Annotated in this window: 58 protein-coding genes, 3 tRNA genes and 1 pseudogene (1 of these 62 only partly in view); 27 read left to right on the plus strand and 35 right to left on the minus strand. The window is 46.4% G+C overall.

Annotation, left to right across the window (positions count from 1 at the left end):
- Positions 1–37: 37 nt before the first annotated feature.
- The 3 genes from KIH41_RS15835 to KIH41_RS15845 all read right to left on the minus strand — a co-directional run bounded on the left by KIH41_RS15835 (position 38) and on the right by KIH41_RS15845 (position 398).
- Positions 38–111: transfer RNA gene (locus tag KIH41_RS15835), tRNA-Arg, on the minus strand.
- A gap of 90 nt (positions 112–201) precedes the next feature.
- A tRNA-Pro gene (locus KIH41_RS15840) sits at positions 202–275 on the minus strand.
- Positions 276–325: 50 nt separating this feature from the next.
- Positions 326–398 (minus strand) — tRNA-Lys (locus KIH41_RS15845).
- A 222-nt stretch (positions 399–620) separates the two neighbouring features.
- Between KIH41_RS15845 and KIH41_RS15850 the strand changes: the two genes are divergently transcribed.
- Positions 621–1,238: a hypothetical protein gene (locus KIH41_RS15850; protein WP_246539183.1), complete on the plus strand. Its 618-nt coding sequence runs from the start codon at positions 621–623 to the stop codon at positions 1,236–1,238.
- Here the strand turns inward: KIH41_RS15850 and KIH41_RS15855 are convergent.
- A complete protein-coding gene (locus KIH41_RS15855; RefSeq protein WP_214162998.1) occupies positions 1,235–1,861 on the minus strand; it encodes an LON peptidase substrate-binding domain-containing protein in 627 nt (208 codons plus the stop codon). The two genes, KIH41_RS15850 and KIH41_RS15855, sit on opposite strands and share 4 nt — an antisense overlap.
- 73 nt (positions 1,862–1,934) lie before the next feature.
- On the opposite strand from KIH41_RS15855, the gene KIH41_RS15860 reads away from it, so the two are divergent.
- Complete coding sequence (locus KIH41_RS15860; RefSeq protein ID WP_214162999.1) at positions 1,935–2,726, plus strand: dienelactone hydrolase family protein; 792 nt, start codon at positions 1,935–1,937, stop codon at positions 2,724–2,726.
- A 66-nt stretch (positions 2,727–2,792) separates the two neighbouring features.
- Here the strand turns inward: KIH41_RS15860 and KIH41_RS15865 are convergent, their stop codons facing one another.
- The 6 genes from KIH41_RS15865 to KIH41_RS15890 form a co-directional block, all read right to left on the minus strand.
- Complete coding sequence (locus KIH41_RS15865) at positions 2,793–3,476, minus strand: hypothetical protein (RefSeq protein WP_246539185.1); 684 nt, start codon at positions 3,474–3,476, stop codon at positions 2,793–2,795.
- Positions 3,477–3,613: 137 nt separating this feature from the next.
- A complete protein-coding gene (locus KIH41_RS15870) occupies positions 3,614–4,501 on the minus strand; it encodes a sugar phosphate isomerase/epimerase family protein (RefSeq protein WP_213944668.1) in 888 nt (295 codons plus the stop codon).
- Positions 4,502–4,512: 11 nt separating this feature from the next.
- A complete protein-coding gene (locus tag KIH41_RS15875) occupies positions 4,513–5,073 on the minus strand; it encodes a gluconate 2-dehydrogenase subunit 3 family protein (RefSeq protein ID WP_214163000.1) in 561 nt (186 codons plus the stop codon).
- A 12-nt stretch (positions 5,074–5,085) separates the two neighbouring features.
- Entirely contained in the window at positions 5,086–6,765 is a 1,680-nt protein-coding gene (locus KIH41_RS15880) for a GMC oxidoreductase (protein WP_214163001.1), read from the minus strand.
- A 246-nt stretch (positions 6,766–7,011) separates the two neighbouring features.
- On the minus strand, positions 7,012–7,878 hold the full coding sequence (locus tag KIH41_RS15885; protein ID WP_214163002.1) for a hydroxypyruvate isomerase family protein: 867 nt from the start codon (positions 7,876–7,878) through the stop codon (positions 7,012–7,014).
- Positions 7,878–9,122: a nucleoside permease gene (locus tag KIH41_RS15890; RefSeq protein WP_213944664.1), complete on the minus strand. Its 1,245-nt coding sequence runs from the start codon at positions 9,120–9,122 to the stop codon at positions 7,878–7,880. The genes KIH41_RS15885 and KIH41_RS15890 overlap by 1 nt, the downstream gene beginning before the upstream one ends.
- Before the next feature lie 350 nt (positions 9,123–9,472).
- Between KIH41_RS15890 and KIH41_RS15895 the strand changes: the two genes are divergently transcribed.
- The 3 genes from KIH41_RS15895 (at position 9,473) to KIH41_RS15905 (ending at position 11,940) form a co-directional block, all read left to right on the plus strand.
- Positions 9,473–10,633, plus strand: a complete 1,161-nt coding sequence (locus tag KIH41_RS15895; protein WP_214163003.1) for a Gfo/Idh/MocA family protein — start codon at positions 9,473–9,475, stop codon at positions 10,631–10,633.
- A gap of 148 nt (positions 10,634–10,781) precedes the next feature.
- Positions 10,782–11,210 (plus strand): c-type cytochrome, encoded by a 429-nt coding sequence (locus tag KIH41_RS15900; protein ID WP_214163004.1) that lies wholly within the window; start codon positions 10,782–10,784, stop codon positions 11,208–11,210.
- Between the two features lies 1 nt (position 11,211).
- Positions 11,212–11,940 carry a 3-keto-disaccharide hydrolase gene (locus KIH41_RS15905; protein WP_214163005.1) on the plus strand — a complete coding sequence of 243 codons (729 nt, stop codon included), beginning with the start codon at positions 11,212–11,214 and terminating at the stop codon, positions 11,938–11,940.
- 135 nt (positions 11,941–12,075) lie between these two features.
- Here the strand turns inward: KIH41_RS15905 and KIH41_RS15910 are convergent, their stop codons facing one another.
- The 3 genes and pseudogenes from KIH41_RS15910 to KIH41_RS15920 form a co-directional block, all read right to left on the minus strand.
- On the minus strand, positions 12,076–14,301 hold the full coding sequence (locus tag KIH41_RS15910) for an NADP-dependent isocitrate dehydrogenase (protein WP_214163006.1): 2,226 nt from the start codon (positions 14,299–14,301) through the stop codon (positions 12,076–12,078).
- Between the two features lie 1,431 nt (positions 14,302–15,732).
- A pseudogene (locus KIH41_RS15915) lies at positions 15,733–15,939 on the minus strand (PIN domain-containing protein); the annotation flags it as partial.
- A 152-nt stretch (positions 15,940–16,091) separates the two neighbouring features.
- On the minus strand, positions 16,092–16,331 hold the full coding sequence (locus KIH41_RS15920; protein WP_213946378.1) for a hypothetical protein: 240 nt from the start codon (positions 16,329–16,331) through the stop codon (positions 16,092–16,094).
- 703 nt (positions 16,332–17,034) lie between these two features.
- Between KIH41_RS15920 and KIH41_RS15925 the strand changes: the two genes are divergently transcribed.
- Positions 17,035–17,562, plus strand: a complete 528-nt coding sequence (locus KIH41_RS15925; protein ID WP_214163008.1) for a CAP domain-containing protein — start codon at positions 17,035–17,037, stop codon at positions 17,560–17,562.
- Between the two features lie 73 nt (positions 17,563–17,635).
- Here KIH41_RS15925 and KIH41_RS15930 read toward each other — a convergent pair whose 3' ends face one another.
- The 3 genes from KIH41_RS15930 to KIH41_RS15940 form a co-directional block, all read right to left on the minus strand.
- Positions 17,636–18,781: an AAA family ATPase gene (locus tag KIH41_RS15930; protein WP_214163009.1), complete on the minus strand. Its 1,146-nt coding sequence runs from the start codon at positions 18,779–18,781 to the stop codon at positions 17,636–17,638.
- Positions 18,782–19,124: 343 nt separating this feature from the next.
- Positions 19,125–19,733, minus strand: a complete 609-nt coding sequence (locus tag KIH41_RS15935; protein ID WP_214163010.1) for a Uma2 family endonuclease — start codon at positions 19,731–19,733, stop codon at positions 19,125–19,127.
- Between the two features lie 523 nt (positions 19,734–20,256).
- The gene (locus tag KIH41_RS15940; protein ID WP_214163011.1) at positions 20,257–20,430 is read right to left on the minus strand and encodes a hypothetical protein; all 174 of its coding nucleotides are present in this window, start codon (positions 20,428–20,430) and stop codon (positions 20,257–20,259) included.
- Positions 20,431–20,832: 402 nt separating this feature from the next.
- On the opposite strand from KIH41_RS15940, the gene KIH41_RS15945 reads away from it, so the two are divergent.
- The 8 genes from KIH41_RS15945 to KIH41_RS18325 all read left to right on the plus strand — a co-directional run bounded on the left by KIH41_RS15945 (position 20,833) and on the right by KIH41_RS18325 (position 27,606).
- A complete protein-coding gene (locus tag KIH41_RS15945; protein WP_213946390.1) occupies positions 20,833–21,405 on the plus strand; it encodes a hypothetical protein in 573 nt (190 codons plus the stop codon).
- Positions 21,406–22,308: 903 nt separating this feature from the next.
- Positions 22,309–22,950, plus strand: a complete 642-nt coding sequence (locus tag KIH41_RS15950; protein WP_214163012.1) for a DUF6266 family protein — start codon at positions 22,309–22,311, stop codon at positions 22,948–22,950.
- Between the two features lie 120 nt (positions 22,951–23,070).
- Positions 23,071–23,799 carry a hypothetical protein gene (locus KIH41_RS15955; RefSeq protein ID WP_213946392.1) on the plus strand — a complete coding sequence of 243 codons (729 nt, stop codon included), beginning with the start codon at positions 23,071–23,073 and terminating at the stop codon, positions 23,797–23,799.
- 240 nt (positions 23,800–24,039) lie between these two features.
- Positions 24,040–25,296: a serine hydrolase domain-containing protein gene (locus tag KIH41_RS15960; RefSeq protein ID WP_246539187.1), complete on the plus strand. Its 1,257-nt coding sequence runs from the start codon at positions 24,040–24,042 to the stop codon at positions 25,294–25,296.
- 315 nt (positions 25,297–25,611) lie between these two features.
- Positions 25,612–25,833, plus strand: a complete 222-nt coding sequence (locus KIH41_RS15965; RefSeq protein WP_213946394.1) for a DUF433 domain-containing protein — start codon at positions 25,612–25,614, stop codon at positions 25,831–25,833.
- Positions 25,834–25,839: 6 nt separating this feature from the next.
- The gene (locus KIH41_RS15970; protein ID WP_214163014.1) at positions 25,840–26,169 is read left to right on the plus strand and encodes a DUF5615 family PIN-like protein; all 330 of its coding nucleotides are present in this window, start codon (positions 25,840–25,842) and stop codon (positions 26,167–26,169) included.
- Positions 26,170–26,679: 510 nt separating this feature from the next.
- Entirely contained in the window at positions 26,680–27,147 is a 468-nt protein-coding gene (gene parS, locus KIH41_RS15975; protein ID WP_213946396.1) for a type II RES/Xre toxin-antitoxin system antitoxin, read from the plus strand.
- 3 nt (positions 27,148–27,150) lie between these two features.
- Positions 27,151–27,606, plus strand: coding sequence for an RES family NAD+ phosphorylase (locus tag KIH41_RS18325; RefSeq protein ID WP_213946397.1), 456 nt, complete (start codon positions 27,151–27,153; stop codon positions 27,604–27,606).
- A gap of 240 nt (positions 27,607–27,846) precedes the next feature.
- Here the strand turns inward: KIH41_RS18325 and panB are convergent, their stop codons facing one another.
- The 8 genes from panB to KIH41_RS16020 form a co-directional block, all read right to left on the minus strand.
- On the minus strand, positions 27,847–28,668 hold the full coding sequence (gene panB, locus KIH41_RS15985) for a 3-methyl-2-oxobutanoate hydroxymethyltransferase (RefSeq protein WP_213946398.1): 822 nt from the start codon (positions 28,666–28,668) through the stop codon (positions 27,847–27,849).
- Position 28,669: 1 nt separating this feature from the next.
- Entirely contained in the window at positions 28,670–29,173 is a 504-nt protein-coding gene (locus tag KIH41_RS15990; protein ID WP_214163015.1) for a phosphoribosyltransferase family protein, read from the minus strand.
- Positions 29,174–29,241: 68 nt separating this feature from the next.
- Complete coding sequence (gene rsgA, locus KIH41_RS15995; protein ID WP_213946400.1) at positions 29,242–30,165, minus strand: ribosome small subunit-dependent GTPase A; 924 nt, start codon at positions 30,163–30,165, stop codon at positions 29,242–29,244.
- Complete coding sequence (locus KIH41_RS16000) at positions 30,162–31,397, minus strand: 3-deoxy-D-manno-octulosonic acid transferase (protein ID WP_246539189.1); 1,236 nt, start codon at positions 31,395–31,397, stop codon at positions 30,162–30,164. The genes rsgA and KIH41_RS16000 overlap by 4 nt, the downstream gene beginning before the upstream one ends.
- A gap of 1,156 nt (positions 31,398–32,553) precedes the next feature.
- Positions 32,554–32,889, minus strand: coding sequence for a helix-turn-helix domain-containing protein (locus KIH41_RS16005; RefSeq protein WP_213946401.1), 336 nt, complete (start codon positions 32,887–32,889; stop codon positions 32,554–32,556).
- A complete protein-coding gene (locus KIH41_RS16010) occupies positions 32,882–33,433 on the minus strand; it encodes a hypothetical protein (RefSeq protein ID WP_214163016.1) in 552 nt (183 codons plus the stop codon). Before KIH41_RS16010 ends, KIH41_RS16005 begins: the two co-directional genes overlap by 8 nt.
- A gap of 634 nt (positions 33,434–34,067) precedes the next feature.
- On the minus strand, positions 34,068–34,697 hold the full coding sequence (locus KIH41_RS16015) for a peroxiredoxin (RefSeq protein WP_143959714.1): 630 nt from the start codon (positions 34,695–34,697) through the stop codon (positions 34,068–34,070).
- Between the two features lie 47 nt (positions 34,698–34,744).
- The gene (locus tag KIH41_RS16020) at positions 34,745–35,158 is read right to left on the minus strand and encodes a Fur family transcriptional regulator (RefSeq protein ID WP_213946404.1); all 414 of its coding nucleotides are present in this window, start codon (positions 35,156–35,158) and stop codon (positions 34,745–34,747) included.
- A gap of 147 nt (positions 35,159–35,305) precedes the next feature.
- Here KIH41_RS16020 and KIH41_RS16025 point away from each other — a divergent pair, with 147 nt between their 5' ends.
- Genes KIH41_RS16025 through KIH41_RS16035 form a run of 3 tightly spaced genes read left to right on the plus strand, consistent with a single transcriptional unit; the run spans position 35,306 to position 37,657 of the window.
- Entirely contained in the window at positions 35,306–36,295 is a 990-nt protein-coding gene (locus KIH41_RS16025; protein ID WP_213946405.1) for a DUF6588 family protein, read from the plus strand.
- A gap of 2 nt (positions 36,296–36,297) precedes the next feature.
- Positions 36,298–36,780, plus strand: coding sequence for a low molecular weight protein-tyrosine-phosphatase (locus tag KIH41_RS16030; RefSeq protein WP_213946406.1), 483 nt, complete (start codon positions 36,298–36,300; stop codon positions 36,778–36,780).
- On the plus strand, positions 36,773–37,657 hold the full coding sequence (locus KIH41_RS16035; protein WP_214163017.1) for a fructosamine kinase family protein: 885 nt from the start codon (positions 36,773–36,775) through the stop codon (positions 37,655–37,657). Before KIH41_RS16030 ends, KIH41_RS16035 begins: the two co-directional genes overlap by 8 nt.
- Here the strand turns inward: KIH41_RS16035 and KIH41_RS16040 are convergent.
- Positions 37,629–38,912: an aspartate kinase gene (locus KIH41_RS16040; RefSeq protein ID WP_214163018.1), complete on the minus strand. Its 1,284-nt coding sequence runs from the start codon at positions 38,910–38,912 to the stop codon at positions 37,629–37,631. The genes KIH41_RS16035 and KIH41_RS16040 overlap by 29 nt on opposite strands.
- Positions 38,913–38,970: 58 nt before the next feature.
- Here KIH41_RS16040 and fbp point away from each other — a divergent pair, with 58 nt between their 5' ends.
- Positions 38,971–40,029, plus strand: coding sequence for a class 1 fructose-bisphosphatase (gene fbp / locus KIH41_RS16045; RefSeq protein ID WP_214163019.1), 1,059 nt, complete (start codon positions 38,971–38,973; stop codon positions 40,027–40,029).
- Between the two features lie 188 nt (positions 40,030–40,217).
- Here the strand turns inward: fbp and KIH41_RS16050 are convergent, their stop codons facing one another.
- The 3 genes from KIH41_RS16050 to yihA all read right to left on the minus strand — a co-directional run bounded on the left by KIH41_RS16050 (position 40,218) and on the right by yihA (position 41,664).
- A complete protein-coding gene (locus tag KIH41_RS16050) occupies positions 40,218–40,517 on the minus strand; it encodes a hypothetical protein (protein WP_214163020.1) in 300 nt (99 codons plus the stop codon).
- Positions 40,518–40,554: 37 nt separating this feature from the next.
- Positions 40,555–40,995, minus strand: coding sequence for a DUF5606 family protein (locus KIH41_RS16055; protein ID WP_213946411.1), 441 nt, complete (start codon positions 40,993–40,995; stop codon positions 40,555–40,557).
- Between the two features lie 63 nt (positions 40,996–41,058).
- Positions 41,059–41,664 (minus strand): ribosome biogenesis GTP-binding protein YihA/YsxC, encoded by a 606-nt coding sequence (gene yihA, locus KIH41_RS16060; RefSeq protein WP_213946412.1) that lies wholly within the window; start codon positions 41,662–41,664, stop codon positions 41,059–41,061.
- Between the two features lie 126 nt (positions 41,665–41,790).
- Between yihA and ubiE the strand changes: the two genes are divergently transcribed.
- From ubiE to KIH41_RS16085, 5 genes are all read left to right on the plus strand, one after another.
- Positions 41,791–42,513, plus strand: a complete 723-nt coding sequence (ubiE, locus tag KIH41_RS16065) for a bifunctional demethylmenaquinone methyltransferase/2-methoxy-6-polyprenyl-1,4-benzoquinol methylase UbiE (protein WP_213946413.1) — start codon at positions 41,791–41,793, stop codon at positions 42,511–42,513.
- Positions 42,462–43,238 carry a type IX secretion/gliding motility protein PorT/SprT gene (porT, locus tag KIH41_RS16070; protein ID WP_213946414.1) on the plus strand — a complete coding sequence of 259 codons (777 nt, stop codon included), beginning with the start codon at positions 42,462–42,464 and terminating at the stop codon, positions 43,236–43,238. The genes ubiE and porT overlap by 52 nt, the downstream gene beginning before the upstream one ends.
- Before the next feature lie 254 nt (positions 43,239–43,492).
- Complete coding sequence (locus KIH41_RS16075; protein WP_214163021.1) at positions 43,493–44,251, plus strand: SDR family NAD(P)-dependent oxidoreductase; 759 nt, start codon at positions 43,493–43,495, stop codon at positions 44,249–44,251.
- A complete protein-coding gene (locus KIH41_RS16080) occupies positions 44,248–45,012 on the plus strand; it encodes a M15 family metallopeptidase (RefSeq protein ID WP_214163022.1) in 765 nt (254 codons plus the stop codon). Before KIH41_RS16075 ends, KIH41_RS16080 begins: the two co-directional genes overlap by 4 nt.
- A 7-nt stretch (positions 45,013–45,019) precedes the next feature.
- Positions 45,020–45,757, plus strand: a complete 738-nt coding sequence (locus tag KIH41_RS16085; RefSeq protein ID WP_214163023.1) for a ThuA domain-containing protein — start codon at positions 45,020–45,022, stop codon at positions 45,755–45,757.
- Here the strand turns inward: KIH41_RS16085 and KIH41_RS16090 are convergent.
- Positions 45,747–46,229, minus strand: coding sequence for a cytidine deaminase (locus KIH41_RS16090; protein WP_214163024.1), 483 nt, complete (start codon positions 46,227–46,229; stop codon positions 45,747–45,749). The genes KIH41_RS16085 and KIH41_RS16090 overlap by 11 nt on opposite strands.
- Before the next feature lie 139 nt (positions 46,230–46,368).
- Here KIH41_RS16090 and KIH41_RS16095 point away from each other — a divergent pair, with 139 nt between their 5' ends.
- A complete protein-coding gene (locus KIH41_RS16095; protein WP_214163025.1) occupies positions 46,369–47,706 on the plus strand; it encodes a saccharopine dehydrogenase C-terminal domain-containing protein in 1,338 nt (445 codons plus the stop codon).
- On the opposite strand, the gene KIH41_RS16100 is transcribed toward KIH41_RS16095, so the two are convergent.
- Genes KIH41_RS16100 through aroQ form a run of 6 tightly spaced genes read right to left on the minus strand, consistent with a single transcriptional unit; the run spans position 47,703 to position 52,007 of the window.
- Positions 47,703–48,668, minus strand: a complete 966-nt coding sequence (locus KIH41_RS16100; protein ID WP_213946420.1) for a bestrophin family protein — start codon at positions 48,666–48,668, stop codon at positions 47,703–47,705. The genes KIH41_RS16095 and KIH41_RS16100 overlap by 4 nt on opposite strands.
- 37 nt (positions 48,669–48,705) lie before the next feature.
- Entirely contained in the window at positions 48,706–49,419 is a 714-nt protein-coding gene (locus KIH41_RS16105) for a tRNA1(Val) (adenine(37)-N6)-methyltransferase (RefSeq protein WP_214163026.1), read from the minus strand.
- The gene (rnhA, locus tag KIH41_RS16110; RefSeq protein ID WP_213946422.1) at positions 49,416–49,868 is read right to left on the minus strand and encodes a ribonuclease HI; all 453 of its coding nucleotides are present in this window, start codon (positions 49,866–49,868) and stop codon (positions 49,416–49,418) included. The genes KIH41_RS16105 and rnhA overlap by 4 nt, the downstream gene beginning before the upstream one ends.
- A gap of 11 nt (positions 49,869–49,879) precedes the next feature.
- Positions 49,880–50,461: a MarC family protein gene (locus tag KIH41_RS16115; RefSeq protein WP_213946423.1), complete on the minus strand. Its 582-nt coding sequence runs from the start codon at positions 50,459–50,461 to the stop codon at positions 49,880–49,882.
- A gap of 57 nt (positions 50,462–50,518) precedes the next feature.
- Positions 50,519–51,574 carry an aminotransferase class V-fold PLP-dependent enzyme gene (locus tag KIH41_RS16120; protein ID WP_214163027.1) on the minus strand — a complete coding sequence of 352 codons (1,056 nt, stop codon included), beginning with the start codon at positions 51,572–51,574 and terminating at the stop codon, positions 50,519–50,521.
- A 4-nt stretch (positions 51,575–51,578) separates the two neighbouring features.
- The gene (gene aroQ / locus KIH41_RS16125; protein ID WP_214163028.1) at positions 51,579–52,007 is read right to left on the minus strand and encodes a type II 3-dehydroquinate dehydratase; all 429 of its coding nucleotides are present in this window, start codon (positions 52,005–52,007) and stop codon (positions 51,579–51,581) included.
- Between the two features lie 360 nt (positions 52,008–52,367).
- Here aroQ and xerD point away from each other — a divergent pair, with 360 nt between their 5' ends.
- From xerD to KIH41_RS16140, 3 genes are all read left to right on the plus strand, one after another.
- A complete protein-coding gene (gene xerD, locus KIH41_RS16130; RefSeq protein ID WP_213946426.1) occupies positions 52,368–53,276 on the plus strand; it encodes a site-specific tyrosine recombinase XerD in 909 nt (302 codons plus the stop codon).
- A 496-nt stretch (positions 53,277–53,772) separates the two neighbouring features.
- The gene (locus KIH41_RS16135; RefSeq protein ID WP_214163029.1) at positions 53,773–54,813 is read left to right on the plus strand and encodes a quinone-dependent dihydroorotate dehydrogenase; all 1,041 of its coding nucleotides are present in this window, start codon (positions 53,773–53,775) and stop codon (positions 54,811–54,813) included.
- A 46-nt stretch (positions 54,814–54,859) separates the two neighbouring features.
- A protein-coding gene (locus KIH41_RS16140; RefSeq protein WP_214163030.1) for an FtsK/SpoIIIE family DNA translocase crosses the window boundary here: on the plus strand, positions 54,860–56,475 show its 5' portion. It continues 862 nt past the right edge of the window; the window shows 1,616 of its 2,478 coding nt (coding positions 1–1,616); the start codon lies at positions 54,860–54,862; its stop codon lies beyond the right edge, outside the window.

The raw sequence follows: 56,475 nt of genomic DNA on the forward strand, positions 1-56,475 counted from the left end.
TTCGTACTTCGTCCATCTGACTTCGTACTTCCCAATGTGATCCCGTCAGGACTCGAACCTGAAACCTACTGCTTAGAAGGCAGTTGCTCTATCCAGTTGAGCTACGGGACCTAAGTCAAATTTCCAACCTGCCGTTTGCAGGACTTTTCCCGGACCCTTAACCAGACTAAAGTCCAGCAAGCTTCGGAAAAGGAAATTTTGTCGGGGTGGCAGGATTCGAACCTACGACCTCCTCGTCCCAAACGAGGCGCGATACCGGGCTACGCTACACCCCGAAACTTTAATCCAAACATCGGACTTCTGTCATCCGACATCGGACAAATCGTGATCCCGCTGGGGCTCGAACCCAGGACCCATACATTAAAAGTGTATTGCTCTACCAGCTGAGCTACGGAATCATTTTTTATGCCTTTAAAGCCCTTGCAGCTTTAAATTTTTACGATTTGAGACTTGCTTTTTGCTATATCTTTGTCGTAATTGGACTGCAAATTTAAGCGGACTATTTTAAAATGCCAAACTTACAGCGAATCTTTCTTGCAAAATTATTAATATTTTTGATCACCCTCACACAAAGTATTAATTGTCAAGCCGATACAAATAATCAAAATTTAGCAGATTCTTTGTTTAATTCTCAAAACTACAAAGAAGCTCTTGCAGTCTACGAAAATCTCTACTTTGAACAGCATACCTATTCACCGGCCATGCTCCTGAAGATGGCATTTATCAGCGAAGGAATGGGTGATTTCCCCAAAACCACTTTATACCTCAGCAAATATTACGAATACAATCCTAGCCAAAGGGTAACCTCAAAAATCCGGAACCTTACAGAGCAACCCCAACTCTACGGCTACGAAGTCTCCGATCAGGAGCAGTTTTTCAAGATCCTAATCGACAATAGAATAGAAATCACTTCTTTTCTTACCCTATGCCTGTTGATCTGTTTGATTCTTTATGTGAAAAATAGAGAAAGCGCTTCCAAGCCGGCTTTTTTCATTCCAAGCTTCATTCTAATTGTAATGATTTTCCTCAGCAACAATTTCCTGCAACCTCCCACTAGAGCGATCATCACCGGTAGCCCGACGTTAATCATGGATCAGCCTACCGCAGGCGGAAACCTCATCAGCAAGGTCGATGTGGGACACCGGGTAAGGGTCAACTCCACCAAGGACACTTGGTATGAAATCACCTGGAACGACCGTAAGGCCTATATCAAAACCCAGAACGCCACCAAACTTTAAAAATCCAAAGGATCCAGGTATTTGAAGTGACCATTCATCCGGATTTTCTCCTTCGAATGTTCAAGATCTTTCATGATGGGAATCATTTTCTTGAAATGCTGGGTCAAATACTCCTGCCTTTCAGACTCTTTCTGCATCAAAAGCAGCTCAAACTCCTGCTCCAGCTTCAGCCCAACCACGTGGGCAAAAGTGAAGGAAGTGACCTGAAAGCTTGCCAAATCGGCCTCATACTGCATCAGCCTTAGCATTTCCTTGAGATAAAACAAAAACTGCTGATAGGTCACCGATGTCACCCGGGGGTCGTTTTCCAAGTATTCAACCTCCCCACCTGGGTACAGCCTCCCTTCTTGAGGATTTTCAAAATTCAAAATATGAAAAGGCCGAATTGCCTTGGTCTTGATGTCCATCCGCCCATCTTCATAAGTATGGACGATCTCCTTCAACTCCACCTCGGTACCATACTTGGTTAATTCCTTCAAATATATCCCCACCCCAAAATTGCTCCCCGATTCTTTGCAGTCATTGACCAGCTGCTTATATCTTGGCTCAAAGATGTGAAGATTGAGTTCCTCCCCAGGGAAGGCTACAATTTTTAGGGGAAATAAGGGCAGATAAGCGTCCATATTGAATTAACCCATCTTTCTGGATTTAGTTGTAAATTGGCAAACAGTTTAATTAACAACCAGTTTGAACCCTATGAAAAAACTATTCTTATTCTATGCGGCATTTTTCCTTGCCGCTGTGCTCCACGCCCAAGACAGGGACTTAGAGAGGCTCGAAAATTCCCCCAGACACCATGAGTGGATCAATATGGATCAGGACGGCAGGAACATCCGCGGATTTCTGGTCTACCCAGAAAAATCCGACAATGCCAAATCCATTATCGTCATTCATGAAAACAGGGGGCTTACCGATTGGGTAAGATCAATGGCCGATCAACTGGCCGAAATGGGTTATATCGCCTTGGCCCCAGACCTCCTCTCCGATTTTGACGACAGCAAGAAGTCCACAAGGGATTTTGCCAACCAGGATGACGCCAGAGAGGGAATTTATGCCCTAGACAACCGGCAAGTGATGAAAGACCTTGACACGGCCTTTGAATACCTTAAAACAGTCGATGGTGGCAATGGCGAGGTGTCAGTTATAGGATTCTGCTGGGGAGGCTCCCAGACCTTCAATTATGCCACACACCAATCAGGCATCAGCGAGGCATTGGTCTTCTACGGCACCGGCCCTAAAGATATCGAACAGATAGCAAGAATTGAAGCTCCTGTCTACGGGTTTTACGGAGGCAACGACCAGCGTGTAAACGCCACCATTGAAAACTCCGCTGAGATGATGGAAGAAAAAGGAAAAACCTTCGAGTATGAAATTTACGAGGAAGCCGGACATGCCTACATGCGCAGCGGGGAAGGACCGGAAGCCAGCGAAGGCAACAGGGTAGCCAGAGAAAAGTCTTTGGAAAGGATTAAGGCTATTTTGGAGTAAAAAACCTGCCTGATTCGGCAGAGGCAGGACCGGAGACCAGAGGATGACGTAAAAAAAAGAGGATGATTATGTATCATCCTCTTCTTCTTCCACTTCCACTAAGGTCATGATCTCACCGGGAGACATGTACAATTCCCTTATTTTGTTCCTATAATCTTCAGGGAGACGGTCGTTGCTCAAGATAAAGTTTTTGGTATCTACCAGGTAATTACCCAGTCCGCTGGCGATGGCGTGACTATCGGCGGTTATCTCTGCCTTGGTCACAAAGTTATTGGAAGTCACATACCTGACCCCAAACACAATCATGCCAAACCTGCTTCTATCAATGTAATCCATCACATGGCCCAATTCATGGCCTATCCAGCCCAACAAGACGTTATCAGGCACCTCTTCAATGGGTAACCATTCATCGTCCAATTCAAGTTGTCTACTGATTTTGATCCTGTATTTCCTGTTGGCCTTGCTGTTGAAAAGCAAAGACCCAAATTTGGGCTGGGCCTGCATCACATTGCCTTTGATGTTATCCAAAAGTTCAAAGTGAATTTCCACATCCTCCAATTCAGGATAATGGGCCAGTGCCCTTAGGGTGACTTCTTTTATTTCTTCGGGAATAACCTTGTTCTCGGCCAGCTTTTCTACATCCACTGTATCAACTTTCTTGATTTCATCTGATTTCTTGATTTCAACAGTGTCTGATTTTGACATGGGGATAGCCATTACGGCTTCCATGACGGGGGTTTCGTATTGCATAAAACTGATAACGGAGAAAATAGGTATTATAGTATAAACAACGCCTGCGATCCAATTCATACTAAAAACAACAGCCTGACTCGTAAAAAGTTCAGGCTGTCAAAGATTTAGGTTCTTACTACCAATATTTAGCAACTTTACGCCAACCGGAGATTCCGTAGATATTCGGCATTCTTTTCGGCGCTCCGCATGGGGGTAGAAGCATCATAACGTTCCTGTTCAGCGAAGAAATATTCCAGCCCATTCTCCTTACCCACTCTAAGGATTGAAGAAAAATCTATTGAACCCTCGCCGATATCGGTGGAAGCGTCAGCCTCCCCTTGAGGAGCGTCTTTCATCCGGTCCTTTACGTGGCACAACTTGAACCTGTCGGGATACTTTTCAAAATACACTTTTGGATCAGCACCAGGTGTTTTCACCCAATAAATATCCATTTCATAGTCAACCAAATCCGGATCCGTATTTTCCAACAAATAATCCTGTGGCATCTGTCCTTCAAGTTCCTCAAACGTGTAGCCATGATTGTGGTAGGCAAACCTAACCCCTTCCTCTTTGCACACTTTTCCAATTCTGTTAAACTCATCGGCGAGTCGCTTAAATTCGTCCATGCTTTCCTGCGGACCTACCCACGGACAGATCAGGTATTTCATCCCGATCTCACCGGCCTGCTTGGCCTGCTCCTCCAGATTTTGGAACACATTGGCATGTGAGGCTACAAATTCCATCCCCTGGTCTTCCACGAGCTTTTTAAACTCCGTGTTCTTCATGCCCCAAAAGATTCCTTTGCCACCATCAAATCCTTCCAGATAATGATAACCATAGGATCCAAGTTGGGAAATGGTGTCCTGAACATTGGCAAACATTTCATCCTTCACAGAGTAAAGCTGAATACCAAACCTGTCCAACCCTTCCTCAGAGCGGTCATCACCTACCACCGTGTCAGGTCTTCCGCAAAACTGCAATGGCAAAAATGCTCCTGCTGCCATCAGGGAACTTAACTTAATAAAATCTCGACGGTTGCTCATTGATTATCAAATTATAGTGCAAATGCTTTTTCACCCTTCTTATAGTCCATGCAGCCATCATAGCGGCCAGGAGTCTCCACATACCTTAATGCCTGGGTGGCTCCGATTTCTGAGGTGAAATAACCCAGCACGGTAAGATCCTTTAACATGCTGATGTATTTGGGGCCGCTTTCATTATTCCCGCTTCTCAACTCCTCATTCAATGCGTTGAGAAAGTTTAACCTTTGCTCATGGGAAGCGTCCATAAATTCCACCCCTACCTCAGACTTGAAGTTCTTTTTAATATCATTCAACCCATTGATAAAGGTTTCCTGCTGCTCCTTGTTGTAAGTTTCCCTCACCATCACGGTCATAAATGACCCCACACCAGCTTCTTTGGCCCCAGGCGTATCCGTAGCTGGGATGATGGTCTCGGCTATCTCATCCATGAAGGCTATTTCGCTTTCTGAAAAATCCAGCCCTTCAATTCTGTCCTCGGGCGCACAGCCCGTAAGTATCACATTGGCCCCGATCATGGTTCCACCCATCATCAACACCATGCTCTTCAGTGCTTCTCTTCTATTAATACCCATTTTGATCTGGTTTTAGAGGTTTCTTTTTTTCAATTCCTTCACTGCAAAATCCGCTGCTCTTGCCGTCAACGCCATATAGGTCAGGGAGGGGTTCTGTGCCGCCGCTGAGGTCATACAGGCCCCATCGGTTACAAACACATTCTTGGCCTCCCACACCTGGTTGTTGCCATTCAATACGGATGATTTCGGATCTCTACCCATTCTGGCCGTACCCATCTCGTGAATACCCTGTCCAAAAGTATAGCCCGCATCATATTTGTTGACGTTTCGAAGACCGGCAGCCTCAAGCATTTCAGCGGCGTCATCCATCATGTCCTTCCGCATTTTGATCTCATTATCTTTGAGCTCTGCGTCCATTTCAAGCACTTCCAGACCCCATTTGTCCTTGGTGTCCTTGCTTAGCTTGATGGTGTTTTCATGATAGGGGAGGATCTCCCCAAAGGCGGTAATCCCCATACTCCACGGTCCCGGCTCACTTAAAGCCTCCTTAAGCGGCGCCCCAAAATTCAACTCGGCAATCTCACGGCTCCAGCCACTTCTGCTGGCCGCCCCCTGGTAGCCAAAGCCCCTCAGGTAATCCCGCTTGTCACCGTCAATATTTTGGAATCTTGGAATGTAGATCCCATTAGGCCTACGGCCAAAATAATACTTGTCATCATAACCGTCCACGATCCCGTTGGCTCCCGCCCGGAAATGGTGATCCATCACATTGTGGCCCAGCTCTCCAGAACTGCTTCCCAATCCCTCATCCCACACATCCGTGGCGCTTCTCATGAGGATAGCGGTGGAATTGAATGCCGAAGCGCAAAGGAAAATAATCTTAGCCTTGTATTCGTAAGTTTGGTTGTTTTCAGCATCCAAAACCTCCACACCTGTGGCCTTTTGGGCATCCTTGTCGTAAAGCAGCTTGGTCACAATAGACCATGGCCTCAAGGTCAGGTTGCCGGTCTTCATCGCTGCCGGCAACGTCGAGGACTGTGTACTGAAATAGCCTCCAAATGGACAGCCCAACCAACATTTATTTCTGTATTGACAATTGGTTCTTCCTTCCAAAGGCTGGGTGATGTTGGCCACCCTACCCATGGTGATCAACCTTTTGCCGTTAAAGTGGTTTTTTACCCTTTCTGCTACATCCTTTTCCACGCAATTCATCTCCATGGCGGGCTGGAACTCACCGTCAGGCAAAATATCCAAGCCATCCCTGCTTCCGGAAATCCCGGCAAACTTTTCCACATGGCTATACCACGGCGCCAGGTCCTTATATCGGATCGGCCAATCCACGGCTATCCCTTCTTTAGCGTTGGCTTCAAAGTCTATATCCCCCAAGCGGTAGCTTTGGCGGCCCCACAGCAAGGAACGTCCCCCCACCTGGTATCCTCGAAACCAGTTGAAAGGCTTTTTCTCCACATAAGGCGACTCCGATTCCTGCGCCCACCAGTCAACATTCAACTCATTCAGCACATAATCCCTTCTTAGCACAGGATGGTTTTCGATCATCTCTATAGATCTACGGCCTCTGTAATTGGTCTCCCAAGGCGCCTGAGTCGCGGTTTTGTAATCCTTTACATGTTCCACATTCTGGCCTCTTTCCAGCATCAATACCTTCAGACCTTTTTCCGTCAATTCTTTTGCAGCCCATCCTCCACTGATTCCGGACCCTACGACAATTGCATCGTATTCTTGATTTGCCATAATATTTTTAGAAATCTTATATCTAGTTATTTATTTTTCTCTCTCTTCTGTCTCCCGCCGCCCTGTCTTTTACTCCTGACATCGGTATCAGGCCCTAAATTTACTTGACACTTTTTTCTCAAACTTTTATATTTTTCTCCGCGAAGTGGCCTTTCCCGATCCGCTTCGCTACTCGGGACAAGTTGTGAAACTTCGTGAAAACTTGGTGGCCTTTGTGGTCCATTTACGGTCATCCAACATCCCTCATCATACATCACATATTTCAACCGCCTCCTTCAAAGACTCCCTCCTATTCTCCCGGGTAATGATAAACTCCTGCGCCACATACCCTTCAAAACCGGTTTCCACTATCGCTTTCATAATAGCGCGGTAATTAAGTTCCTGGGTTTCATTTATCTCATTTCTCCCGGGATTGCCGGCCGTGTGGTAGTGACCGAAATATTGATGATTGTCCTGAATCGTACGGATCACATCACCCTCATTTATCTGCATGTGGTAAATGTCATACAAAAGCTTGAAGTTATCAGAATCCAGTCTTTTGGCCAACTCCACCCCCCAGGGCGAGTTGTCGGCCATGTAACCTGGATGGTCCACTTTGCTGTTGAGAAGCTCCATCTGGAGCACCACGCCATGTTTTTCGGCCAGGGGCAGCAATTTTTCCAGCCCTTTCACCGAGTTCTCCAGCCCCTCTTCATCGGCGATTCCGTCCCGATTGCCAGAAAAGCAGATCAGGTTTTTAAACCCGGCCTTGGAGACCAGGGGAATCATTTCTTGGTAGTTTTTCCAAAGTTGGGAGTGGTAATCGGTATTGTTGAAGCCTTGGACCAAATTGATTTCGGCGCCATTGCACATGGAGCTGTCCACGCCTTTTTCCTGCAGCACCGGCCAGTCGGCAGGGCCAACTAAATCGATTGCGTTGAAACCCAAAGATTTTACCAAATCGCAGAAATCAGCTATGGGCAGGTCATTCATCACCCAGCGGCATACCGAATGGTTGATGTTTCCCCGAAGTGATGCCGAGCCCTCCTGTCCAAATACCTTGCCCCCAAGGGGCAAAGCACCCATTAGAGCTGTTCCCGCAAGCTTTTTCAACATTGTTCTCCTAGAATCCATCAGGCCACCTTTTCCAATACTTCCTCTTTCACTATCTTTTCCTCTTTAAACAGCACCAAGAAAAGTAATGTCACCACTACCGCGATTCCAGAAGGAATCAGCCAGATGGTTTGCCAATCCTTGGTCTGATCTGCATTTACAAAATGGTCGGTAACCAAACCGGCTACCCAGAAACCGATCAGCATCCCCACCCCGTAGGTGGCCAGGGTGATCATCCCCTGGGCCGCACTTTTATAGCGCTCGCCGGCCTTGGAATCTGTATAGATCTGGCCTGACACAAAAAAGAAATCATAACAAATGCCGTGAAGCGCAATCCCGATCAGCAACATGTAGGCACCGGATCCCGCATCCCCAAAGGCAAACAAGGCATACCTCACCACCCAGGCAACCATTCCCACCAGGAGGGTTTTCTTGAAACCGTACTTAGTGAAAAAAACGGGAAGCAGCAACAGGAAGAGTGCCTCGGAAATCTGGCCTATGGTCATCTTTCCGGTAGGATTTGGCATTCCCACATCAATTAGAAACGGATTGGCATTTTGGTAATAAAACGCCAATGGAATACATATCAGGATAGATGAAATGAAAAATATGAGAAAATTACGGTTTTTTAACAGGCGCAAGGCATCCAAACCCAACACATCTGAAATCCGAAGTTTCTCCCCCTTAGGGATTTTCGGAGGGGTTTTGGGCAGGGTAAAACTATAAAAGCCCAAAACGGCAGAAGCTATTCCGGAGAGCATAAAAGTATTCCTTAGAAGACCGTCCTGCAGTCCCGCAGTGCTGTCCCAGGCGAAATAACTGATAAGCCAACCGGCTATAATCCATCCTATGGTACCCCATACACGGATGACCGCAAATTCCTTGGTAGGGTCTTTCATTTGGTTGAAGGACACGGAATTGACAAGAGCCAAAGTGGGCATATAGGCCACCATGTAAGCGAAAACGTAAGGATAGAATTCGGCAAAATTATCTGCCCTGAACATCAAAAACATCAGAGCCGCCCCGATAAGGTGCAACACCCCGAGTATGCGTTCTGCGTTGAAGTATTTATCCGCAATCAGCCCAATGATAAAAGGGGCTATGATGGCACCGAATGACTGGGTGGAAAAAGCCGCGGCAGTCTGTGTGCCAGAGGCTTGCAAATTTTGAGGCAAAAAGGCCCCCAAGGTCACGAACCATCCTCCCCAGATGAAAAATTCCAGGAACATCATGAAGGATAATCGAGCTTTGGTTTCGATTTTCATAAATAATAAAGGTTATAATAGGCTGTATTAATCAGGCAAACCCAATTAATTTTTAACATTAATCACTTAAATTAGTAAATCCAAATGAAAAAGTAATTAAGCCAATCTTGAATAATTCATCCTTACCACTCATATAATTAATAGTGGCTCTACAATTTAATGAATTTGGCACAACCTTTAAGAGGCTGAATAAAACTTTTTCATCAGAATTTTTCACCAAACAAAAACAGCACATCTATGCACATCCAACATATTATTGGCACATCACCCGTAGATTGTAAATTATACGCTTATCTAAACTAACATCGGACATCCGACATCGGACATCCGACATCAAACCAAACAAACCTATGAGCAAAAGAAAGTTAAAAATGGGAATGATCGGGGGCGGACCCGGAAGTTTCATCGGCGCGATTCACCGCATTGCTGCCAATATGGACGGCCAGATTGAGCTGGTGGCCGGGGCATTCAGCAGTGATCCGGCCAAAAGCAAGCAGGCCGGAGAGGAGCTTTTTCTGGACGCCGACCGCGTCTACAATTCCTATGATGAGATGTTCGAAAAGGAAAAAGCCTTACCTGAGGGCGAAAGGATTGACTTTGTGAGCATCGTCACCCCAAACCACGTGCATTTTGACCCTGCCATGAAAGCATTGGACCACGGCTTCCATTTGGTCTTGGACAAACCCATGACATTGACACTGGATGAGGCCAAGCAGCTTCATGCGAAAGTCAAGGAGAGCGGAAAGCTATTCTGCCTTACCCACACCTACACCGGTTACCCCATGGTCAAGGAAGCCAAGCAGCTAATAGCCAAAGGCGAGCTGGGACGGATTAGACAAGTGTATGTGGAGTATCCGCAGGGCTGGCTGGCAGAAATGCTGGAAAGCGAAAACAACAAACAGGCCTCTTGGCGGACAGACCCTTCCAAGAGCGGAAAAGCAGGGGCCATGGGCGACATTGGAACCCACGCCTTCAATCTGGCGGAATACATCACAGGTTTGAAAATCACCAAACTCTGTGCTGACATCAACATACAGGTGGAAGGCAGAAAGCTGGATGATGACGGCAACGTATTGCTCAAATTCGACAACGGCGCCTCAGGAGTTTTGATCGCCACACAGACGGCCACGGGTGCCGAAAACAACATCAGCATCAAGGTATACGGGGAAAAAGGCGGTCTGGAATGGCAGCAGGAAGATGCCAACAGCCTGGTGATCCGCAACCACAACAAACCTGACCACATTCTGAGGGCGGGGACTCCCTACCTTCATGATTATGCACAAGCCAACACCAGGACGCCAGCCGGCCACCCGGAAGGCTATTTGGAGGCTTTTGCCAACCTCTACCGCAACTTTGCCCGAACCCTGCATGCCCAAATGAACGGACAGCAGGCAGAAGAGGCATGGAAAGACTTCCCGGGAGCTGAAGATGGCTTGAGGGGCATGGCATTTGTACACCATGTGATAGAAAGTGGTAAATCCGACCAGAAGTGGACTGATTTCACCGTTTAAAAAACCATAACCACGAGCATCCCCTCCGGTTATGGAATATTATTTTATATTCTTAAATTGTATCAACAGATTTCGGACCCCGGTCCCGTCTCCCGTCTTTCGGTCTTCGGTCCCCGGTCTTCCGTCTAAAACCTTTTAACCTAAAAACATGAAACTACTCAAACCTTCCACCTTCGGTATCATGGCTCTTGCAGCGGTGATGTACGCCTGTGGTGATGGCGGCGGGGACAGTGCCCGCAAGGAAACCACTTCCTCCATCCCCCAAAACGAACCCAAAAAAGCGGCCTCTTTTGAAGAGCAACACGGGGAAAACCCAGACTATGTGAAGGGCCTAGCCCTGATCAAGGACTCCGACTGCCCGAGCTGCCACATGGCAGAACGCAAAATCGTAGGCCCTTCATATGCCGAAGTAGCGGAGCGCTATGAAAACAATGAAGAAAATGTAAATCTGCTTGCCTCCCGCGTGATCAAAGGGGCGGTAGGAGAATGGGGGGATGTACCTATGCCTGCCCACCCTGGCCTATCCGAAGAGGATGCCCGACAAATGATCAAATATGTATTATTATTGAGAAGATAAGATGAAAAAGACATTATTATGCCTCACCTTGGCCGGCGCACTTTCCGCATGTGACACTGGTGAGCGAAATACAGAAACAACCGATACCACCGCCACTGAAACCAACGATATGGACCAAGATTCCCAATGGATCAGCCTTTTTGACGGGCAAACCCTAAACGGATGGACAACTTACGGTAAAAATACCGTGGGCGCTGCCTGGAAAGTGCAGGATGGTGTATTGTTCTTCGACTCCTCGGAAGAGGAAGGGGGCGATATAGTCACAGATGAGGTGTTTGACAACTTCCACCTCGAACTGGAGTGGAAAATCTCCAAAGACGGCAACAGCGGCATCATGTTCTATGTGCAGGAATCAGACGAATACAGATATCCTTGGCAGACAGGTCCGGAGATGCAAATCCTGGACAACGACGGCCACCCTGATGCTAAAATCAGAACACACCGTGCGGGTGATCTGTATGACTTGATCGAGTCGAGCGAAGAAACCGTAAAGCCAGTAGGCGAGTGGAACAAAGCCGAAATCATCTCCAACAACGGTCAATTGGACTTCTACCTCAACGGTGTAAACACCGTATCCACCACCATGTGGGATGAGCAGTGGGACGAAATGGTAGCCAACAGCAAGTTTAAGGACATGCCGGGCTTTGGCCGCTACCAAGAAGGCAAAATCGCCCTGCAGGATCATGATGATGATGTGTGGTTCAGAAATATCAGAATCAAAAGACTTTAACTATTGTACTATGAACTAGGTACTATGTACTAAGTAAAAAAACTAGAGCCCTACTTAGTACATAGTACTTTGTACCTAGTACAACAAAAAAGCCTCCCTATTCCTAGGAAGGCTTTTTTATTAGAGCTTCAATCCTTAAATCTCCGCCAAAATCGCATTAAGCGTCTCACTTGGCCTCATGGCCTTGCTGGTTTTTTCCTCATCTGGCTTGTAGTAACCTCCGATGTCAACAGGGCTTCCCTGGGCATCGTTTAGCTCCTGAACAATTTTCTCCTCATTATCCTGAAGCTGCTTGGCTACTTTGCCAAACACATCTTTCAAAGCGGCATCCTTATCCTGGTTTGCCAAAGCTTCAGCCCAGTACATGGCCAGATAGAAATGGCTTCCACGGTTATCCAGTTCCTTCACCTTTCTGGAAGGAGACTTGCCGTTTTCAAGGAATTTCCCTGTGGCCTTATCCAAGGTTTCTCCCAACACGATCGCTCGCTCATTCGAGAAAGTGTTGCCCAAGTGCTCTAGGGAGACGGCCAAAGCCAAAAACTCACCCAAAGAATCCCATCTCAGGTGGCCTTCTTCCACAAACTGCTGCACGTGCTTAGGTGCAGATCCACCGGCACCCGTTTCAAACAGCCCACCGCCATTCATCAAAGGCACAATGGAAAGCATTTTGGCACTGGTACCCAATTCCAAAATAGGAAAAAGGTCCGTCAAATAATCTCTCAACACGTTTCCGGTTACCGAGATGGTGTCCTTTCCTTCTTTTGTCCTTTGCAGGGTATATTGAGTGGCCTCTTTCGGAGACATGATCAGCAATTCAAGGCCTTCCGTATCGTGGTTAGGCAAGTAGTTTTTCACCTTGGCGATCAACTGGGCATCATGGGCTCTGTTTTCGTCCAACCAGAAAACTGCAGGTACTCCTGTTGCTTTGGCACGGTTGACGGCAAGCTTCACCCAATCCTGTATCGGGGCATCCTTAGTCTGGCACATTCTCCAGATATCGCCTTTCTCCACAGGGTGTTCAAAAATCACCTCGCCCGCCGAGTTGATTACTTTGACATTCCCGTTAGCCGGGATTTCAAAAGTCTTGTCGTGGGAACCGTATTCCTCGGCTTTTTGGGCCATAAGGCCTACGTTAGGCACGCTGCCCATGGTGCGCGGGTCAAAGGCTCCATTTTTCTTGCAGAAATCGATAGTCTCCTGATACACACCGGCGTAAGACCTGTCCGGGATTATAGCTACGGTATCCTGCAACTCGTTATTCTTGTTCCACATCTGGCCGGAAGTCCTGATCATTGCGGGCATGGAGGCGTCAATAATCACGTCGCTTGGCACGTGAAGGTTGGTGATACCCTTGTCGGAATTCACCATAGCCAAATCAGGGCAGTGGGTATAGCAGCCTTCAATATCTTCCTCAATTTCGCTGCGCTTCTCTGCCGGCAATTTTTCCAAGGCGCTTAATAGGTCACCGAAACCGTTTCGGACATTCACTCCAAGCTCACGCAGGGTCCCTTCATGCTTCTCGAATACCGGAGCAAAAAACACGCTTACCGCATGCCCAAAGATGATTGGGTCGGATACCTTCATCATGGTAGCCTTCATATGAAGGGAAAACAGAATGTTTTCCTTTTTGGCGACTTCTTTTTGCTCGGCAAGGAATTTCCTCAAGGCACCCACACTCATCACCGCAGCGTCAATCACTTCACCTTCCTGTAGGGAAAGCTTGTCTTTCAACACTTCATTCTCACCGATACTGGTTTCCAACACAATTTTCACCACATCGGCTTTGGCCATGGTGTGTGATTTTTCACTTCCGTAGAAGTCTCCATCCGTCATGCTGGCCACATGGGATTTGGAATCAGCGCTCCACTTACCCATGCTGTGGGGGTTGTTTCGGGCAAACTGCTTGACCGCCTGGGGAGCCCTCCTATCCGAGTTGCCCTCCCTCAAGACCGGGTTTACGGCTGAGCCTTTGATTTTATCGTATTTCGCTTTGATTTCTTTCTCCTCCCCGTTTTTTGGCTCATCAGGGTAGTTAGGCAGCTTGTAGCCCTTCTCCTGAAGTTCCTTGATGGCGGCCTTCAGTTGGGGCACAGAGGCACTGATGTTGGGAAGCTTGACGATATTGGCCTCCGGGGTTTTGGCTATTTCGCCAAGTTCTGCCAGGGCATCACCGATCTGCTGGTCTGCGGAAAGGAATTCCGGGAAGTTGGCGATGATCCTGCCTGACAGGGAGATGTCGCGGGTTTCCACGGCTACTTCGGCAGAGTTGGTAAAAGCCTTGATGATAGGCAGAAGGCTGTAGGTGGCCAATGCCGGCGCCTCATCGGTGAGGGTATAAAGAATCTTTGCTGTTTTTGTCATGTGTACTATGTTTTGCCTTTCGGAAAAGGAGAGGCATAAAGATGAATCGGTTTAGGCGATCATGGTCAAAAAGCATCCGCAGGACCCGACCAAAAATCCGGGCTAAATTAAGGAAAATATCGGGGAAATATAAATATGGCCGTTAAAGAGTGGTTTTAAAAAATGGGTTCGCGGTGTTTAAGGCTTATGGCTCCTGCGGAGCGTTTATGGTTTATGAATCAGGATCAACCTTAAACCATAAGCCTTAAACTTCAAACCTTAAACCATAAGCCTCATTCGCGGTGTTTAAAGCTTATGGCTCCTGCGGAGCGTTTATGGTTTATAACATCGTCAAACCATAAGCCTTAAACTTCAAACCATAAACCATAAGCCTCATTCGCGGTGTTTAAAGCTTATGGCTCCTGCGGAGCGTTTATGGTTTATGACATCATCAAACCATAAGCCTTAAACTTCAAACCTTAAACCATAAACCTCATTCGCAGTGTTTAAAGTTTATGGCTCCTGCGGAGCGTTTAGGGTTTATGGCATCGTCAAACCATAAGCCTTAAACTTCAAACCTTAAACCATAAACCTCATTCGCGGTGTTTAAAGTTTATGGCTCCTGCGGAGCGTTTATGGTTTATGACATCGTCAAACCATAAGCCTTAAACTTCAAACCATAAACCATAAGCCTCATTCGCGGTGTTTAAAGCTTATGGCTCCTGCGGAGCGTTTATGGTTTATGACATCGTCAAACCATAAGCCTTAAACTTCAAACCATAAACCATAAGCCTCATTCGCGGTGTTTAAAGCTTATGGCTCCTGCGGAGCGTTTATGGTTTATGACATCGTCAAACCATAAGCCTTAAACTTCAAACCATAAACCATAAGCCTCATTCGCGGTGTTTAAAGCTTATGGCTCCTGCGGAGCGTTTATGGTTTATGACATCGTCAAACCATAAGCCTTAAACTTCAAACCATAAACCATAAGCCTCATTCGCGGTGTTTAAAGCTTATGGCTCCTGCGGAGCGTTTATGGTTTATGACATCATCAAACCATAAGCCTTAAACTTCAAACCTTAAACCATAAACCTCATTCGCAGTGTTTAAAGTTTATGGCTCCTGCGGAGCGTTTAGGGTTTATGGCATCGTCAAACCATAAGCCTTAAACTTCAAACCTTAAACCATAAACCTCATTCGCGGTGTTTAAAGTTTATGGCTCCTGCGGAGCGTTTATGGTTTATGACATCGTCAAACCATAAGCCTTAAACTTCAAACCATAAACCATAAGCCTCATTCGCGGTGTTTAAAGCTTATGGCTCCTGCGGAGCGTTTATGGTTTATGACATCGGTTCTCGGGGTTTATGGCTTATGGCTCCTGCGGAGCGTTTAGGGTTTATGACACGGATCAAACCATAAGCCTTAATCCTTAAACCATAAACCATTGCTGGGTTATAAAGGATTAATAATATTCAAATTACTAATCCTCTCAAAATCCTTCACATTAGCAGTAATTAAAGCCCCGCCCGCCAGAAGAGCTGTGGCTGCAATAATTGAATCACCTAATGTAATTCTTTGTTGCTGCCTTAACTTAATGGCTTCAAATGCAACATTTTGGGATAGTGGAATAATTTGAATTTGGGAAAACAGCATTTCAAAAGCAGATTTTTCGGCATGGTTTAATTTATATTAACCGAGAACTTCTATCTTGCTTATAATTGAACAACTTAAAACTTTGCCTTTTAAAAAATCCCTTACCCCCTGAAATTCGGGATGCAAACAATAAATAATAATATTACTATCGAGCAATATCATTGGCCGCGAAAAGGTTGCTTTCGATCTTTCCTAATTTTGCGTTGCCAACTCACCGGATCCTGAATAGTAGATTTCTCTAACTCTTTAGACAATTTATTCATAAGATCAACAATTTTATCATTTTCAGGAGAGGGGTAATGTTCCAATTTCACAACCGCATCCTCATCTTTCACTAAAGATAAAATCTTCTCAATCAATATTTTGTCCTCTGTCGATATAGTTATTCTATGTTCCATAACTTTTGGGGAATTCCCATTCAATATAACTAAATTTCATCAATTCTAGTTGTCTGCTGCAGAACAATCTGATAGAAGAGCAAGGCATATCGCTTTGCGTACCAGTGATACGGTGTTTAAAGCTTATGGCTCCTACGGAAAGTTTATGGTTTATGAAATGGATTATCGGGGTTTATGGCTTATGGCTCCTGCGGAGCGTTTATGGTTTATGACATCGTCAATCCATAAGCCTTAAACTTCAAACCTTAAACCATAAGCCTCATTCGCGGTGTTTAAAGCTTATGGCTCCTACGGAAAGTTTATGGTTTATGAAATGGATTATCGGGGTTTATGGCTTATGGCTCCTGCGGAGCGTTTATGGTTTAAGAAATGGGTTTGCGGTGTTTGAGGCTTATGGCTCCTGCGGAGCGTTTATGGTTTATGACATCGTCAATCCATAAGCCTTCAACTTCAAACCTTAATCCATAAGCCTCATTCGCGGTGTTTAATGCTTATGGCTCCTGCAGAGCGTTTATGGTTTATGACATCGTCAATCCATAAGCCTTCAACTTCAAACCTTAATCCATAAGCCTCATTCGCGGTGTTTAATGCTTATGGCTCCTGCAGAGCGTTTATGGTTTATGACATCGTCAAACCATAAGCCTTAAACTTCAAACCATAAACCATAAGCCCACGTTAACAAAAGAAAGTCAAACTTCACCAAATGCATTACTCCTTTATATTGTCCCTGTTGCTCGTTTTTTCTCAGGCATGGACTTCTCCTACTTCGCCGACTGCCGAGGAAAAGACACTATACGAGATCATCAACGATTACCGACAGACCCGAAACCTTCCACCGGTCGCCTACTCAGAAAAACTGAGCAAGGTAGCCCAGGCACACGCCAGGGATCTTCAAGAAAACTACAAGCGAAGCAACCGCTGCAACATGCACAGCTGGTCCAAGAAAGGGGACTGGAAAGGCTGCTGCTATACCGACAACCACAAAAACCCCGAATGCATGTGGGACAAGCCCAAGGAGATCGCCGGCTATGAAAGCCCCGGCTACGAGATCGCCTACTGGCACTCCACCAAAGCCCAACCCGACCATGCCCTGGAAGTGTGGATCAAAAGCCTCGGCCACCACTCCGTCCTGGCCAACCTCGGCCCCTTCAAAGACGCCGACTGGAAAGCCATGGGAGTTGGCATATACAAGGAATATGCGGTTGTGTGGTTTGGGGAAATGGAGGAGTGAAATGGAAAATGAAGAATGAGGAATTAGGAATGATGAATTGGGCACACAAGGTTCAATTCCTAATTTTGAATTCTTAATTCTTAATTCTTAACCCCCTCACCTGCATCCACCTCTCAAAAAACACGTCATACACCTCATAATAAGGCTCCCCTTCCGGTCCATATTCCTTGAAGATCATCTCCTTGTCCAGCAGGGCATCAAGTGATTTGAAAACGGTGGCTGGGCTGCCTAGGTGATTGGAAGACACGAAAGCCTTTGATGTAGGGGCATAGACTGTCCCGGTGCGGGCAATGGCTGAAAGCAGTTTCCACTGTTGGGGGCTGAGCAGGGTGCGGTAATGAATGAAGAACGCCTCCTGCTCCTGAAGTATCTCATCAGCGCAAGACTGCCAATTTTCCCGCACATATTTCTTAATTGGTTTTTGATAAAGCCTGTTGCATAAGAGTTGCACATAGTAAGTATGACATTTGGCCCATTCCAAAATCTCATCCACCAAAGCCTCCTCTATTGTCTTGCCTCCTTTTTTGAAATGCCTCACCACGAATTCCCGATAATCATCCTGTCCTATCTTGCCGATCTTCAGGGGGGAAGCACTTCTGAAAAATGGCCTTGAAGGATCGCTGAACAGTTCATTCAGGATTGACTGCCGGCTTCCCGAAAACAAGAAATAGACATTCTGCAAACGCTGAATGACCGTCCTTAGCCAGGCATCCGTATTCTTTTCCGGGTAATGCGCAATCTGCTGAAATTCATCAATGGCCACTACAGTGGGTTGTTCGAGTTGGGCCAAAAACTCCAGGATATTCTTAATCGGTTTCTCGACATGGGCACTATGGATGCTTACTTGCGGGATACCGCTGAGTTGGTCAAAGCTGATGGTGGGATGCAGGCTTTTCATAAAGTCCCAAACCCTTTTCCCGACCTTGCTTTTCTCGGGAAACCCCTGCAGCAGGGCCGCCCCCAGGGCATTAAGCAGTTGCTGCTCATTTTCTGTGGAAAGGATATCCAAATAGATAAAGCCCCAATTCTTGGGCAACATTTGCCGGACATGGTGGATGAGAGCCGTTTTACCCAACCTTCTATTGCCCATCAACAGACAGGACTGCCCATTCTGCAACAGTTGGCTGATTTTATTGCTCTCCTCCTCCCGGTCGCAAAAATACTCCGGACCATAATACCCCGTGGTGGGAAACGGATTGGCTGGTATCTTAAACTTCATACCCAAATTTACAAAAAGTAATTTATAAAAAGTAATTTACTAAAGGTAAATTACAAAAGGTGAATTGAAGTACGAAGGACGAAGGACGAAGGACGAGGTAGGAAGGAACTCTCAGGACAGCCACGTTTGGTTAATAATAAATTTTGAATGATGAATGATGAATGAATGTATTCTCAGTACACTGATGCCCCAACCGAAGAGCGCAGCTCGAGGGAGGGCCACGAGAGTAAAGACGGCGAATTGCCTCAGCCGGGCAAAATGGCTGCTAACCCACCTCTGATGCTGGGAGTACTTTGTACTTGGTACTTTGTACTTTTTACCTGGTACTTGGTACCCAAAAACTCTACTCAAGCACCTTAAATAAACCCTCCACATCCAGCTCAAAACCCTCTACCACTGTGGAATTCACAATATCACCAGCGACAAAAAGCCGGGAAGCGACATAATCCCGGTCCCTTAAAGTATAAACCAACAAGGTCTGTTCCTCGGGATGGACGACCCAATATTCCCGCACACCACTTTCCAGGTAAACATCATATTTGAATTTCAGGTCTTTTTGGTTGCCACCGGGAGAGAGGATCTCCACGACCAGGTCAGGCGCACCCACACATCCCGCATCGTCCAACTTAGACAGGTCGCAAACGACGCAGATATCCGGCTGGACCACTGTAAATATATCTTTATCCTCTTTTGAACGGCCTGGCAGCCTTACGTCAAACGGAGCTCCATACACTTTACAGGAGGACTTTTCCAAAAAGGCATATAACCATGTGCTCAGCCTCAACGATAATTCCTGATGTTTTCGGCTCGGGGCCGCAGTATTTCTAAAAACCTTGCCCTTGATAATTTCCACCATCTCCTCAATCTCCCAAGAGAGGTAATCCGCATAAGAATACCTGCCATACTCGCTAAAAGGTTCTTCCAGCCTGTCTTTAGTATCATCGGTTTTCATATTTCAATTTAACCAATTAAAAACTGCAATTCAAGCACGAAATTAAAAGTACGAAGGAATTTCAGACCAGTTACCACTGACACCTTTGCCCCCTACCCCAACTTTGAAGCCATGTTAATTACACGGGTCAGCCCCGCGATCTGCCCGCCGTGGCGGGAATGATGATGTTTTAGGCGTACTGACACACCCTCCGAAGAGCGCAGCTCGAGGGAGGGCCACGAGAGTAAAGACGGTGAATTGCCTCAGCCGGGCCAATTGGCTGCTAGCCAACATCTGATGCTTGAATACTTGGTACATGGTACCGGCTTCGCTGCCCCTCTACGCCCCCCCCGACTGCCCTAAGGCAGGCGTCATCCGTGTCACGTCCTAAATACTTGACACTTTTTTCTCAAACTTTTAAATTTTTCTCCGCGAAGTGGCCTTTCCCGATCCGCTACGCTACTCGGGACAAGTAGTGAAACTTCGTGAAAACTTGGTGGCCTTTGTGGCCCATTTACAGCGTCTTCGTTGTTCGGTCTTCCGTCTAAATTATTCCGGCTTCCCGTTGGCGCTTTAGCCTGGATTGCCGAAATATTTCTTTACCCTCCTCAGAATAACAGTCCATTTCTTCCAGTGGAACATAGGGTATATGCTGGTCTTCCCATAGAATGGATAGATTGCGGATATCCCTGTCCAGCTCCTTGTCTGTGATTTCCAACTACAACCCCCGTAACTTTTCCATAAGGGAGCAGTTTGCCCTTAAATACGGGGTACCAAAAACCAAAATTAGGTGTTTTAAAAATATTTTATTAGTTTGCCACGGCAATAACACTATTTAACCTACAAAATTTATTATTCTGAGACTTTTAACTTGCTTATATTTGATTTTAACCAGCCGGCATCATATTTATTTTTCCGAAAGGGGGCATTTCTTTCAGCCTTCGCCTAGGAAAAATTGGCAATTGAACTCTTACCATACCTTTGACTATACGCTACTCCTGTATTTTATACAGTGGACTTCCTTTTGGGGACTGCCTATGACGGAATAGACCGCTGCGGAAAACTACTTTAATTATTTTATACCAAAACCCTTAATTTATTTTACACCAAAACCCTTTTTATGATGAAAAATTTACGATTGTTATTTATGGCAACGGCCTTACTTGCATTTTTCTCCTGTTCAAATGATGAAGAATGGAACCAGCCTGAAGAATTTATGGGTACCTGGAATTTAGAGGAGATGAATTATACAGCCGTTTCCTCTGTAAGCGCTTATGGTGAAACAAGCACGACAACTACCGTAGGAGAAGGAAGAGACCTGGATGTCATCATCGAGTTTCAACAAAACCCCAATGGCTACCACACCAGCGGCAGCTATATTATAGACATGAAAGTAGATTACGGGGGTATGGATGATGTCTTTGATTCGGATTTTTTTGGTATCGATAGGGAAGAAATGTTTCCCAGTGAGGTTTCTTACAGGCTTGAAGGCTTTATGCAGTCTGGAGACTGGGAAATTGTAGGCGACAACGTGATCAGGGTGCATGCAGAGGGATCAGAACCTTCAGAAGCCATTATCCGGGAAATCACCGATCGCATTCTGATCATGGATTTTGATCATATAACGGAAACCAACCAAGGGGAAATGAAAACTACCAATGAAATCCAGGGGACCTATACCTTTGTGAGGTAATAAACCAATTTCATTATTAAAAAATAACAGCCACTAATGCCTGGTTTCATCAGTGCATTAGTGGCTATTTCAAGTCAAAACCATGCTAACTACTCCTCGGTTAATCAAGTGCAGACTTATGTGCCACCCAGCCAAAATACGCTAAACGCCATTTCCCGCACCCTCATTTGCCAGGCTAAAAAATTGGATCAATATTTGGTACATGTTTACTGGTAATTAAACCCTATTTTCCTTTCCGAAATCACCACTCGGTCTTTCGGCTTTTTCACTCTCCTCGTTAGCCGGACACTTACCCTGTCACTGCCCATATCCCATTTATGGCTTACTTGAGTTTTAGCTAAGGCAGCTAGGACCCAATGCCTACATTGAAGCAAATCCGCGGTTAACCCACTCCGTATCCACTCCGATCCCACTCGGGACCCACTCCGTACCCTCTCCGTATTTTGACAGGGTGGCTTGGGAGTCTATGCGGGGTAGAGTCTGGGTGCTAACGGACTGGTTGTAAATAAAATATGACCAAATGTTTGCTTTGTATTGCAGCAATAATTAATTTAATACCACATTGATATGGAAATGACCTAGCCTTGGTATTTATCGAGGTTATGTAGTGGGGACCGGAAGCCGATTTTGAGTATTCAGCGGCTTCTCTGGCTCATGGGATTCCGCACATGGAAATCCTTCCGGTAAGGCTGAGACCTTCAAAATTTTTAATTTCGAGTAGCTTTTTTACTACATCAATTTTCAGGCCAAATTTACGCATTTGTGGTGTTTTTTCTAGGCAATTGTCAGGTCATAAAGCTATTTTATTCTACCGTCTTTTTTAACACATAATATAAATAACGGCAAGATGAAGAACATATAGGCAAGCAGTTCCCGTCTACCGTCTTCCTTAAAAACACTACTATGGCAAGAGCACCATTACACGAACAGGGCCTCAATGGCCGCCACGGCGACAAGGTCTACTACACCGTCAACGGCATCACTTATGTAAGGACCTATGTGGTTCCGGACCATTCTGCCCCCTCAGAACTCCAGACCATGGGCTGGGACAGGTTTTACCTGGCAAACCAGTTTGTAAAGCCCCTGACCAAGATCTTCCGCTTGGGCTTCATCAACTATCAAACGGGCATGCGCTCACCGGCAAAAGTGGGACTGAGCAAATTCCTCAAAACGGCCTTCAAGGAGGGCGAACCCGAACCCGTTCCCAGCCTGCTGCAGGTAAGCGGAGGCGACCTTACCGGGATGTCTGAGGGCAGCGTGGAATGGAAGGATGAAAAGACCGTCTTGGTCAAATGGCAGAACAACGCCGGGGAGGGGAATGCGGCCAACCGCGATAAGGTTTCGGTATTGCTCTACGACACGGTCAAGATCCGCTCCTTCCACTGCACCGAAGGCAACCCCAGGTCCATGGAGATGCAGGAGATCCCCGTAAGCAACCCCGACCGCTACCGCGGAAACCTACACGCCTACGCCTTCTTCACCTTCAAAAACCCGCGCAACGGCAAATATGAAGTGTCGAGGACAGTGTATTTGGGAAAAGTTTAGATAATTAAAAATGGTGAATTAGGAATGAAGAATTAACGCAGCCCCATTCCTCATTCCTAATTCCCAATTCCTCATTCCCAATTCCCAATTCCCAATTCCTAATTCCTAATTTTAAAACCTATGGCAAAACAAACCAGTATGGTTACTTTCACCGGCACTATCGGTGGGGTGACGTTTTATAACACCTCGGAAGGTCCGCGGGCCCGGCAAAAAGGCGGTGTCACCAAGTCGAGGATCATGAACGATCCCAAATACGAGCGTACCCGGGAAAACATGCAGGAATTTGGCACCGCTTCCCACATGGCGCTTCTACTCAAACATGCTGTCAGGGACTCCCTGATCCGCGTACCCGACAGCACCTTTCACTCCAGGTTTATATCCATCCTTTCAGAAGCAGTCAAAAACGACCCCGTGAGCGACCGTGGGAGCAGGGTGCTCACTCCTGAGAACCTCGCTATATTAAAAGGGTTCAGAGCCAACAAAGCCAGGTCCCTCAAAAGCACCCTGAATTGTTATTATGAGGTAAGTAAAACCGACAGGGCAGTGCAATTCACTTTCGAGGAGCTGCAGCCCCAGGAATTCAGGGGCCCAAGCAACGCCACCCATTTCCGGCTGTTTGCAGAGGCCGCCGCCGTGGAACTGGAGGCTGAGGAAGCAGACGGCGTCAGAACGGAAAGCGATTATTTGCCCATGGAGCTCAACCCCGGCGATCTTTCTTTTACCCTGGAATTTGAAGGCGAGACTTTCCCCCACAAGGTATGTATGCTGGGCATAGAGTTTTTCAAGTTCGTAGCCGGCAAACCGTATCCCGTAGCCAAGAAAAAGTATAACACCGCAGAATTTGTATGAGTGGGGTTAGGAGGTTATTTCCCGATAGCCGCTTCGCGGATCGGGAGGTTTAGATGTTTAGGTCTTTAATCTAAGCCCCTAAACGGTCCCGCAGGGACGATAACCTTCTAAACCCAATTCAAAATAAGTTGAATTATTTGTTGGTATTTTAAGTTGTTCCGTTAAGTTTGTAGATTCCCTAGCAAGAAAAATACAGCATACATGCCCTTATTACCCAAAAGATTACCTATAATTAAGTTTTTGAGTTTACCGATCCTGCTGATCATTAGCTATGCCTGCCAGGAGCCCCAGGCAGAGCAGCGGGTGGGATCTTCCATCCCCTTTCATGAGGACCCGCTGGTCAATGTCATGGCCGCCCTAGAGGCTGATGGGCGGGAGAGAATTGAGATACCGGAAACCTTTACAGAGGAGTCTGCTCGGGAACTGGAAGGGCAGTTGGATTCCCTTTTCAATTTTTACCATAAAAGAAGGGGGTTTAACGGCACCGTGATGGTCACCAAATATGACCAGGTTATTTTTAAAAGTGCCTTTGGGTATGCCGACCTTGCCAAAAGGGAGCCCATGACCACGGATAAAGCTTTTCAACTGGCATCAGTCTCCAAGCAGTTTACCGCCATGGCCGTTATGATGCTCAAGGAAGAGGGCAAGCTGGATTATGAGGATGTGATTCAGGAGTTCTTTCCGGAATTCCCCTACCCTGACATTACCGTCAAGCAATTGCTCACCCATCGATCTGGCTTATCAAACTACACGTATTTCAGCGATGAGCTTTGGCCCGACAGGTCTTTGCCGATATTCAACAACGATGTGATCGACCTCATGTATGCGCATCAGCCCCCCGTGTATTATAGACCCAATATCAGGTTTGATTACAGCAACACGGGATACTTCCTGTTGGCTTCCATAGTGGAAAAGGCCTCCGGGATGGCTTTCTCGGATTTCCTTCAGGAAAGGATATTCAAGCCGTTGGACATGAAACACACCTTCACCTACAGCGACAGCCTTCCGGCAGACTTGGTCGTACCGGGCCATGAGCGCAACAGGAGAAAGAGAAATCCCGATTATCTAGATTACGTTTTGGGCGACAAGGGGCTTTATAGTACCCTTGATGACCTGTATAAGTGGGACCAGGCGCTATACACGGAGAAACTGGTATCCAAGGAAACCCTCGAAGAGGCCTGGATGGGAAGCCGGGTACGCAAAAGAAGGGATAATGAGGATTACGGCTATGGCTGGAGAATCAAGGAACTTAAGAATGGCGATATTGTCCACTATCATGCAGGTCTATGGCATGGCTACAACACCTACATGCTGCGCAACCCAAAAGACCACAGCACCATCATCGTGCTGAGCAACCTGTCTAACGGCAGCCTGGGCTTCCTCAAAGAGCTCCAGGACTTCCTCTACCCCATCACCCCACCCCACGCGATAGCGGACAGTGAGCAAGAGGTGGATAATATGGCCAGCAGCGATAGCGAGCCTAAGAAGGACGCGTAGGGGAAGTACGAAGTGGGAAGCCACGTACACGTCTTCGCGGAAAGAAAAGGGACACAGAGTTTCTCAGAGTTCTTCACAGAGTTTCTCAGAGTTTCCTCTTCGCTGACTCCACATTATGTTTTCTCACAAAATCCGCTTAGCGCTTCTCCGTGACCTTTGCGGTTAAATTTTGAACGCTAGAAAGTCCACCGAAAAGAGGCAAAGAGCCGCAAAGCTTTTATATAAAAAAACTTCGAGCTACTTTAATAGGTTAGCTGTTATTTTGTACGATAAACTAATCTTTATGCTTTTTTATATCGTATATTACTAAACGCTATGATTGACTATACAAAACATATTACTATTGATCCAAAGCAGCGCTCTGGCAAGCCTTGTATAAGAGGCATGAGAATAACTGTATATGATATCCTAAGTTACATGGCCTCAGGGGATACAATTGAAGAGATTCTAGAAAATTTCCCTATGCTAAATAGAGAAGATATTCTTGCTTGCCTGGCATATGCAGCGGATACAGAAAGGAAAGTTACAGTTAGCTGAACTAATATGTCAAAAATATTAATTGACAACAACCTTTCAGTTAATTTAATAATCCTTCTAGAAAAGGATTTTCCTGGGAGTAAACACGTCTACCAGTTAGGACTTCATACCGATAGTGATTCAGAAATCTGGGAGTTTGCTCAAAAAGGATTTGACGACATACTTAGTAAAGACAAAGATTTTTATTACAAGGCGGTTGGATCAATTCCTCCGCCCAAATTAATTTGGATTACTACAGGAAACTGCTCAAATAAGGAAATAATCACCCTACTTCAATCAAAGACAGCATTAATCAAGAAGTTTTTAAAGACAGACCAAAACATTTTGACACTTTAATAAGAACGAGTTGATGTCAGGATGGTCCTCATAATTTAAACAACTGTAATTAACAACCGCAAAGAGGCAAAGAAGCGCAAAGCCATTATTCCAAATAAACTTAGCGCTCCTTTAAAAACTTTGCGGTGAGATTCAACCGTACTTTCGAGACAGTGAATAATTACTTGCCTCCAACTTCAGTTGGAGGTCCTGGGGCAGGGGGAGGTTTCTGGCTTTAGCCGTAATTCTCAGCGTTGGAATCGTGGCTAAAGCCATCGGATTATTTATCGAGCGAAAACCCACTTCTCACTTCTCACCAAATCCACTTAGCGCTTCTTCGTGACCTTTGTGGTTAAATTTTGAACGCTAGAAAGTCCACCGCAAAGAGGCAAAGAAGCGCAAAGCTTTTATTACAAAAAAATCTTTGCGGTTAAATTATAACGCAATCCCGAGTCTGAAATATGTCGGATGAGGAAACATACTGGCTTTTATTTCGTAAATTTAATAATATAATTTTTCATTTGATAGACTATGGAGGATACGGGCAAATACGGTAAAAGAGTGGCGGGGCATTTTGAGAAGCTGATCAAGGTGCTGGGGGAAGAGTATGTCGGAGGGGAGATTGAGAGTCCATTTGATTTTATAGAGATTGCTGCCAAAGGTTTGCATTCGCAGGCTATCGAGAATTTCAGGGAATATTTCGAGCTGTCCAAATCCCAAGCAGCCTCCATGTTACACGTTTCGGAACCTACTTTGTATCGCTGGATCAAGGCTGATAAGGAGCTTGATCAATATCATGGGGTCAAGCTTTTTGAATTGGCTGACCTCTATCTCAATGGAGTGGAGGTGTTTCAGGATAAAGCTAACTTCATCCAATGGATGCAATTGCCCAATACAGCCTTGGGAGGAAAACAGCCCGAGCAATTGATAGAAATGCCCGGAGGTGTGGCCAAGGTGAAGGATTTGCTTGGCAGAATCGAGCACGGAGTCTATAGCTAGGGTATGCTTGTATTCCGATTAGCCTCTACTAAATATTCTCGGGATCTTTCTGGCACAGGATCCTCTTTATTCGGGGGTCGGTGGAACAAAAAAGGTTCCCCTGTTTTATATACCGGGGAAAGTAGGGAAATAGCTCTACTGGAAGCCTTGGTAAATATACCACCAATGGTCCTTCCTGAAATGGATATGATAACTTTGCAGATACCCTCCAATTCCATCATAGAACTTAAATTCTCTGACCTTCCTCCTAACTGGCGAGACTACCCTGCACCTAGTGTTTTAGCTGAAATTACCGAAGAATGGATAGTGAGCAAGGATTCTCTTGCCTTAAAAGTACCTAGCGCAATTATTGACACCTCGCACAATTATATTATCAACTGCGCACATAAGCTGCATTCCAAACTAAAGATAAAAGAAGTCAAGGCGTTTAAGTTTGATACTAGGCTGAGGCGTGGATGAATAGAAACTAGGTGGTTTAAGGGTTTAGGTCCCGATTGGCGCTGGCGTGCATCGGGACTCGTTTAGGGGTTTAAGCGCGAGGCGGCGATTTGCCCAGCAGTTCTTTACATCCGATTTACACATAGAGGACGAAGTCCGACGGGCAAATGATCTAACCACGATAAATTTGGCCTATAAAGCCTTCGTCCTAAGAGTACTTGGTACTTGGTACCTTGTACTTCGTACCAAAACATACCTCCCTCAATAACTTTCTTTTTCATTCGGAAAATCCCTCGACTTCACGTCATCAATGTAATTCTCCACCGCCTTGAGCATTTGGGTGCGCAGGTCGGCGTATTGGCGGAGGAAGCGGGGCTTGAATTCCTGGGTGATGCCAAGCATGTCGTGGACTACCAGGACCTGCCCGTCAACATCGGGACCAGCGCCTATGCCGATCACGGGAATGGACACACTTTGCGCTACCTTTTTGGCCAAAGCAGCCGGGATTTTTTCCAATACCAAGGCAAAACAGCCACAATCCTCCAAGATCTTCGCGTCTTCGATGAGCTTTTGCGCCTCTGCATCCTCCTTGGCCCTTACGGTGTAGGTTCCAAACTTGTATATCGACTGGGGAGTCAATCCCAAATGGCCCATCACAGGTACGCCTGCACTCAGGATACGGACTACCGATTCCTTGATCTCGGCGCCACCCTCCACCTTTACGGCATGGGCTCCGGATTCCTTCATGATCCGAATAGCGGATCGCAAGGCCTCTGAACTGTTGCCCTGGTAGCTACCGAAAGGGATATCCACCACCACAAATGCACGCTTGACGCCCCTCACCACTGAGGTGGCGTGATAGATCATCTGGTCCAACGTGATCGGCAGGGTGGTTTCGTGGCCCGCCATGACGTTGGAGGCTGAATCACCCACCAAAATGATGTCCACACCTCCGGCATCGACAATTCCCGCCATGGAAAAATCATAGGCAGTGAGCATGGAAATTTTCTCCCCTCGGTTCTTCATCTCCTGAAGGGTGTGGGTAGTGATTCGTTTGATATTCGAAGATTGGTGAATTGACATGTCAGTGAAGGTGTACGGTGTTTTGGGCAGACTCCAGGTCCACCTCAATGTGTTCGTTTAAAGTTGTGGAAAGTTCAAAACCGGTATAATCCGGCGTGACGGGAAAAAGCTTGTGGCTTCTGTTGACCAACACGGCAATTTCCATTTTCTTTAAGGGCATTTCCAAAAAAGGCTTCAGGGCATAGGCAAGTGTCTTACCTGTGTTTTGCACATCGTCCACCAAAATAATGCTCTTGTTTCCCAAATTCAGATCCGCGGAAAGCGTCACTTCTCCCTGCACCACCGCGTTTTTATCCAACTTCACCTCCATCAGTTCCACGGGCAGGGGAGAGATTTCCTTGAGCTTGTCCGAAAGCATTTTCGCGAGTCTGTAGCCCATCCCGGCTATGCCTGCAAACACCACCCCTTCTTCAGAGAGGTTGCGTTCGTAGATCTCATAGGCGATGCGGGTAATTTTTTGCTCTATCTGCTTATGGTTAAGCACCAGGGTTTTTGTCTCTGCCATATTAGTTTTCGGGGCTTTTGAAAAGGAAAATTAAAGCAATTGCTTTAGGTTTCAAAATTAAATGTCTCTTATCGGTAACTGTCCTCCTCGTGAAGGATGCGGATGTAACTGTCGTAGCGGTATGGGTGGATGTATCCCTTCTCCAGTTTTTCCAACACCACGCATCCAGGCTCGTTGAGGTGCTTGCAGTTGTTGTATTTGCATTGACCAAGGTATTGCCGCATTTCCACAAAATAGTGGGAAAGCTCATTGTCGTCAATATCCAAAATGCCAAATTCCTTGATCCCAGGCGTATCAATGATGTAGCCGCCGTCCTTGATCGGAAACATCTCGGCAAAGGTCGTGGTGTGGACGCCTTTGGTGGTAAATTTGGAAATGTCCTTGATTGCCTGGGTGGCTTCTGGCACAATTTTATTCAGCAAAGAGGACTTCCCTACCCCGGAATGACCGGTAAGCAGGGTGGTTTTTCCCTGAAGCAAGGGCATTAACTTTTCCTCCACATCCTCATCCACCAGCACAGACATGGGGATTACCGGATAGCCAAGGGGCTCATAGATCTCCATGATGTCTTCCAAAAAAGCCCAGTCCTTATCGGTATGCTTTTGGTCCATTTTGTTGACCACAATAGTGGTGGGAATGCGGAAACTCTCCGCACTGACCAAAAACCTGTCGATAAAGCCCAATGATGTGCGGGGGTTTCTCAGGGTAACCACCAAAAAGGCCTGGTCAATGTTGGAGGCCATGATGTGGGAAAAATGGGTTTTGCGGGTAGACTTCCGTATGATGTAATTTTCCCGTGGCAGGATTTCGGTAATGACGGCGGTATCCTGATCCTGTTCCTGTTCCATTTCCACGTAATCGCCCACGGCAATGGGATTGGTGAGTTTGAGGTCATCCTGCTTAAACTTGCCCCTCAAGCGGCACTGTAGGAGTTTGTCGCCGACCTGCACCATGTACCAGCTGCCTGTTGATTTGATTACCCTACCTTTCATCCTTTTATTTCTTTCATGATATGGTCAACTATTTTTTGGGCACTGCCCAGGTTTTCCTCCACCATTTTTTTGGCAGCTGACTGGGCGGATTTATACACCTCTTCGTCCTGCAAAAACATCACCTTATTTAAAAAGTCCTCGGCACCACTAACCTCAAACCCACACCCATACTTTTGGCTGATGGCTGCTTCGGGGAATTTGCCGACTTTCTTCAGTTTTCCGAAAAGAACCGGAATGCCATAGGCGATGGGTTCCAAAATGTTGTGCAGCCCCTTGCCAAAAGCCCCGCCCACAAAGGCAATTTCGGCATATTGGTACAAAGATGAAAGCATGCCCACGTTGTCAATGATGACCACTTTGGTCAGCTCATCCCCTTTAAAATTGCTGTAAAGCTCGGATTGTTTGGAAATAGCCTTACGCCAGGCCCCCATTTTCTCCGACTTGATCTCGTGGGGAGCTATGATGTATTTATACTTTCTGTTTTTGTTGATAAACGGAATGATGCAATCCATGTCCTCCTGCCAAGCGCTGCCCACCACCAAAACAGGCTGCTCCCCTATCCACTTTTCCAGCACCGGGAACCGTTGGGGATTTTCGCTAAGAGCCTTTACGTTGTCAAATCTGGTATCGCCTGTAAAGCTGGCCGATTGATAGCCAATCTGCTTGAGGAGCTCTAGGGATTTTTCGTTTTGGGTAAAAATATGGGAAAAGCTTTTCACGGCTTCCCGAAGAAAACTGTCCTTTTTAAAATACGACTGCTCCTCCCTGAAGGCCGCGGAAAAAAGGTATGCGGGCACTTTGTGCTTTTGCAAGGCTTTCATATAGTTGGGCCAAATGTCATACTTGGCAAAAAGGGCTAGTTTTGGCTGGATGGTTTTCACAAACCGATCCGCATTGGCAACGGTATCAAAGGGCAGGTAAAAGATCCCGTCGACGGAGGGCTGTTTTTTCCTGATCACGTTTTCATACCCGGAGGAACTGAAAAAAGTCAGCAGGATGGCGGCATCCGATTTTTCCTTAAGCTTGGCCATCACGGGTTTGGCCTGCTCATATTCGCCAAGGGAGGCCACATGGAACCAGATGACCTTTTCATGTTGGGACTTGAATGCTGCGAGTTTGCCGAATACACCTTTCCTTCCCTCAACCATTGCCTGCAGCTTTGCATTGGTCCTGCCCACCAAGGGAAAAAGCAGTTCGAAAGCCTGCATGGATAGATCGTATAACCGTTTCATTCGGACAAAATTAAGGAATTTAATCCGTGAACAAAGGGGAGTTGTGGGTTTAGGAGTTTAATGCCCCGATGGGCGCTGACGCACAATCTGGACGGTTTAGAAGTTTAGGTAAAGAAGGCCTCCCGGATACACCATCTTCAAATGCCATAAGCCTTAAACTTCAAACCATAAACCATAAGCCTCATTTGCGGGGTTTATGGCTTATGGCTCCTGCGGAGCGTTTATGGTTTATGAAATGGATTGGAGGTGATTAGGCTTTGATAAAAAAAGACCCCGAATGGGGTCGAACCTTTCAATAGCCATGGGTGCCAACCCATGGAATTCATGGAATTAATCCCATTTCCCCGACCCCGAAGCGGGTCGAACCAGAGTGGGTAGTAAAAGGGTGGTATTTAAAGCTTATAGCTCCTGCGGAGCGTTTATGGTTTATGACATGGATCAAACCATAAACCATAAGATTTATTCCAAGATCATCAATTGATATTAACCCTGGAAGGGTTGAAGGTGAGTAACCCCGGGTGGAACCCGGGGTAAACGCGACATAATGGATTACCAACTCTGAAGGAGTTGAATAGCTCATTCTTGGATTGAAGTGATTAATTAATAAATTAACACCATCAAAAAGAAAACATGTATGATTAGTACAAAAGGTCATTGTTAGTATGAAGGTATTCAACTCTTCCAGAGTTGCCAAAATGTTAAATACTTTTTTGCCATGGGTTCCACCCATGGTTATTCACATTGAAGCCCTCCAGGCTTCTAAGCTATCGCTCAAAAAAAAGCCAATTGGCGCTGACGCGCATCGCGACGGTTTAGAAGTTTAGGTAAAGAAGGCCTGCCGGAAACACCATCTTCAAATGCCATAAGCCATAAACTTCAAACCATAAACCATAAGTTTCATTTGCGAAGTTTATGGCTTATGGCTCCTGCGGAGCGTTTATGGTTTATGACACGGATCAACCTTAAGCCTTAAACTTTAAACCATAATCGCCAAGGGAGGCCACATGGAACCAGATGACCTGGGGCGCGCCCTTTTCTCAGTGCTCAGTGCCCAGTGCCCAGTGCTCAGTGCCCCACCTGCATCCCTCCGCCGCGCATAGCGACTAAACACCTAAACCTCCCGCTGTGCGCAGCACAGGGAAATAAACTCCTAAACCTATTCAGGTATTTTGATGCTTTGGGATACGTTTTCCTCTGAGATTTGAAGGAGTTCTATACCTAGGGCATCTTCAATTTTGGCGAGGGTGGAAAGCTTAAAGTCATTTTCCCCATGTAGATATTTGCTTACTTGTTGAGGAGAAACCCCCAACTCATGGGCTAACTGAGCCTGGGTCCAGCCCTTAGTTTCGAGCACATCCAATATCCTCAAAGAGATCTGCACTGATTTTTTTAACCAAGCTTTATTCTCTTTTCTAAAAGAAACTTTTTCCTTCCAATTAGAGGAAGGTTCCTTCTCTGCTAGACTCTTAAGTTTTTTCTCTATTTTATTCATCACCCTTAATATCTAAATACACAAATGCCGCCTCATGGCCACCACTTAAATACTCCTTCACCCATTCCAGCTTCTGAAGCTCTAATTTCGTATGCGGCCTATCTTTCATCCGCCTAGTCAATTTGATTGCTCCTCCAGTGATTACAAATGATTGTCCAAACTTTACTGCGTAAATTCTTAAAAAAGAGTAACTCTGCACACCATAAGCTTTGAGAGCCTGAAGCTCATAGGAGATTTCCTCCTCTTTATTATCCAAAGGTTTAAAAAAATCAGCTAAAGATGCCCCGCTATTATCATTTGCTAGATCAAACAGCTTTTCAAATAGGCAATCCGCATCATCAATTGCTTTGATTACCATTTGATTAATCTTCACCTTGGGATAAAACGATAAATAATCTTTCTGGTATTGCTTGAAAAACGATCTTAAGTATAAGACACTGGACCATTGTTCTTGAATAATTTCTAACGAATCTTTATCATACCCTTCAAATTTCACTGCAAAAAGACTTCCATATGATCGCTCTATTACGCTAACAACTCTCATAAATAAACCTGTAAGTTTACAAAATAGTTCAACGGTTTTTGGATTAAAAAGTAATTCTATTAAAATTAAACAAATATGATTTCTCTTGAACCTTATTAACCAAAATTATCTAGCTACCATAATAATTAACGAGAAAATATAAAGCTGATGAAACGTAATGGTTTGGGAGGTTAATGCCCCAATGGGCGCTGACGCGCATCGGGACGGTTTAGAAGTTTAGGTAAAGAAGGCCTCCCGGATACACCATCGTCATGCCATAAGCCTTAAACTTCAAACCATAAACCATAAGTTTCATTTGCGAAGTTTATGGCTTATGGCTCCTGCGGAGCGTTTATAGTTTATGACACTGGATCATCCTTAAGCCTTAAACTTTAAACCATAATCGCCAAGGGAGGCCACATGGAACCAGATGACCTGGGGGGCGCCCTTTTCTCAGCGCCCAGTGCTCAGTGCCCAGTGCCCAGTGCTCAGCGCCCCACCTTCATCCCTCCGCCGCGCATCGCGACTACCCCCTAAACCTCCCGCTGTGCGCAGCACCGGGAAATAAACTCCTAAACCAACTTAGTGCCTAATACACCAAAAAAGCCCCACCATTACGGCAGGGCTTTTTAAAGGCTTTATTTAAAAGCGAATCTTAGTTCTTACCTAGGTAAGCCGAAACGCCTTCTTTGGTAGCTGTCATAGCTTCTTTTCCTTCTTCCCAGTTGGCAGGACAAACCTCACCGTGCTTCTCTACGTGGTGTAGGGCATCTACAAGACGGATCATCTCGTCGATGTTTCTACCTAGAGGAAGGTCGTTGATGGTTTCGTGTCTTACCACACCATTCTTGTCGATTAAGAAAGAACCTCTGTATGCCACTGGAGCACCTTCATAGTTCAATTCACCTTCTTCATTGTAATTCCACTCACCGGCCAACACGCCATAGTTATGGGCGATGGTTTTGGCAGGATCGGCAACGATCGGATAAGTAACACCTTGGATACCGCCTTGAGCTTTAGGAAGACCCAACCATGCAAGGTGAGACTCTTCGGTATCAGTGGAAGCGCCAACTACGGCAACGCCTCTTTTTTCAAACTCAGCCAACTTCTCTTGGAAAGCCAAGATTTCAGTAGGGCAAACGAAAGTGAAATCTTTTGGGTAAAAGAAGAAGATCACATCCTTTTCGCCAATGTATTGCTCCAAAGAGAATCCTTCTACGATTTCCTCTCCGTCCACTACTGCTGGTGCTTTGAATAAAGGTGCTTTTTTTCCTACTAAAGACATATTAAATTGATTTTTGGTTAAGTAAATTATTGTTTTTAATGATTGAATTATAGCTTTTGGCCTTTGATCACGATCGATATCTCATCGATATCAAAGTCCTCTATCTGATTCTTGTCAAAGAATTTGGTCAATAAGGCTTCCAGTTCAGCATTCTTATAATCGCTGATCTCGTTGGTCTTTTTACAATAAAGGTGGCTATGGGCTTCCAGAATGCCGTCAAACCTCATTACTCCCTTATTGTCCACAAATTTCTGGATGATTCCCGCGGTCACGAAGGTGTCCAGGGTTTTATAGACTGTGCCTAATGAGATAGAAGGATTGTCACTTTTGATCTGCTCAAAAACATGCTCGGCTGTGGGATGGTTTTTGGCTTCGGCTATGGCATTGTATATGACCATGCGCTGATGCGTAAACTTCAATCCGCCTTTTGTAATGATGTTTTTGATTCCCTCTATATTCATTTCCCACTAAGAATGATTCTCATCAAAGAATCGTTCCGCAAAGGTAGAAATAATTTCATTTTTTTAAAATACTCCTCAAAAATCTACCCGAGGGCATAATTTTTTCTCTTTTTTAATTAGTTTTATATTGAGTTAGTGCCCATGTACATGAAAAAAATTATTGCAGCGGTAGCCATTCCGCTGAGTCTGATGAGTTTTTCGGCCTTTTCCCAGAGCCGAAGTGATATAGAAACCCTCCTGCAATCGGGAGTGGCGGATGTCAACACGTACCTAAACCACTACGTGCAGCCCGCTGCCGAAGGGTTTGCCTACAGCATGGGTGCCGGCTGGGCCAACACTGCCAAAACTCACAGCACTTTGGGATTTGATTTCAAAATCGGTGTCAGTGCTGCGGCCGTTCCCTCCAGGATGGAAAGCTTCCTCTTTGACCCCAGCCAGTACAACAACCTACGCGTCTCTGGGGAAACAGGCCCTACCGAACTCCCCACGCTATTCGGTTCGGAAAGTCCTGGCAGAACGCTGGACATTTATGAAGACGGGTTCGTAGCCGCCCAGGTGGATGCACTCCCCGGGGCCGGGATGCCCGTGAATTATGTCCCCGCGCCCGTGCTGCAGGCCGGGTTGGGCTTACCATTCGGCACCGACATCAAACTCCGCTTTCTGCCTAATACTCGAATTGAAGGCGTGGAAGTTGGCATCCTTGGAGGGGGCATACAGCATGACATCAAGCAGCATATTCCAGGGTTGAGAGAACTTCCTTTTCATTTATCAGGCTTGGTGGCCTTCAACAGTCTCAAGGCTGGATATGCCCTGGAAGAAATCACCGATGGGCGTGGTGAACTTCAGGTCAACACCTGGACATACCAACTATTGCTCAGCAAAAAGCTTTCTGTTTTTACCTTTTATGGTTCGGCGGGATACATATCCGGCACATCGGATTTTGACCTTTTAGGCACCTATAACGTCTCCAATTTCACCAACCCCATCGTGGATCCCATCAGCCTCAGGTATGCGGTGGCCGGGGCCATGGGCAATGTAGGTGTGAGAGTGGATCTTGGGCCCATCTTCCTAAATGCCGACTACACCTTCCAAGAATTCAACATCCTCACCGCTGGGCTGGGGTTTTCAATTAGATGATTATGATTAAAGTACTGTTTGTTTGTTTGGGCAACATTTGCCGCTCGCCTCTAGCCGAAGCTATTTTTAACCACAAGGTGAAGGAAAGGAACCTGTCCCACGCGCTGTCTGCTGACAGTTGCGGCACTTCTGATTACCACATCGGCGAGCTTCCCGATGAGCGCACCATACAGTGTGCAGAAAAGTTCAACATCACGATCAACCATAGGGGAAGGCAGATAAACCGCCTGGATTTTAAACATTTCGACTACCTGTTGGTAATGGATAGATCGAATTATGACAACGTCCACGCTATCATGGCCCAACACAATGTGACCCATGACCGCATCCTGATGCTTCGTGAACTTGCGGATTTTCAGGGAATCAATGAGGTCCCGGACCCTTATTATGGAGGGGAAAAGGAATTTCAGGAGGTCTATGAAATCCTGGATGAGGCCATTGAGCAGCTGCTGGACAAAATAGAAGCTGAACACATTAATGTTTGATCAAAACCAGAAATTTGAGCGCATACTTTTCAAGACTTTAGGCAGGGAGACACAATTTTCCCAAACCCGCCTGGTGGCTGCCGGCAACCTCAACCAAGCCATTTACCTGGACACCGACCAGGGGGAATTTTTGCTCAAAACCAATTATGATTCCCGAAGGGATATTTTTCCCAAAGAGGCGAAAGGCTTACAAATGCTGGCAAAGCATAGCCCGCTAAAGATACCGGAAGTTTACGGCGCCGGCCATGAAGAGGAGATCAATTACCTGCTGATGGAATGGTTTGCCCCGGCACGTCTGTCAGGGAATTACTGGCAGGAACTCGGGGCCGGAGTGGCCCAGCTTCATGCCACCACCAATAATTCTTTTGGTCTTGAAGAGGAAAACTACATTGCCTCCCTTGCCCAGCCAAACACCTACTGCAAATCCTGGCCGGAGTTTTTTATACACCAGCGATTAGAGCCCATGGCCGGAAAAGCACTTTACGATGGTTTGATTGACCAGAGGTTTTTGGAGGAAATCAGGTTGGTCTACCCCTTGTTTGACGATATTTTCCCCAAAGAAATACCTGCACTGCTTCATGGGGACATCTGGTCGGGAAATGTGATGCCTTCCGCTTCCGGGAAGCCCGCCTTGATAGACCCCGCGGTTTATTATGGCCACAGGGAGGTGGATCTGGCCTTTTCCAAGCTCTTTGGGGGATTTGAGCAGGAATTCTACCATGCTTACCACGAAGCCTTCCCCTTGGAGCCCGGCTTTGAGGAAAGAGTGCCGATCTACAACCTTTACCCCCTGCTCGTGCATCTAAACCTTTTCGGGAGCAGCTATCTGCCCCCGATTCAGCGCACTGTCAAGCACCTGCTGTCGAGACTTCCCTAAAGACAATCTGAAAAGTATTTCGGGTCTTTTGCTCCAACAGGATTTCCTTGCCCTCTTCCATCCTGCTGATCACCTCCTGCTGGGGGTGAAGAACGGTGAGCAGCTTGAGGTCCTCATTGTACCTGATCTCAAAATGGGTCTTAAGGGCCTGCATTAGTTTTTCCACCTTGAGAAACTCTTTATCCAAACATAGCGAAATGGAAATAGCGGAGGTCTGCATCAGGTTGACCCTGATTTTCAGACTTTCCAGCACCGCATAGATTTGGTGGATCCGGGCCTCATTTACGAAGGTGAAATCTTTCACTCTAAAAGTCACCAGAATCTGGTCCCCTTTCTGTACAAAGGTGGGAACGGTTTGTTGGGGCTCGCAATCTGTGATCAGCGTGCCTTTTTCATCAGGATTGATGAAGGATTTGACCATGAGTGGGATATTTTTGTTGGCCAGAGGCTTGATGGTTTTGGGGTGGATGACCGAGGCCCCGTAGTAGGTCATCTCGGCGGCTTCCCTGTAGGCAAGCTTTGGGAAAAGAACGGTATCGGGAAATAATTTCGGGTCCGCGTTCAGCACTCCGGGCACATCTTTCCAGATGGTCACGCTGCGCGCGTCCAGACAGTTGGCCAGAATAGCCGCGGTAAAATCGGATCCCTCCCGACCCAAGGTGGTGCTTTTGCCATTGTCGGCTCTTCCGATGAAGCCCTGTGTAATGATGGGAAACTTGGAGAGGCTTGGCAAAAGCTGTTTCCGGCAGTTTAAAGCCGTTTTCTCCCAGTTTACCTGGGCAGCCCGGTGCCGGTTATCGGTGGAGATTATTTCCCTGGCATCCTGCCAAATGCAGAAGATCTGCTGGCTGCACAAATATTCTTGGACAATTTTTGTGGAAAGCAGCTCCCCATAGCACACTATTTGATCATAGTATTCATCATAGGATATGTCAGCGACTTTTATGGCCAGCTCCCTTTCCAACTGAAGAAAGGTATTTTCAATCTTGGCAAAAATCAGGTGGTCTGGAGCAAACAGCTCACGGCAAATCTGCAGGTGTTGCTCTTTCAGAATTGCAATATTCGAAGAATAGTCAACCAAAGAAAATTTTGCCTTCAAAATCTCCTCTAACAAATTAGTGGATTTTCCCATTGCCGAAACCACAATTAGAAAGGGGTTTTGCAAACGATTGAGTAAAATGCTAGCAAGGTTTTTCACCGACTGGGCGTCTTTGACTGAGGCCCCACCAAATTTGAAAATAATTGCTTTTGACATATTGATAATTGTTGTAATTTCAAGTAGACAATAAACCCAAATAGTATTTTTCTAAGATATGCGTACGAAACCTTACATTCCAGACAATTCCGCTTTAGGCTACTCGGTGGGCACCACGCTCGACCGATTCATCAAGATGAAACAGGATGACTTCCCGTTTGCATCCGGTGAGCTTTCTCAGCTATTGAGAGATATCGCCCTGGCCGCAAAGATAGTGAATCGCGAAATCAATAGAGCAGGTCTAGCCAATATCGGCGGCGCCTTTGGGCAGACCAACGTGCAGGGGGAAGAGCAGCAGAAACTGGATGTAATAGCCAATATCCGTTTTACCCGCGCCCTTACCAAAGGCGGAGAAGTGTGTGCCGTGGTATCCGAAGAGGATGACGAGGTAATCGACCTTCAAAACAACAGCGGTAAATATGTGGTAGCAATCGATCCACTGGACGGTTCTTCCAATATCGACGTAAACATTTCCATAGGAACCATTTTCAGCATTTACAGAAGGGTGACCCCACTGGGTAGCCCGATACAGCCTGAAGACATCATGCAGCCCGGCAACAAGCAGGTGGCCGCAGGATATGTGCTTTACGGCTCCTCCACCATGCTGGTATACACGACCGGCCACGGGGTAAACGGTTTCACTTATGAGCAGTCTTTGGGCGAGTATTTCCTTTCCCACCCCGACATGAAGGCCCCTGCTTCGGGGAACATTTACAGTGTAAATGAAGGCCTTTACAACCAAATGAGCAATGGCTTGCAGTCTTATATCAACCACTGCAAAGAAAATAACTTCAGCGCCAGATACATCGGCAGCTTGGTGGCTGATTTTCACAGAAACCTGTTGAAAGGCGGGATCTATATTTACCCCGGCACCACCAAAACACCCAATGGCAAGCTGAGACTCCTTTATGAAGCCAATGCTTTGGCCTATATTGCAGAGCAGGCCGGCGGAAAAGCCACGGATGGACACGAGAGAATCCTGGACATCATGCCGACATCCCTTCACCAGAGAACACCCTTGTTCATTGGCTCGGAGAAACTGGTGGATGAAGCCGAAACCTTCCTTAGCGAGGAAGCTAGAGTAGTGGATATGGCTGCTGGCGTGCAGAAAGGCTGAATTGGGTTTAGGAGTTTAATGTCCCGATTGGCGCCTTGCGCATCGGGACGGTTTAGGGGTTTAGAAATCGCGAAGCGCCGATTTCCGCCTCCCGTTTCCCAACTCCCGTCTTCGGTCTTCGGTCTCCCGTCTTCTAAATACACAATAGCCCAATAACCGAAAAAACCTCCAAGCGGAGGTTTTTTCTTTTAGGTGCTGTATTTGCGGCGGAGCTGGATTTTGAGCATTTGCCGGTCTACGATTGCGGCGGCCAGGTCAAGACCGACCCTTTCCGGCTCGCTTTCGTGTAGAATCCTTTTGAGCTTTTCCTCTCCTAGATCTATTCGATAGCACAGCTGGAGAAAGCGCTCAAAATCACGGTTGAGCATTTCCTGAATTAAAGGACGCAAAGCCTCCACCAGGTCATGCTTTTTATAAAACTTGTCCGGAAGGTTATCAAATTCCTTCTTGAGCAAGTGGGCCGTATCTTGGACTATTGAAAGCTCCATATCAAAAAAGCCTGCACATCACATGCAGGCTTATATTTTAGTCTTCTTTTTTGTCTTCAGCTTTTTCTTGGCCGTTTTCTTTTTCCTTCAAAGCCTCAGGGCTTTCTTTGCGGATGATGTTGTACCAGCTGATCAGTTTTTTGATATCAGAGGTATACACTTTGTCCTCGTCGTATTCAGGAAGCACGTGCTTCAAAAAGCTTCTAAGCTCATCGGCATCGGCGCTGCTGGTCAATCCCACATCACCGTCAAACTCCTTATCGATAGTCTTCATCACCTCTTCCAAAGGCGTGGCACCTTCCTCGTTCATGGTGTAGATGGAAATTTCGCTTAGGACGGAAACGCGGTGGTTAGCACCCACGACTAGTTTCTTTTTGGAGGCGTCCAAAGATTCTAAGATCACACCAGTTCTGCTTGGCTTCACCACCTTATATAAACCCGGCTTCCCGGCAACAGTTGCTAATTCTTTAAACTCCATTTGTATATAGTTTTTTGTAGGGTTGCAAATATACTGCATCAATATTCAAAGCTCAATGCCATTTCAATTTTCTGCATAAAAATCTTCGGTGACCGCATCGATAAATTCCAAAACCTCTTCCCTTCCTTTGGCCGATTCGGCAGAGGTGACAAAATAAAGGGGCGTCTCCTCAAAGATTCCTTTGGCCGCCTTGAGGAAATTGGACACATTTCCCTGCACCTTGGAATGGCTCAGCTTGTCAGCCTTGGTGAAAATCAAGACGATGGGCACCTCATTTTCAGCACACCAAAGGATAAATTCCAAATCTATCTTTTGGGGTTCCAGCCTGCTGTCGATTAACACAAAGATGGCCTCCAGGTTTTCCCGTTGGGTCAGGTATCCCTTGATCATCTTGTCCCACTCCCCTTTCAGGGTTTTGCTCACCTTGGCAAATCCGTAACCGGGAAGATCGACCATAAACCACTTCTCATCGATGACAAAATGGTTGATCAATTGAGTTTTTCCCGGTCTGCCGGAGGTTTTGGCCAGGCCTTTGTGATTGGTAAGCATGTTGATCAGGGAGCTTTTGCCCACATTGGATCTACCAATAAAGGCAAATTCCGGCTTGGTAGGTGCAGGACACTTGTTAGGGTCTGTATTGCTGACGAGGAATTTGGCTGTTTTGATCATCTGAGTCTTAATTTTTCACAAAGGTAAGGGTTTCCTAAAAACATCTATGCTTCAATTAATCATTAACATTTTTCCAATGCTCGGGTTTACTTAGTAATATTGCGCTTCAATTGAAAAATCACCCCCATGGCAGTAGTACCCTACAAGGATCAAAACGAAGGAAAAAAAGCTCAGGTAGCCACCATGTTTAACAACATCAGCAAAAGATATGATTTGCTGAATCATGTTCTTAGCATGGGAATTGATATCATCTGGAGAAAGAAGGCCGTCAAGCTACTCAAAGCCGACCAACCCAAGCTTATCCTGGATATCGCCACCGGCACGGGAGATTTTGCCATCGAGGCCCTAGCCCTGAATCCTGACAAGGTAATCGGCGTGGACATCTCCGAGGGCATGCTTGCCGAAGGAAGGAAAAAGCTTAAAAAGCGCAAGCTCGAGGATAAAATCGAACTTCAGCTGGGTGATTCCGAAAAGCTGCTGTTTGAGGAAAATAAATTCGATGCTGTCATCGTTTCATTTGGGGTAAGAAACTTTGAGAACCTTGAAAAAGGCCTCGCGGATATGAACCGCGTATTGAAACCGGGTGCGAAAACCGTCATTATTGAGTTTTCAAAACCCAAAAGGTTTCCAATGAAACAGTTGTATAATTTTTATTTTAAGCACATTTTGCCTAAAATCGGTAAAATTGTCTCGAAGGACAATTCTGCTTATACATATTTACCGGAATCGGTACAGGCATTCCCTGATGGGGAGGACTTTCTGCAGGTACTGAGAAAAGTAGGCTTTAAAAACACACAATGCAAACCTTTAACATTTGGAATAGCCTCAATTTATATTGGAGAAAAGTAGCGTTAACTTTCCTTTTCTCCTTCATTTTTTTAAACTCCTTTGGGCAGAAACTTCTGAGTACCGCCGGGCAGGATGACGACCTGATTTCCTACGGTTTCTTCTTAGCCGGCCATACCAATTCTTTCCGGCTGAAATATTCGGAAGCTTATATGGATCCAAACGGGCCTTATAACTTTATCCATAGCATCCAGCCCGTGCACTCACAGGGTTTTTCCTTGGGCTTTCTGACTACGCTTAGGCTTCACGACCAGTTCAACGTCCTGTTCACACCCAAAGTGGGTTTCTATGAATACAGAACGCTTGTCAATACGTATGGGCGAACGGATCTCCCGGATTACTCCCCTGGCGGGGATAGAATTCCTCTGACTACAACAGATGTATTTACCGAGGCTACCTTGGTGGAATTTCCTTTACTATTTAAATACAAATCCCAGCGGTTTAACAACACCAGGATGTTCTTTATCGGCGGTGCAAATGCCCAATTCAGGACAAAGGGGCAGGACGAGGCCAATGAGGATGATCTGGTGATTTTGGGAAGTGACATCGCCCTGGAATTTGGGATGGGGTTTGACATTTACTTTGAATACTTCAAATTCTCCCCCGAGATCCGCTTTTCGCACGGTTTGCGAAACCTCTACAAGGAATCCCACACCAATACCAATTACGCGGGGGCCATATCCGACATCAGGATGAGGACCATCACCATCTACCTCAATTTCCAATAACATGGATCAGGCTCTCAATTGAGGGCCTTTTTTATTTCCCAACTGGTATTAAATCTTCATGATTATCCGCAATGATGCCAGCCTCTATCTGAGGGGACGGAAGACGGAAGACCGATGACCGATGACCGAAGCAAGGGCCATTCTTGCATCAGAACAAGAATTAGGCAGTTTTAACCGTCTTACTGGTGCAATTGCGGATATACATATTATTCTATAAATTGTAAGCTTAACAACCAACCTAACTACACACATTCATGGGAAACAAGATTGCCTTTGTCACCGGGGCCACCTCCGGAATCGGAAAAGCCTGTGCCTTGGCACTGGCTGAAAACGGCTATGACATCATCGCCTGCGGAAGAAGGGAAGAAAGATTACAGAACCTCCAAGAAGAAATGCCGGCGGGGGTAAAATATACTTACCTGGTTTTTGACGTCAGGGACAAAATCGAGGTGACAAGCGCCATAAGTGGCCTTTCGGAAGAATGGAAAGACATCGACCTTTTGGTCAACAATGCAGGCAATGCCCATGGGCTGGAGCCAATCCAAACGGGCGACTTGGATGATTGGGACGCCATGATTGACATTAATGTTAAGGGGCTGCTTTATGTAAGCAAAGCTTTGATCCCAGGCATGACTGAAAGGAAGTCGGGCCAGATCATAAATATTGGGTCCATTGCGGGAAAAGAGGTGTACCCCAATGGCAACGTGTACTGTGCCAGCAAGCATGCCGTGGATGCCCTGACGAGGAGCATGCGAATTGACCTGAATCCATATGGCATCAAGGTGATGGGGATTCATCCAGGGCTGGTAGAAACTGAATTTTCTCTGGTCAGGTTTAAAGGGAATGCTGAAAAAGCCAGTCCTGTCTACAAAGGGTATGAACCTTTGCAAGCCCAGGATATAGCCGATATCGTCGTGTTTGCTGCTACCCGTCCTGCTCATGTGGTGTTGGCTGATGTCGTGGTGCTACCCAAGGCCCAGGCAAACAGTACCATTGTAAAGAAAGACCTATGAAGAACCTGTGGCCAATTTTCGCTGTGATAGTAGCCGCCTGTTCTGACCCAAAGGACAACATAAGCGCTGACGACTTGGGGCCGGCGACTTTTGAGGTGGACGAGTCATCTACCAGATCCTTTGATTTCTCCGAGGAAACAAATCAGCTTACGGCCTGGGATGAAAGGTTTTTGGATGCTGGCTTGGTCAACATACAAGAGCAGATACCGGAAATTCTGGTTGAGCTTAAGTACAGCACGACCGACAATTTCTTTGGAAGGGATGTGTATGATGACCTGGAAAACGCTTACCTGCAGCCTGAAGTGGTGAACATGATGGAAAAGGCTTTCCTGTATCTACAAGAAAAAGATTCCAGTTTGACGTTTTTGGTTTATGATGGCGTAAGACCTAGGGCGGTTCAGCAGATCCTTTGGGACAACCTGGACAAGCCTGACAGCCTCAAGCCCCTTTATGTGGCCGACCCGAAAATTGGCGGGTTGCATAATTATGGAGTGGCCGTTGACCTCACTTTGGCCCATAAAGACAGTGGCGAGCCACTCGACATGGGCACCAAGTATGATTATTTTGGCTATGCGGCCTATCCGGACAGAGAGAATCAGATGCTCAGAGAAGGCAAAATCACCAAACAACATATTGAAAATCGGCGCCTGCTGAGGGAGGTGATGAAACAGGCTGGCTTCCACGGCATAGGCAGCGAGTGGTGGCATTTTAATGCCTATACCCGCAAGCAGGCTGCAGAAAAATTTGAAATTGTAGAATAATACCTTTATGAGAAAGCTTTTAATCCTTTTATTAACCTCCCTTTTGCCGGTGTTGGGCATGGCCCAGCACTTTCAGTTTAAAGCCATCGCCATCAGCACCACGGAGGGCTTCCGCCATGAATCCATAGAATCAGGCGTGGAAGGCTTGAGAAAGCTCGCCAAGGAAAATTTTTTCTTACTGGATCATACCGAAGACATAGACATTTTCGCCTCGGAGCGCCTCCATGAGTATGACGTCATAATTTTGCTTAATACTACCGGGGAGATCTTTCTTGAACCCCACCAGGAGGGTTTCAAGAAATTTGTACGAGACGGCAAGGGCGTGGTAGGCATCCACAGCGCCACTGACACCGCTTATGAATGGGAATGGTTTACCAAGTTGATTGGGGCACAGTTTTCCAGCCATCCGGAGATCCAGACTGCAAAAGTAAAAACCAAGGACAACAGCCATGCCTCCACTTTACATCTGCCTGCTGAATGGCTATGGACAGATGAGTGGTATAATTTCAAAAATTTCAATGAAGACGTAAAAGTACTTCTGGAAGTGGATCCGGAATCCTATGATACCGGCGATAAGAACATCACCCACCACCCAATAGCCTGGCACCATGAATATGATGGCGGCAGGGTATTTTACACCGCCCTTGGCCATGTGAATCATGCCTACCAGAGCCAGACTTTTCTCCAGCATTTAATGGGAGGGATATGGTACGCCGCCAAGGGGCGGGAAATAATCAGCCGTTAAGGTCTTTGAAGCCAAAAGGCAGGAGTTCGTCTATGCCTGCAGCTTTGAGCACGCTCCCATCAGCGGCCAACATAAAGATCTCAATGGTTTGCCCGTACCGCTGCTCATACTCAGTGATGGTTTGCCTGCAAAACCCGCAGGGCGTCACAGAGACTGGTTTCTTTTCATCCCCTTTTCTGGCAGCAATGGCCAGCTTGAGCGGCTTGGCTTCCGGGTGGTTGGCATGGGCAAAACCCAGCACTACCCTTTCGGCACAGTTGCCCACGGGAAAAGAGGCGTTTTCCTGATTGTTGGCAGAAAGCAGCTTCCCGTTATCCAATAAAAGTGCGGCTCCTACATGGAATTTGGAATAGGGGGCATAAGCTTTCAATGCTGAAAGGCGGGCCTGCTCCACAAGATCCTGGATGTTTTCATCCAGCTCATTCCACTCAAAAGATTCCAGGCTAACGGTTTTTTCTATTTTCTTACTCATACAAAAAGGTGAATTTCAAAAGGGATTCAATTAACGAAAAAATTTGCAAATCGAGCCTATAGCGCTTATTTTTCGTGATTTATTTTTTCCTCTACAAATTATTGGCCATCTTCAAGCTGACCCTTTTAACCAAACTATTATGCAAACCATCCTCATAATCGGGGCCGGAAAATCTGCTACGGTTCTGATTGATTATTTAATAGAGAAAGCAAATTTAAAAAACCGCAAAATCATCTTAGCCGATACTTCTTTGGAGCTAGCCGAGAAGAAAACCAAGGGGCAGCCCAATGCCGAGGCGGCCATACTTGACATCCACGACCAGCCAGCACGGGAGGCGCTGGTGCAACGGGCAGATTTGGTGATCTCCATGTTGCCCGCCTTTTTACACCCGGTGGTGGCAAGGGACTGCCTGAAATTTGGCAAGCATTTCTTCACCGCATCCTATGAATCCGATGATCTCCGGGCCATGGCAGAGGAGATCGAAAATAAAAACTTGCTCTTTTTGAATGAATGCGGCCTTGACCCGGGAATTGACCACATGTCGGCCATGAAGATTATTGACGAAGAGAAGAAAAAGGGGCATGAGATTACGATGTTTAAAAGCTTTACCGGCGGGCTATTGGCCCCAGAAAGTGAAGACAACCCCTGGAAATATAAATTCACCTGGAACCCCAGAAATGTGGTATTGGCTGGGCAAGGGGTGTCCAGATTTATCCGTAACGGCAAGCTGAAGTTTATCCCCTACCACATGCTGTTCCGAAGGACTGAGCCGATCCATTTTGATGAGGTTGGGGAATTTGATGGCTACCCTAACCGGGACTCCTTAAGTTACAGGAAAACTTATGGCCTTGAAAACATTCCTACCATCCTGCGGGGAACTTTGAGAAGGGCAGGTTTCTGCAAAAGCTGGGACGTGTTTGTACAGCTGGGCCTCACCGATGACAGTTTCCAGATGGACCTTCCCGATAATTTCACCAAAAGGATGTTTTTCAACAGCTTTCTCCCCTATCATGAAAGCCGAATGGAGGAGGACAAACTGCATGAACTCCTGCCCTGGATTGACGATGAGGTGATCGATAAGATTAAGTGGCTGGGCATGTTTTCCGATGAGCCCCTGCCTATCTTCAAGGGAAGTCCGGCCAAAATTCTACAGACGCTTTTGGAGGAAAAATGGGCTTTGAAAGCTGATGACAAAGACATGATCGTGATGCAGCATCAATTTGAAGTCAAAACTGCCGAAGGGGTGGAAAAGATCACCTCCAGTCTGGTGATCAAAGGCCAAAACCAGGATTACACGGCCATGGCCAAGACTGTAGGCCTGCCTTTAGCTATCGCAGTGGATCTATTCATGGATGGAAAACTTGACATTAAGGGCCTACAACTGCCCATTAAACCGGAAATCTATCTTCCAATCCTTGGGGAACTCGAAAAGCATGGCATTGTCTTCAACGAAAAGTCTGAGGCCATACCTGCCTAAAATACGATCCCATTTTGAGGTTTTACTTTTGGAGGGAAGTTGTTTTGACTTTCCTCCAATTGCTCCCTCAGGTTGATTTCAATCGCCACACTCAAACTCGACATTGGCGTGTCTTCCAGCCTGTTTTCAAACGGATCCTCAGTTCTCTCCCCTATCAGATCAAGGGCCAAGAATACGAAGGAAACCGCCAACGCCACCGGAATGGTTTTCCAGCCTAGTTCGCTGATAAAGACCATCGGAAGCAAGGTACAGTGAATGAAAACAAAAACTCTGGAGAAAAAGGTGTACTGTCTTGGTAATGGCGTGTTTTTAATCCTTTCGCTCATCCCCTGGATATCATTGAAGTCCACCAGGGTTTCTTCCATTTTCACAAAACGGTAATCACTGATCCAGCCTTTTTGGAATGCCCATTTGAGGTCCTCCCCTTGTCTTTGAAGTAGAAAATTGGGTGGGTTATCTTTCTTGACAAACTCGGCATATTCTTCAGGTTCCAAAAAAGGCTTTGCGTCCAAATAAGTGTTCTCATCCTCAAAAAGCTCCCGCTGTCGGGGCTCATTATAAAGATGTCTCTTTCTTAAAAACACTCTCAATGCGTTTACAAAAGCGAGGTGCCGATAGACAAGTTTTTGATGGAAAGCAGCCATCTCGGCATACTCGGCGTTATCCTGTGGGATGATCATGGTAATTACCTGCCTTGCCCAGGCACGGCTATAATTGACCATTAGCCCCCAAATTTTCCTGGCCTCCCACCATCTGTCGTAAGCGTGATCATTTTTAAAACCCAAAAAGATGGCTAGAGCAGTCCCCAGGGCGGCGATGGTGTAAGAGGGGATGTTGAAAAACACGATCTCATACACATCGTGCAGGATCACTATAAGCGTGGAAAGGGTGGTATAATACAACAGCTGCCTCCAAGTATAATGAAGGATCAGTCCGGGTTTCAGGTTTCTGCTTACGATCATATTGGCTAAAAAAAGTATTTATTACCTCTAATATACCTCAAAATATCAAAAGAAAGTCCTTCAGCAGGGAGGCATATTCCTGCGAGTACTCATTGTCGGCATTTTTTATAGTGAGGGTGCCTTCATTAATCTTGCCAATTTCCCCTAGGCCAAAAGAACGTATAACCCTGAGGGCCTGGCTACCGGGCTTATCATAAACCCGGGTAGAGGAAACCGGGCTGAATCCCAGTTGAACTGCAAGACTATTCAGCTCCTCCATCTGCCTTTCCGGAAGGATCACAAAAAATCTACCCTGCTGGGAAAGATGGGCTTTCACACCGTCCAATAGCTCCCCAAAAGAAAGGCTATTGGTATGAAGGGCCAAGTTGCGATTCTTTTTGGAACTCTGCAGGTGGTTTTCAAAATAGGGAGGATTGCTGACAATGAGGTCAAACTTCTCCTTAGGGCGAAAAGATTGGAAGGGCTGGTGAAAAACCTGAAGCCTATCCGACCATGGGCAGTTTTGGAAATTGCCTCTGCTCTGCTCAAAAGCGCCATCCTCGATTTCAACCCCAGTGATTAAAGTGCTTGGGTACCGCTGGGCAAGCATCAGGGAGATCACCCCGCTGCCCGTCCCCACTTCTAAGGTTCTTTCAGGTTGGTCAAAAGAAGCAAGTGCCCCAAGCAAAACAGCATCCGTATTCACCTTCAGCGCACACCTGTCCTGCTCTACGGTGAATTGTTTAAACCGGAAGGGCTTGGCTACTTTCATGACAGGGCTTCATAGCCTTCATCTGGCGGCAGATTCCGCCCCATGGAGGCCTCCACGGCAAGTTGGTCGCACACTTCATTTTCCTTGTTGCCCGCATGGCCTTTTACCCAGACAAACTTTGGCTTGAAGCGCAGATGTAGTGGGATATAACGCTTCCACAAGTCCACGTTTTTCTTGTCTTTGAAGCCTTTTTTCTGCCATGACCAGATCCAGCCCTTTTCGACCGCATCTACCACGTATTTACTATCCGAATAGATGGTCACCGGGATGCCCTGCACCTTTAGCTCCTCCAACCCCTTGATCACTGCCAGCAGCTCCATGCGGTTGTTGGTAGTCCGCCGAAAGCCCTCAGAAAGTTCTTTGCGGTGGTCTTTGTACATCAAAACTGTCCCGTACCCTCCCGGCCCGGGATTCCCCTTGGCCGCTCCATCGGTATAAATTACGATCATGTTATATTTCTTTAGAAGGAAACTCCTTCAAATAAATTGCTCTTGAAAATCTTAATGGCAATAGATAGCAAAATAATGCCAAAAACTCTTCTCAACACATCCAACCCGGTTTTTCCGAGTTTTCTTTCCAGCCAGTTGGTGCTTTTCAGGACGATGTAGACAATGATCAGGTTGATCACGATTCCCACCCCGATATTGAGCTGGGTATATTCCGACTTGAGCGTCAAAATAGTGGTAAGTGTCCCCGCACCAGCAATCAGGGGGAAGGCGATGGGCACAATCGATGCGCTGTTGGTAGCCTCAGGATCTGGCTTGAAGATTTCTATCCCAAGGATCATCTCGGCACCCAGGGCAAAAATGATCAGGGCCCCGGCAATGGCAAAGTCATCCACCCCAATTCCAAAGAGGTTCAGAATTGATTTCCCCACCAGGAGAAACAAAACCATCAGGACCCCTGCAGCAATGGTGGCTTTTTCTGACTGGATATGCCCGACCTTCTGTCTAAGATTTATGATGATGGGAATTGAACCCAAGATGTCGATCACTGAAAACAGGATCAGCGTCACCGAAAGAATTTCTTTAAAATCGAGCATAATTTAAATTTTGCGCGAAATTAACTTTTTTAATTCTGATATTTCCAACAAGGCAAATTAAAATTCTTTTAAGAAACCCTTAAGTTTTTCAAACTGCTCATCATCGATAGCAGGGAAGTTGGCGATTCGGAAGCTGATATTCTTTAGGCTTCCGTAGCCACTCCCCATGACCAGCCCCTGCTTTTCGGCAGCAGCCTTGATTTCTGAGATCATGGACTCGGTCCCGGAAATGCCCAGGACGGTTCTGCTCCGCTGTTCCGGAAACTTGTTCAGGTACCTAAACTTATCCTTGGAGGCCACGATGTTTTCCAGTTCCTGCATCCGGCCGCGCAGCTTCCTGTCGATAAATTGGATTTCTTCACGGTCCTGCAGGCTTCTTTGGAGCAGGTAAATGGCAAGCACATTTGGGGTGTAATGGGTCTGATACTGTCTGGCATTCTCGAGCATGAAATTCAAGCTATTGTACCGCCCGATTTCCCCGATCTGCTCGGCTTTTTGTACGGCCTTGGGGGAAAGGATCAGCACCCCCAAGCCTGCAGGAAGGCCAAAACATTTCTGAACGGAGGCAAACCAGATATCCGCCAAGCTGAAATCCAACTCGATCCCGCCCATGCTGCTGGTGGCGTCCACTGCCAGCAATTTATTTGCAGCCTTTTCCCTAATTTCCGTCAAGGTCTCCATATTCACTTCGGAGGCATTGCTGGTCTCATTCTGCGTCAGACAGACAATGTCCGTGTCCAGAGGTATATCCACCTTAAAAGGCTCAATGCCCTGCTCTGGATCAAATTTGATCCCTTCGGTGGATTTATGGATATGCTTTGCATAATCAAACCATTTCTTGCCAAAAGCTCCCGAATACAAATGAAAGGTGCCCTTGATGGTCAAGGACTGGGAGATGATTTCCCAGTTTTCTGTGGCGCTAGAGGTAAAAAGCAGCTGATAATCATCGGGCATGTGCAGTTTTTCTTTGAACAGCTGTATCACTTCCTGATACATGTTCATAAAGGTCCGGCTGCGGTGGTTGGCGCTCAGGATGTCCTTATCAAAGGCCTCCTGGAAATATTTTGGCAGCTGGGGGAAAACCTGTGAAGGTCCTGGGGAAAAAGAAATCATCGGTTTATTTTTTTAGATCCTGAAAATATTGAAGGCCCAAACGGTAGCCTTGAAGCCCCAGTCCAGAAATCATGCCTGCGCACTCCTGGCTGATGATGCTTTTGTGGCGGAAGGTTTCCCTTTTATAAATGTTACTGATGTGAATTTCCAGCACGGGCACGCTTATCCCCGCAATGGCATCGGATATGGCCACAGATGTATGCGTATAACCACCAGCATTGAGCAAAACACCATCAAAATCACGGCCTGCCTCATGGATTTTATTGATGAGCTCCCCTTCAATGTTACTTTGGAAATAGTGAAGCTCCATATTTGCAAAATCAGCCTGGAGGGTTTCGAAAAACTCCTCGAAAGTCTGGCTTCCATAAATATGCGGTTCACGTGTCCCCAAAAGATTGAGGTTTGGCCCGTTGATGATCAGGATTTTGAGCATAATGCGCTAGGTCGGTTTGAAAGAAAAGTGAAAAGATTGAAACTAGGAACGTTCCATAGGTTAAATTTAGGGATTGGAAAGGAGATTAAAAAATGGAGGGAGACCGAAGACCGAAGACGGAAGACAGGATTCACGTGATGCGAATAGAAAAGGGACACAGAGTTTCGCAGAGTTTTTAAAAGGAGTTACACGGAGTTTTCCTCTTCGCGGAGGTAAATGGCCTCAAAGTGCACAAAACTTGCCTGTGGGCAGTCAGCTGCTCCCGTGAACCATGGTCTGTGGACCGTGGACTATATATTATGGACTATGGACCATGGTCTGTGGACTGTGGTCTGTGGACTATCAACTATTAACTATACCATGAACTGGGAAAAAGCAATAAAGCAATTTGAATATTATCTCAAGATCGAGAAGTCATTGAGCAAGAATTCTGTCTTGGCGTATAAGCAGGATATGTTCAAGCTGAAATCTTTTGCGGAAAATTTTTACCCGGATCTCACCCCCCTCACCTTGACGTACAGGCATCTGCAGGATTTTACGATCGAGCTTGGAAAGATGGGCATTTCGGCTTTTACGCAGGCCAGGATCATAAGCGGGATCAAGGCATTTTATAAGTTTTTGATGTATGAGGACCTCATCACCGAAGATCCAGCCCAACTCCTGGAGGCACCCAAATTGGGCCGAAAACTGCCTGAGACGCTCAGTTATGAGGAAATCACCCAAATGCTGGAATGCATACAGCTTGGCGAAAAGGAAGGCCACCGCAACCGGGCCATGATCGAAACCCTGTATGCCAGCGGGCTGCGGGTGTCGGAGCTCACCGACCTGAAGCTGGGCAACATTTATAAAGACATTGGCTTTCTCCGCGTTATCGGAAAAGGCAACAAAGAGCGGCTGGTCCCCATTGGGAAAGAGGCTTTGAAATACTTGGAACTATATTTGAAGCACAGCAGAAAGGAAGTCACACCTGCCAAGGGGCATGAGGAGTTTGTATTTTTGAACAATCGGGGGAAGAAGCTTTCCAGAGTGATGGTATTTTTGATCATTAAGAAGCTTGCAGAAGCAGCCGGGATCCGCAAAAGCGTGAGTCCGCACACCTTTAGGCATTCTTTTGCCACCCATCTTATAGAAGGTGGCGCTGATCTGAGAGCCGTGCAGGATATGCTGGGTCATGAAAGCATCACCACCACGGAAATCTACACCCATCTGGACAGGGATTATTTGAGGCAGGTATTGACGGAATTCCACCCGAGAGGAAAAACTTTTTAACCAAACAACCATACCGTACCCATGAGCAATAAGCGTAAATTCCAGCCATTACTTTACATTTTGGGCTTTGTCATCCTTGCCCTATTGGCCTTCTTTTTATATATCATGATTTCTCAACCGGAGATTTAGGGGAAGAGGTGGAAGCCTGCCATCCCTTTGGGGAGGTAAACCTAACTCGGCAGAGGCAGGACCGGAGCAAAAACAAGGGTCACCAAGGACACAAAGGATAAAAGAAGTTACACAAAGTTTCTTTCCCGCCAAGAAGGGAGACCGGAGACGAAAGAAAAAAAGCACAAAGGTTCCGAGGCAGAGAGAGAGGGGGTGGAGAAAATGAAAACTGCGATCTTTGCGATTCCTTGGCGGTCTTTGCGAGAAACTTTTAAAAAAGGACCGAAGACGGGAGAAGGATATTGGTGGGGTTGAATGATGGAAGTCTTTTAAATTTGGCCTAACTTGCAAGGCGAAATTTTGAGTCAGAGCTAAACCCGTTTGCATTGTGTACAAATCCCTTATTAAGCCCATTTTATTCAGAAAACAGCCCGAAGCAGCCCACCATTTCACGTTTTCATTGACCAAGAGGGTTTTCAACCTTCCGATAATCAAGCAGGTGGTCAAAAGCCAGTATTCTTTGGAGGACAAGCTTTTGGAAAGGGAGGTTTTTGGACTGAAGTTCAAAAACCCTATCGGCTTGGCTGCCGGGTTTGACAAGGACGCCAAATTGATTGATGAAATGGCCATGCTGGGTTTTGGCTTTATCGAGATTGGAACCCTGACGCCTAAACCGCAGGAGGGCAACCCTCAGCCCAGGCTTTTCCGCCTGCCTCAAGACGAAGCCCTCATCAACCGCATGGGTTTTAACAACGGAGGTGTAGACGAGGCAATTCTAAGACTTAAAAAACGCAAATCAGACGTAATCATCGGCGGCAACATCGGAAAAAACAAGGTGACTCCAAACGAGGATGCTGACAAGGATTACCTGTACTGCCTAGAGGCATTGCATCCTTACGTGGACTACTTTGTGGTGAATGTAAGCTCGCCAAACACCCCCAATTTGCGTGACCTGCAGGAAAAAGAGCCGTTGAAAAAACTGCTACTCACCGTAAAGGCCGCCAACGACAAGAAACCTCACCCTAAACCAATTCTGCTGAAAATTGCCCCTGATCTCACGGATGGGCAGCTTGACGACATCGTTGATATTGTCAAAGAAACGCAGATTGACGGCGTGATAGCCACCAACACCACCATCGACCGATCCGCACTGACAACCTCTAAAAACGAAGTGGAATCCATAGGGGCAGGTGGAGTCAGTGGCAAGGTTTTGAAAAACAGAAGTACAGAAGTGATCCGCTATTTGGCAGAAAAGTCAGGGAAGGCTTTCCCTATCATCGGGGTGGGTGGCATATTTACCGCCCAGGATGCCATTAAGAAGTTGGAGGCTGGCGCATCGTTGGTGCAGGTCTATTCAGGCATGATATACGAGGGGCCGGGCATCGTGAAGGAAATTAAAAAAGGGTTGCTCCGTTATTACAAAGGCTGAGATTTTTTATATTTCAGTTCTATTTATCAAAAAACCAACTGGTTAAATGGCTACGAATACCTATAAGACTAATACTTTTAAGAAAAAGGACAGCAATAAGTCCGCTTCGAAGAAGAAGACCAAGTTCAATTTTTCACTTAAGTTTATTAAGGACCAAAAACTGGCGCTATCCCTTGGGGTGGTGTTCATGATGGTGGCGTTGTTTCTGTTGTTTGCCTTTTTGGGCTATATTTTCAGCGGGCAGGCCGACCAGAGCGTGGTGCTTTCTGAGGACATGGCATCTAGGGAAAATGCCGCCGAGGCCAGAAACTGGCTGGGCTTCACAGGCGCGATGGTGTCCCATTACATGATATTCAGGTGGTTTGGCTTGGCTGCATTTCTGTTGCCCCCCTACCTGTTTCTTTTGGGCTTCAAGCTTTCTTTCAAGAAATCCCTGATGAGCCTTTCGAGCTACAGCACATTTGCCCTGTTTTTCATCTTTTGGCTGGGTCTTCTGATGGGTTATGTGGTCCATTTGGCCGATAATTATTCCTATTTGGGTTTCTTGAGCGGAGGGTTCGGTTATGAGCTGGCCAAGTTTGCCGATGATTTTCTGGGCTGGGGCACCTTTATCCTGATTTTCGGATCGCTGCTGATCTTTGTGATCTTTTACTTTAATATCACCGCATTCAATGCCTCTTCTGCTGAAGGCGAGGAGGTAATTCCAGCCAAAGAACCAGCTCCTATTAAGTCATTGTCGAGAGAGGAAGAGGTAATTGAGGATGAAGAGGAAGTGATGGATAAGCTGATCAAGGAAAGTCTGGAAGAGGAAAATGACGCTATCGATGATGGGAGCAGCTGGACGGTAAAGGACGAAAACAAGCCCAAGCCAACCAAGCCTACTTCCGAGCCCGCCTTCAATATTGAGGACACCTTGGGAGCAGTAGAGGACGAGCCAGTCGAAGAAAAGGAGGAAGAGAAGAAGTTCAGCGTTGAAAAACCCGTAGAGGAAAAAACTGAGGAAGAGGTTCAAAACCTGGATCCCTATGATCCGACCCTGGACCTGCCTCGTTATCAATACCCAACCCTGGACTTGCTCAATGAATATGATTTGCAGAAGGTGACGGTAACCCGTCAGGAGCTTGAGGAAAACAAAAACAAGATCGTAGAGACGCTGGTCAACTTTAAGATCGGAATTCAGGAGATCAAGGCCACCATTGGCCCAACTGTTACCTTGTATGAAATCGTGCCGGACAAGGGCGTTAAAATATCCAAAATCAAGAACCTGGAGGATGACATTGCGTTGAGTTTAGCAGCACTGGGTATCAGGATCATTGCCCCTATTCCGGGCAAGGGCACCATTGGTATCGAGGTTCCCAACAAGAACAGGGAGCTCGTGCCGGCACGTGCGGTTCTAGGTACCGAGAAGTTCATGAAAAGCGACAAGGAGCTGCCTGTAGCCTTGGGCAAAACCATTTCCAACGAAGTGTTTGTCATGGACTTGGCCAAAATGCCCCACTTGCTGATGGCAGGAGCCACAGGACAAGGTAAGTCTGTCGGGCTAAATATGATCTTGGCTTCTTTGGTCTACAAAAAGCACCCTTCCCAGTTGAAGTTTGTGCTGGTGGATCCCAAGAAGGTGGAATTGACGCTATTCAATAAAATAGAAAGGCATTTCCTGGC

The organism is Litoribacter ruber (assembly GCF_018500185.1).
Classification (GTDB): Bacteria; Bacteroidota; Bacteroidia; order Cytophagales; family Cyclobacteriaceae; genus Litoribacter; species Litoribacter ruber.

Bases quoted from the DNA above. Each gene is read 5' to 3' on its own strand.
- KIH41_RS15860 (WP_214162999.1), top strand. From the start codon at position 1,935: ATGAAAAAACTATTCTTATTCTATGCGGCATTTTTCCTTGCCGCTGTG.
- KIH41_RS16040 (WP_214163018.1), bottom strand. From the start codon at position 38,912: ATGTCAAAAGCAATTATTTTCAAATTTGGTGGGGCCTCAGTCAAAGAC.
- KIH41_RS16080 (WP_214163022.1), top strand. From the start codon at position 44,248: ATGAAGAACCTGTGGCCAATTTTCGCTGTGATAGTAGCCGCCTGTTCT.
- KIH41_RS16015 (WP_143959714.1), bottom strand. From the start codon at position 34,697: ATGTCTTTAGTAGGAAAAAAAGCACCTTTATTCAAAGCACCAGCAGTA.
- KIH41_RS16000 (WP_246539189.1), bottom strand. From the start codon at position 31,397: ATGAAACGGTTATACGATCTATCCATGCAGGCTTTCGAACTGCTTTTT.
- KIH41_RS16020 (WP_213946404.1), bottom strand. From the start codon at position 35,158: ATGAATATAGAGGGAATCAAAAACATCATTACAAAAGGCGGATTGAAG.
- KIH41_RS15905 (WP_214163005.1), top strand. From the start codon at position 11,212: ATGAAAAAGACATTATTATGCCTCACCTTGGCCGGCGCACTTTCCGCA.
- KIH41_RS15890 (WP_213944664.1), bottom strand. From the start codon at position 9,122: ATGAAAATCGAAACCAAAGCTCGATTATCCTTCATGATGTTCCTGGAA.
- KIH41_RS16035 (WP_214163017.1), top strand. From the start codon at position 36,773: ATGTTTGATCAAAACCAGAAATTTGAGCGCATACTTTTCAAGACTTTA.
- KIH41_RS16120 (WP_214163027.1), bottom strand. From the start codon at position 51,574: ATGATTTCTTTTTCCCCAGGACCTTCACAGGTTTTCCCCCAGCTGCCA.
- KIH41_RS15910 (WP_214163006.1), bottom strand. From the start codon at position 14,301: ATGACAAAAACAGCAAAGATTCTTTATACCCTCACCGATGAGGCGCCG.
- KIH41_RS15875 (WP_214163000.1), bottom strand. From the start codon at position 5,073: ATGGGTATTAATAGAAGAGAAGCACTGAAGAGCATGGTGTTGATGATG.
- aroQ (WP_214163028.1), bottom strand. From the start codon at position 52,007: ATGCTCAAAATCCTGATCATCAACGGGCCAAACCTCAATCTTTTGGGG.
- panB (WP_213946398.1), bottom strand. From the start codon at position 28,668: ATGTCAATTCACCAATCTTCGAATATCAAACGAATCACTACCCACACC.
- fbp (WP_214163019.1), top strand. From the start codon at position 38,971: ATGCGTACGAAACCTTACATTCCAGACAATTCCGCTTTAGGCTACTCG.
- KIH41_RS15855 (WP_214162998.1), bottom strand. From the start codon at position 1,861: ATGGACGCTTATCTGCCCTTATTTCCCCTAAAAATTGTAGCCTTCCCT.
- KIH41_RS15880 (WP_214163001.1), bottom strand. From the start codon at position 6,765: ATGGCAAATCAAGAATACGATGCAATTGTCGTAGGGTCCGGAATCAGT.
- KIH41_RS16095 (WP_214163025.1), top strand. From the start codon at position 46,369: ATGCAAACCATCCTCATAATCGGGGCCGGAAAATCTGCTACGGTTCTG.
- KIH41_RS16085 (WP_214163023.1), top strand. From the start codon at position 45,020: ATGAGAAAGCTTTTAATCCTTTTATTAACCTCCCTTTTGCCGGTGTTG.
- KIH41_RS15965 (WP_213946394.1), top strand. From the start codon at position 25,612: ATGATTGACTATACAAAACATATTACTATTGATCCAAAGCAGCGCTCT.
- KIH41_RS15925 (WP_214163008.1), top strand. From the start codon at position 17,035: ATGCATTACTCCTTTATATTGTCCCTGTTGCTCGTTTTTTCTCAGGCA.
- KIH41_RS16050 (WP_214163020.1), bottom strand. From the start codon at position 40,517: ATGGAGCTTTCAATAGTCCAAGATACGGCCCACTTGCTCAAGAAGGAA.
- KIH41_RS15990 (WP_214163015.1), bottom strand. From the start codon at position 29,173: ATGGCAGAGACAAAAACCCTGGTGCTTAACCATAAGCAGATAGAGCAA.
- KIH41_RS16100 (WP_213946420.1), bottom strand. From the start codon at position 48,668: ATGATCGTAAGCAGAAACCTGAAACCCGGACTGATCCTTCATTATACT.
- KIH41_RS15950 (WP_214163012.1), top strand. From the start codon at position 22,309: ATGGCAAGAGCACCATTACACGAACAGGGCCTCAATGGCCGCCACGGC.
- ubiE (WP_213946413.1), top strand. From the start codon at position 41,791: ATGGCAGTAGTACCCTACAAGGATCAAAACGAAGGAAAAAAAGCTCAG.
- KIH41_RS15920 (WP_213946378.1), bottom strand. From the start codon at position 16,331: ATGGAACATAGAATAACTATATCGACAGAGGACAAAATATTGATTGAG.
- KIH41_RS15935 (WP_214163010.1), bottom strand. From the start codon at position 19,733: ATGAAAACCGATGATACTAAAGACAGGCTGGAAGAACCTTTTAGCGAG.
- KIH41_RS16025 (WP_213946405.1), top strand. From the start codon at position 35,306: ATGAAAAAAATTATTGCAGCGGTAGCCATTCCGCTGAGTCTGATGAGT.
- KIH41_RS16010 (WP_214163016.1), bottom strand. From the start codon at position 33,433: ATGAGAGTTGTTAGCGTAATAGAGCGATCATATGGAAGTCTTTTTGCA.
- KIH41_RS16030 (WP_213946406.1), top strand. From the start codon at position 36,298: ATGATTAAAGTACTGTTTGTTTGTTTGGGCAACATTTGCCGCTCGCCT.
- KIH41_RS15885 (WP_214163002.1), bottom strand. From the start codon at position 7,878: ATGGATTCTAGGAGAACAATGTTGAAAAAGCTTGCGGGAACAGCTCTA.
- rnhA (WP_213946422.1), bottom strand. From the start codon at position 49,868: ATGATCGTAATTTATACCGATGGAGCGGCCAAGGGGAATCCCGGGCCG.
- KIH41_RS15895 (WP_214163003.1), top strand. From the start codon at position 9,473: ATGAGCAAAAGAAAGTTAAAAATGGGAATGATCGGGGGCGGACCCGGA.
- KIH41_RS15870 (WP_213944668.1), bottom strand. From the start codon at position 4,501: ATGAGCAACCGTCGAGATTTTATTAAGTTAAGTTCCCTGATGGCAGCA.
- KIH41_RS16075 (WP_214163021.1), top strand. From the start codon at position 43,493: ATGGGAAACAAGATTGCCTTTGTCACCGGGGCCACCTCCGGAATCGGA.
- KIH41_RS16090 (WP_214163024.1), bottom strand. From the start codon at position 46,229: ATGAGTAAGAAAATAGAAAAAACCGTTAGCCTGGAATCTTTTGAGTGG.
- parS (WP_213946396.1), top strand. From the start codon at position 26,680: ATGGAGGATACGGGCAAATACGGTAAAAGAGTGGCGGGGCATTTTGAG.
- KIH41_RS15865 (WP_246539185.1), bottom strand. From the start codon at position 3,476: ATGCAATACGAAACCCCCGTCATGGAAGCCGTAATGGCTATCCCCATG.
- KIH41_RS16005 (WP_213946401.1), bottom strand. From the start codon at position 32,889: ATGAATAAAATAGAGAAAAAACTTAAGAGTCTAGCAGAGAAGGAACCT.
- KIH41_RS16115 (WP_213946423.1), bottom strand. From the start codon at position 50,461: ATGCTCGATTTTAAAGAAATTCTTTCGGTGACGCTGATCCTGTTTTCA.
- KIH41_RS15945 (WP_213946390.1), top strand. From the start codon at position 20,833: ATGATGAAAAATTTACGATTGTTATTTATGGCAACGGCCTTACTTGCA.
- yihA (WP_213946412.1), bottom strand. From the start codon at position 41,664: ATGATCAAAACAGCCAAATTCCTCGTCAGCAATACAGACCCTAACAAG.
- KIH41_RS15970 (WP_214163014.1), top strand. From the start codon at position 25,840: ATGTCAAAAATATTAATTGACAACAACCTTTCAGTTAATTTAATAATC.
- rsgA (WP_213946400.1), bottom strand. From the start codon at position 30,165: ATGAAAGGTAGGGTAATCAAATCAACAGGCAGCTGGTACATGGTGCAG.
- porT (WP_213946414.1), top strand. From the start codon at position 42,462: ATGCAAACCTTTAACATTTGGAATAGCCTCAATTTATATTGGAGAAAA.
- KIH41_RS15955 (WP_213946392.1), top strand. From the start codon at position 23,071: ATGGCAAAACAAACCAGTATGGTTACTTTCACCGGCACTATCGGTGGG.
- KIH41_RS15930 (WP_214163009.1), bottom strand. From the start codon at position 18,781: ATGAAGTTTAAGATACCAGCCAATCCGTTTCCCACCACGGGGTATTAT.
- xerD (WP_213946426.1), top strand. From the start codon at position 52,368: ATGAACTGGGAAAAAGCAATAAAGCAATTTGAATATTATCTCAAGATC.
- KIH41_RS18325 (WP_213946397.1), top strand. From the start codon at position 27,151: ATGCTTGTATTCCGATTAGCCTCTACTAAATATTCTCGGGATCTTTCT.
- KIH41_RS16105 (WP_214163026.1), bottom strand. From the start codon at position 49,419: ATGAAAGTAGCCAAGCCCTTCCGGTTTAAACAATTCACCGTAGAGCAG.
- KIH41_RS15900 (WP_214163004.1), top strand. From the start codon at position 10,782: ATGAAACTACTCAAACCTTCCACCTTCGGTATCATGGCTCTTGCAGCG.
- KIH41_RS16055 (WP_213946411.1), bottom strand. From the start codon at position 40,995: ATGGAGTTTAAAGAATTAGCAACTGTTGCCGGGAAGCCGGGTTTATAT.